The sequence below is a fragment of the Stenotrophomonas sp. GD03819 genome, assembly GCF_029841665.1.
GTDB lineage: Bacteria > Pseudomonadota > Gammaproteobacteria > Xanthomonadales > Xanthomonadaceae > Stenotrophomonas > Stenotrophomonas geniculata.
This window is the reverse complement of record NZ_JAOCEW010000021.1, coordinates 1-57,671: the sequence shown is the minus strand read 5'-3', so window position 1 is coordinate 57,671 and position 57,671 is coordinate 1. Positions and strand designations below refer to the sequence as shown.

At 65.7% G+C, this 57,671-nt stretch carries 48 protein-coding genes and 7 tRNA genes; 38 read left to right on the top strand and 17 right to left on the bottom strand.

All coding sequences use genetic code 11. The features are described 5' to 3' along the window. Positions 1-378 precede the first annotated feature (378 nt). The 26 genes from N5D45_RS13865 (at position 379) to N5D45_RS13740 (ending at position 32,083) form a co-directional block, all read left to right on the top strand. Complete coding sequence (locus N5D45_RS13865) at positions 379-657, top strand: hypothetical protein (protein ID WP_049436662.1); 279 nt, start codon at positions 379-381, stop codon at positions 655-657. Then, the gene (locus tag N5D45_RS13860) at positions 657-962 is read left to right on the top strand and encodes a hypothetical protein (protein ID WP_049436663.1); all 306 of its coding nucleotides are present in this window, start codon (positions 657-659) and stop codon (positions 960-962) included. Before N5D45_RS13865 ends, N5D45_RS13860 begins: the two co-directional genes overlap by 1 nt. Positions 963-967: 5 nt before the next feature. Next, the gene (locus tag N5D45_RS13855; RefSeq protein WP_100552825.1) at positions 968-1,546 is read left to right on the top strand and encodes a phage protein Gp27 family protein; all 579 of its coding nucleotides are present in this window, start codon (positions 968-970) and stop codon (positions 1,544-1,546) included. Then, a complete protein-coding gene (locus N5D45_RS13850) occupies positions 1,543-3,111 on the top strand; it encodes a hypothetical protein (RefSeq protein ID WP_279939123.1) in 1,569 nt (522 codons plus the stop codon). The genes N5D45_RS13855 and N5D45_RS13850 overlap by 4 nt, the downstream gene beginning before the upstream one ends. Beyond that, positions 3,105-4,688, top strand: a complete 1,584-nt coding sequence (locus N5D45_RS13845) for a DUF935 domain-containing protein (protein WP_128987846.1) — start codon at positions 3,105-3,107, stop codon at positions 4,686-4,688. The genes N5D45_RS13850 and N5D45_RS13845 overlap by 7 nt, the downstream gene beginning before the upstream one ends. Beyond that, positions 4,645-5,880 (top strand): PBECR2 nuclease fold domain-containing protein, encoded by a 1,236-nt coding sequence (locus tag N5D45_RS13840; protein WP_279939139.1) that lies wholly within the window; start codon positions 4,645-4,647, stop codon positions 5,878-5,880. The genes N5D45_RS13845 and N5D45_RS13840 overlap by 44 nt, the downstream gene beginning before the upstream one ends. A 138-nt stretch (positions 5,881-6,018) precedes the next feature. Next, positions 6,019-6,570, top strand: coding sequence for a phage virion morphogenesis protein (locus N5D45_RS13835; RefSeq protein WP_279939121.1), 552 nt, complete (start codon positions 6,019-6,021; stop codon positions 6,568-6,570). 258 nt (positions 6,571-6,828) lie between these two features. Next, positions 6,829-7,956 carry a phage protease gene (locus tag N5D45_RS13830; protein ID WP_279939119.1) on the top strand — a complete coding sequence of 376 codons (1,128 nt, stop codon included), beginning with the start codon at positions 6,829-6,831 and terminating at the stop codon, positions 7,954-7,956. Positions 7,957-7,988: 32 nt separating this feature from the next. Continuing rightward, positions 7,989-8,396 carry a hypothetical protein gene (locus N5D45_RS13825; RefSeq protein ID WP_279939118.1) on the top strand — a complete coding sequence of 136 codons (408 nt, stop codon included), beginning with the start codon at positions 7,989-7,991 and terminating at the stop codon, positions 8,394-8,396. 38 nt (positions 8,397-8,434) lie between these two features. Beyond that, the gene (locus tag N5D45_RS13820; protein ID WP_279939117.1) at positions 8,435-9,328 is read left to right on the top strand and encodes a Mu-like prophage major head subunit gpT family protein; all 894 of its coding nucleotides are present in this window, start codon (positions 8,435-8,437) and stop codon (positions 9,326-9,328) included. A 67-nt stretch (positions 9,329-9,395) separates the two neighbouring features. Next, a complete protein-coding gene (locus N5D45_RS13815; RefSeq protein ID WP_279939116.1) occupies positions 9,396-9,752 on the top strand; it encodes a hypothetical protein in 357 nt (118 codons plus the stop codon). Continuing rightward, a complete protein-coding gene (locus N5D45_RS13810; protein WP_279939114.1) occupies positions 9,752-10,258 on the top strand; it encodes a DUF1320 domain-containing protein in 507 nt (168 codons plus the stop codon). The genes N5D45_RS13815 and N5D45_RS13810 overlap by 1 nt, the downstream gene beginning before the upstream one ends. A gap of 2 nt (positions 10,259-10,260) precedes the next feature. Beyond that, complete coding sequence (locus N5D45_RS13805) at positions 10,261-10,707, top strand: hypothetical protein (RefSeq protein ID WP_279939113.1); 447 nt, start codon at positions 10,261-10,263, stop codon at positions 10,705-10,707. A 172-nt stretch (positions 10,708-10,879) separates the two neighbouring features. Continuing rightward, positions 10,880-11,860, top strand: a complete 981-nt coding sequence (locus N5D45_RS13800; RefSeq protein ID WP_279939112.1) for a hypothetical protein — start codon at positions 10,880-10,882, stop codon at positions 11,858-11,860. Between the two features lie 156 nt (positions 11,861-12,016). Next, a complete protein-coding gene (locus tag N5D45_RS13795; protein ID WP_049436675.1) occupies positions 12,017-12,376 on the top strand; it encodes a hypothetical protein in 360 nt (119 codons plus the stop codon). Between the two features lie 185 nt (positions 12,377-12,561). Continuing rightward, complete coding sequence (locus N5D45_RS13790) at positions 12,562-12,723, top strand: hypothetical protein (protein WP_311069193.1); 162 nt, start codon at positions 12,562-12,564, stop codon at positions 12,721-12,723. Next, complete coding sequence (locus N5D45_RS13785) at positions 12,720-17,693, top strand: tape measure protein (protein ID WP_279939111.1); 4,974 nt, start codon at positions 12,720-12,722, stop codon at positions 17,691-17,693. Before N5D45_RS13790 ends, N5D45_RS13785 begins: the two co-directional genes overlap by 4 nt. Then, positions 17,690-23,332 carry a hypothetical protein gene (locus tag N5D45_RS13780; protein ID WP_279939110.1) on the top strand — a complete coding sequence of 1,881 codons (5,643 nt, stop codon included), beginning with the start codon at positions 17,690-17,692 and terminating at the stop codon, positions 23,330-23,332. The genes N5D45_RS13785 and N5D45_RS13780 overlap by 4 nt, the downstream gene beginning before the upstream one ends. Before the next feature lie 50 nt (positions 23,333-23,382). Continuing rightward, a complete protein-coding gene (locus tag N5D45_RS13775; RefSeq protein ID WP_128987833.1) occupies positions 23,383-23,574 on the top strand; it encodes a hypothetical protein in 192 nt (63 codons plus the stop codon). Positions 23,575-23,646: 72 nt separating this feature from the next. Continuing rightward, the gene (locus tag N5D45_RS13770) at positions 23,647-25,548 is read left to right on the top strand and encodes a hypothetical protein (protein WP_279939108.1); all 1,902 of its coding nucleotides are present in this window, start codon (positions 23,647-23,649) and stop codon (positions 25,546-25,548) included. Between the two features lie 10 nt (positions 25,549-25,558). Further along, on the top strand, positions 25,559-26,356 hold the full coding sequence (locus tag N5D45_RS13765; protein WP_128987831.1) for a hypothetical protein: 798 nt from the start codon (positions 25,559-25,561) through the stop codon (positions 26,354-26,356). Positions 26,357-26,621: 265 nt separating this feature from the next. Then, complete coding sequence (locus N5D45_RS13760; protein ID WP_019336455.1) at positions 26,622-27,131, top strand: RNA polymerase sigma factor; 510 nt, start codon at positions 26,622-26,624, stop codon at positions 27,129-27,131. Continuing rightward, positions 27,128-28,054: a FecR domain-containing protein gene (locus N5D45_RS13755; protein WP_010485002.1), complete on the top strand. Its 927-nt coding sequence runs from the start codon at positions 27,128-27,130 to the stop codon at positions 28,052-28,054. Before N5D45_RS13760 ends, N5D45_RS13755 begins: the two co-directional genes overlap by 4 nt. Positions 28,055-28,118: 64 nt before the next feature. Next, positions 28,119-30,590 (top strand): TonB-dependent receptor, encoded by a 2,472-nt coding sequence (locus N5D45_RS13750; protein WP_279939106.1) that lies wholly within the window; start codon positions 28,119-28,121, stop codon positions 30,588-30,590. Then, entirely contained in the window at positions 30,577-31,377 is an 801-nt protein-coding gene (locus N5D45_RS13745; RefSeq protein ID WP_057504131.1) for a ChaN family lipoprotein, read from the top strand. The genes N5D45_RS13750 and N5D45_RS13745 overlap by 14 nt, the downstream gene beginning before the upstream one ends. Beyond that, positions 31,370-32,083 carry an energy transducer TonB gene (locus N5D45_RS13740; RefSeq protein WP_197656355.1) on the top strand — a complete coding sequence of 238 codons (714 nt, stop codon included), beginning with the start codon at positions 31,370-31,372 and terminating at the stop codon, positions 32,081-32,083. Before N5D45_RS13745 ends, N5D45_RS13740 begins: the two co-directional genes overlap by 8 nt. Here N5D45_RS13740 and N5D45_RS13735 read toward each other — a convergent pair. The 8 genes from N5D45_RS13735 to N5D45_RS13700 all read right to left on the bottom strand — a co-directional run bounded on the left by N5D45_RS13735 (position 32,080) and on the right by N5D45_RS13700 (position 42,138). Then, on the bottom strand, positions 32,080-32,514 hold the full coding sequence (locus N5D45_RS13735; protein WP_010484993.1) for a Rid family hydrolase: 435 nt from the start codon (positions 32,512-32,514) through the stop codon (positions 32,080-32,082). The two genes, N5D45_RS13740 and N5D45_RS13735, sit on opposite strands and share 4 nt — an antisense overlap. A gap of 182 nt (positions 32,515-32,696) precedes the next feature. Then, positions 32,697-33,599 (bottom strand): cation diffusion facilitator family transporter, encoded by a 903-nt coding sequence (locus N5D45_RS13730; protein ID WP_010484991.1) that lies wholly within the window; start codon positions 33,597-33,599, stop codon positions 32,697-32,699. 28 nt (positions 33,600-33,627) lie between these two features. Continuing rightward, positions 33,628-35,916: an Orn/Lys/Arg decarboxylase N-terminal domain-containing protein gene (locus N5D45_RS13725; protein ID WP_010484988.1), complete on the bottom strand. Its 2,289-nt coding sequence runs from the start codon at positions 35,914-35,916 to the stop codon at positions 33,628-33,630. 20 nt (positions 35,917-35,936) lie between these two features. Further along, a complete protein-coding gene (gene adiC, locus N5D45_RS13720; protein ID WP_164191511.1) occupies positions 35,937-37,289 on the bottom strand; it encodes an arginine/agmatine antiporter in 1,353 nt (450 codons plus the stop codon). Positions 37,290-37,365: 76 nt separating this feature from the next. Beyond that, positions 37,366-38,799 (bottom strand): DcaP family trimeric outer membrane transporter, encoded by a 1,434-nt coding sequence (locus N5D45_RS13715; protein WP_134957791.1) that lies wholly within the window; start codon positions 38,797-38,799, stop codon positions 37,366-37,368. A gap of 514 nt (positions 38,800-39,313) precedes the next feature. Then, positions 39,314-40,156 (bottom strand): thiol:disulfide interchange protein DsbG, encoded by an 843-nt coding sequence (dsbG, locus tag N5D45_RS13710; RefSeq protein ID WP_010484982.1) that lies wholly within the window; start codon positions 40,154-40,156, stop codon positions 39,314-39,316. Positions 40,157-40,186: 30 nt separating this feature from the next. Then, positions 40,187-40,990 carry a TlpA disulfide reductase family protein gene (locus N5D45_RS13705; protein ID WP_134957793.1) on the bottom strand — a complete coding sequence of 268 codons (804 nt, stop codon included), beginning with the start codon at positions 40,988-40,990 and terminating at the stop codon, positions 40,187-40,189. Between the two features lie 80 nt (positions 40,991-41,070). Next, positions 41,071-42,138, bottom strand: coding sequence for a helix-turn-helix domain-containing protein (locus N5D45_RS13700; RefSeq protein WP_019336511.1), 1,068 nt, complete (start codon positions 42,136-42,138; stop codon positions 41,071-41,073). Between the two features lie 186 nt (positions 42,139-42,324). On the opposite strand from N5D45_RS13700, the gene N5D45_RS13695 reads away from it, so the two are divergent. From N5D45_RS13695 to N5D45_RS13665, 7 genes are all read left to right on the top strand, one after another. Continuing rightward, positions 42,325-42,738: a heavy metal-responsive transcriptional regulator gene (locus N5D45_RS13695; protein WP_010484978.1), complete on the top strand. Its 414-nt coding sequence runs from the start codon at positions 42,325-42,327 to the stop codon at positions 42,736-42,738. Between the two features lie 89 nt (positions 42,739-42,827). Next, positions 42,828-42,903 (top strand) — tRNA-Ala (locus N5D45_RS13690). A gap of 54 nt (positions 42,904-42,957) precedes the next feature. Next, positions 42,958-43,033: transfer RNA gene (locus N5D45_RS13685), tRNA-Glu, on the top strand. A gap of 184 nt (positions 43,034-43,217) precedes the next feature. Then, positions 43,218-43,293, top strand: a tRNA-Ala gene (locus N5D45_RS13680). A 48-nt stretch (positions 43,294-43,341) separates the two neighbouring features. Beyond that, a tRNA-Glu gene (locus N5D45_RS13675) sits at positions 43,342-43,417 on the top strand. Positions 43,418-43,463: 46 nt separating this feature from the next. Beyond that, positions 43,464-43,539, top strand: a tRNA-Ala gene (locus tag N5D45_RS13670). 47 nt (positions 43,540-43,586) lie between these two features. Then, positions 43,587-43,662: transfer RNA gene (locus N5D45_RS13665), tRNA-Glu, on the top strand. A 95-nt stretch (positions 43,663-43,757) separates the two neighbouring features. On the opposite strand, the gene N5D45_RS13660 is transcribed toward N5D45_RS13665, so the two are convergent. Beyond that, positions 43,758-44,174: a GNAT family N-acetyltransferase gene (locus tag N5D45_RS13660; protein WP_010484960.1), complete on the bottom strand. Its 417-nt coding sequence runs from the start codon at positions 44,172-44,174 to the stop codon at positions 43,758-43,760. A gap of 77 nt (positions 44,175-44,251) precedes the next feature. On the opposite strand from N5D45_RS13660, the gene N5D45_RS13655 reads away from it, so the two are divergent. Continuing rightward, entirely contained in the window at positions 44,252-45,208 is a 957-nt protein-coding gene (locus N5D45_RS13655; protein WP_197656356.1) for an SOS response-associated peptidase family protein, read from the top strand. A gap of 45 nt (positions 45,209-45,253) precedes the next feature. Here N5D45_RS13655 and N5D45_RS13650 read toward each other — a convergent pair whose 3' ends face one another. Together N5D45_RS13650 and N5D45_RS13645 are read right to left on the bottom strand one after the other, a co-directional pair. Next, positions 45,254-45,451: a hypothetical protein gene (locus N5D45_RS13650; protein ID WP_010484956.1), complete on the bottom strand. Its 198-nt coding sequence runs from the start codon at positions 45,449-45,451 to the stop codon at positions 45,254-45,256. 69 nt (positions 45,452-45,520) lie between these two features. Beyond that, a complete protein-coding gene (locus N5D45_RS13645) occupies positions 45,521-45,901 on the bottom strand; it encodes a response regulator (RefSeq protein ID WP_019336514.1) in 381 nt (126 codons plus the stop codon). A 132-nt stretch (positions 45,902-46,033) separates the two neighbouring features. On the opposite strand from N5D45_RS13645, the gene N5D45_RS13640 reads away from it, so the two are divergent. From N5D45_RS13640 to N5D45_RS13630, 3 genes are all read left to right on the top strand, one after another. Next, positions 46,034-46,119 (top strand) — tRNA-Leu (locus N5D45_RS13640). Between the two features lie 70 nt (positions 46,120-46,189). Beyond that, the gene (locus N5D45_RS13635) at positions 46,190-46,432 is read left to right on the top strand and encodes a hypothetical protein (protein WP_260362372.1); all 243 of its coding nucleotides are present in this window, start codon (positions 46,190-46,192) and stop codon (positions 46,430-46,432) included. 115 nt (positions 46,433-46,547) lie between these two features. After that, entirely contained in the window at positions 46,548-47,984 is a 1,437-nt protein-coding gene (locus N5D45_RS13630) for a GGDEF domain-containing protein (RefSeq protein WP_279939103.1), read from the top strand. Here the strand turns inward: N5D45_RS13630 and N5D45_RS13625 are convergent. Continuing rightward, a complete protein-coding gene (locus N5D45_RS13625; RefSeq protein ID WP_057504126.1) occupies positions 47,981-49,807 on the bottom strand; it encodes a methyl-accepting chemotaxis protein in 1,827 nt (608 codons plus the stop codon). The genes N5D45_RS13630 and N5D45_RS13625 overlap by 4 nt on opposite strands. A 255-nt stretch (positions 49,808-50,062) precedes the next feature. Continuing rightward, positions 50,063-50,608, bottom strand: a complete 546-nt coding sequence (locus N5D45_RS13620) for a GNAT family N-acetyltransferase (RefSeq protein WP_181299141.1) — start codon at positions 50,606-50,608, stop codon at positions 50,063-50,065. Between the two features lie 152 nt (positions 50,609-50,760). Here N5D45_RS13620 and N5D45_RS13615 point away from each other — a divergent pair, with 152 nt between their 5' ends. Further along, complete coding sequence (locus tag N5D45_RS13615; protein WP_043403094.1) at positions 50,761-51,849, top strand: DUF5694 domain-containing protein; 1,089 nt, start codon at positions 50,761-50,763, stop codon at positions 51,847-51,849. A 39-nt stretch (positions 51,850-51,888) separates the two neighbouring features. On the opposite strand, the gene N5D45_RS13610 is transcribed toward N5D45_RS13615, so the two are convergent. The 4 genes from N5D45_RS13610 to N5D45_RS13595 all read right to left on the bottom strand — a co-directional run bounded on the left by N5D45_RS13610 (position 51,889) and on the right by N5D45_RS13595 (position 57,383). Then, entirely contained in the window at positions 51,889-52,119 is a 231-nt protein-coding gene (locus N5D45_RS13610) for a hypothetical protein (protein ID WP_010484939.1), read from the bottom strand. 62 nt (positions 52,120-52,181) lie between these two features. Further along, on the bottom strand, positions 52,182-54,371 hold the full coding sequence (locus N5D45_RS13605) for a PAS domain S-box protein (RefSeq protein ID WP_228354616.1): 2,190 nt from the start codon (positions 54,369-54,371) through the stop codon (positions 52,182-52,184). Positions 54,372-54,579: 208 nt separating this feature from the next. Next, positions 54,580-56,961 (bottom strand): Tex family protein, encoded by a 2,382-nt coding sequence (locus N5D45_RS13600; RefSeq protein ID WP_057504125.1) that lies wholly within the window; start codon positions 56,959-56,961, stop codon positions 54,580-54,582. Positions 56,962-57,167: 206 nt separating this feature from the next. After that, a complete protein-coding gene (locus N5D45_RS13595; protein WP_005410085.1) occupies positions 57,168-57,383 on the bottom strand; it encodes a hypothetical protein in 216 nt (71 codons plus the stop codon). Positions 57,384-57,671 lie beyond the last annotated feature (288 nt).

Below are 57,671 nucleotides of genomic sequence, written 5' to 3'. Positions count from 1 at the left end.
GCTGACCTGACCCGCTTGCGGAACGAGTACGAGCAGATGGCTCGCGATGCCGAAAGCGGCAGCAGGCAGCCAGGCAACGCAGGGCTCATCAACCGAGGGCGCGTGGCCACGCTTCGTGCCGTGGCGGTGGACCTGACTGAAATCATCCAAGGCAAGAGGCACCCGAGTGGCAGACGACGCTGACCAGGCCGACGTAGTAACCGAACGCGCCTGGGATCGTTTCAGGCACAGCCGCCCGCAGTTCAACCCTCAACCAGCGCCCAAGCCGATGCGCGATACCGAATGCCAGGAGTGCGGCGCCATCGTCCCAGTTGGTCGCCTGCAGGCAGTGCCAGGCACCCGCCATTGCACCGCCTGCGCAGGCGCAGGATTCCGCCCGTGATCGCCGCCGCCGCATGGGATGCGTCCATCGTCATTGGGCTGTTGGTCCTGGTTGCTGGACTGGTCGCGCTCAACCTCCTGGTCGGCGTGGTGCTTTGGTGGCGCCACTCCGGTTTGGCTGATCGAGTCACGAAACTGGAGGTTCAGCACGCACACCACCTGACCCACAAGGAAACCGGCGAACTGTTTGACCGAATTGCCCGATTGGAGGGCATGGCAGCCGCCACCAATCGCATGCTCGAAACCGTCCAAGAACACCTCATGGAGAAAGACTGATGTCCCACAAGACCTTTGCGGAGCGCCACCGCGAGGACCGCCGCCTGGTGTTGCTGCGGCTGCTCTCGGAACAGAACGGCTACCGCGCCAACAGTTCGGTACTGCATGCCGGCCTCAACGTCCTGGCCGTGGCCGCCAGCCGCGATGACGTGCTGACCGACCTGACCTGGCTGAGCGAGCAATCGCTGGTGCGCGTTGATGAGCCCGTGCCGGGCGTGATGGTTGCTGAGCTGAGCGCTCGTGGTCACGACGTTTCGCGTGGCATGGCCAGTGTGCCCGGTGTCAGCCGCCCCAGCCCCCGGTAACGACGATGAGCACCACACCACGCCGTCGCGGCAAGTCCAGCATTCAGCGCCTGCCCGCAGAACAACGCACGTTCATCGAGAAGCTGTTGCGCGAAGATCGCCTCACGCTGGCCGAGATGATCGAGGCACTGCAACAGCAGTTCCCAGGACAGCCTGCGGCCGACATCTCGCGCTCCGCCCTGCATCGCTATGGTGCGGGGTTTGCTGAGCTGACGGCTCGCATGCGGGAGATTGAGGCAGTGTCCCAGGCTGTGGTGGGCGAGCTGGGCGAAGGTGTGGGCGAGAAGGCTGGCGCGCTCCTCGGCCAAGCCATCACCACCCTGGCCACCAATGCGGCGCTGCGGGCTCACGAAAAGGAGGACGTGAGCATTGATGAGATCCGCAAACTGGCCCGCGCTGCCAAGGACGCGATGGACACCCAGCGCGTGAGCGTCAATGTGCGGCGCGCCATCATGCAGGAAGCACGCGATGCCATGGTGCGCGAGCAGGCCGCCAAGCTGGAGAAGGTCGTCAAGAGCGGAGGACTGTCCGCCGCTGCCGCCGCCGACATTCGCTCTCAGATCCTGGGAATCCGCACCGAATGACTGAGAACGCCCGCCAGCTTGTTCCGAACACTGCCGCCGCCGACGTGCCTGCGGCACTGATGCCGTATCAGCAGCGCTGGATCGCTGACACCGCCAACCTCAAGGTTATGGAGAAGGGACGCCGTACCGGCATCACCTGGGCGGAGGCTGCCGACGACGTGCTGATTGCCGCCAGTGCAAAGGGCGCGGGCGGTCAGAACGTGTACTACCTCGGCACCGACAAGGAAATGACCGAGGAATACATCCAGGCCTGCGCCATGTGGGCCAAGGCCTTCAACTACGCGGCCGGACTGGTGGAGGAAGGCTTTTGGGATGAGGAGGAAGATGACAAGCACATCAAGACCTTCACCATTCGCTTTCCGGAGAGTGGATTCAAGATCACGGCACTGGCCAGCCGGCCGCGCAAGTTGCGTGGTCGCCAGGGCGTGCTGGTGGGCGACGAAGCCGCATTCGTCGATGATCTGCAGGAGCTGCTCAAGGCAGCTGTTGCGTTCCTGGTGTGGGGCGGAAAGGTTCGCCTCATCTCCACCCATGATGGCCATGACAACGCATTCAATGAGCTGATCGAGGAGATCCGCGCGGGTGGTCGTCGCGGATCGATCCACCGCGTGCCTTTCCGTGAGGCGGTCGAAGAAGGCCTTTACCGCCGTGTCTGCATGCGCCTGGGCAAGACCTGGTCGCAGGAAGCCGAGGAGGAGTTTATCGCCGAGGTGTACGGCACCTATGGCGATGCCGCCGCCGAGGAGCTGGACTGCATTCCGTCACAGGGCAGTGGCGCATGGCTCAGTGCAGCGCTGATTGAGGCGCGCATGACCGATGCCCCGGTGCTGCGCTACACCTGTCCCAAGGGTTTTGAGCAGCAAAGCGACCACGTCCGATGGGAGGCCGTGCAGACCTGGTTGGATGACGAAGTCGGACCGCACCTGGACAAGCTGGACCCTGATCTACAGAGCGTCTATGGCCAGGACTTCGGCCGGTCAGGTGACTTGTCGGTGATGGTGCCAGCGCAGATCACCCAGACCCTCAAGCGCAAAGCGCCGTTCATCCTCGAACTGCGGAACATGCCGCACCGCCAGCAGGAACAGGTAGCCAAGTACGTTATCCACCGTTTGCCTCGGTTCGTGAAAGCTGCGGTGGATGCGCGCGGTAATGGTCATGCACTCGCAGAGTTCCTCGCCCAGGAGTTCGGCTATAGCCGTGTCGAGTTGGTCATGGCCACCGAGGGCTGGTATCGAGAGCACATGCCGCCAGTCAAGAAGGCATTTGAGGACGACACCATTTCCCTGCCGCGTGACAAGGACACGATGGCAGACCTGCGCGTGGTGCGAGTCATCAAGGGCGTGGCCAGGGTGCCCGAGCGGACCACTGGGCGGGATGGTGGCCAGCGCCATGGCGACTCGGCTATCGCGGTTGCCCTCATGTACTACGCCAGTCGCCATCCAGGTGCCGAGATGGACTGGACCCCTGTGCCGCGCTCAGTGCGCGGCTTTGATTCCGTGGCCAGCCACGGGCACGAGCGTCCCGAGGACGACGAATTCAATCTGCCGGAACCGCAAGCATGGTGAACCAAACCCGCATTCTTGGCCCCGATGGCCAGCCCTTCGCCTTGACCGATCTGGCACAGCCTCAGACTGCGCACGCCACCTCGCTGCAGCGCGAGTTCCAGGGACACCCCTCGCGCGGCCTCACGCCCAGCCGGCTGGCCTCGATCCTCCTGGCAGCCGAACAGGGCGATTTGATCCGCCAGTACGAGCTGTTTGAAGACATCGAAGAGCGCGACGCTCACGTTTTCTCGGAGATGTCCAAGCGCCGCCGCGCCGTATCCGGGCTGCCGTTCAAGATCAGTGCGCCGCCCAATCCCAGTGCGGCCGAGAAGAAGGCGACCGAGCAGCTGCAGGCGATGGTGCTGGCTATCGATGACTTCGATGGGGTCGTGTTCGATACCACCGACGCCATCGGCAAGGGTTTTGCCAACCTGGAAATCGAATGGGATCGCAGCGCCCAGGAGTGGTTGCCGAAGTCCATCACCCATCGGCCGCAGTCGTGGTTCCAGCTGCACCGCGGCTATCGCCAGGAGATCCGTCTGCGCAACGGCACTGGCGAGGGCGAAGCCCTGCGCCCGTTCGGTTGGATCACGCACACCCACAAGGCCAAGAGCGGCTACCTGGAGCGCGCTGCGCTGTTCCGCGTGCTGGTGTGGCCGTACCTGTTCAAGAACTACAGCGTCGGCGACCTGGCCGAGTTCCTGGAGGTCTACGGCATCCCGATGCGGATCGGCAAGTACCCGCCAGGCGCATCCGACCGCGAGAAAATGTCACTGCTGCGCGCGTTGATGGAAATCGGCCACAACGCGGCCGGCATCATCCCCGAGGGGATGAGCATGGAGTTCCCCGCTGTTGCTGAGGGTGATCCCCAGGCCTTTGAGCTGATGATGAACTGGTGCGAGCGCAGCCAGAGCAAGGCCATCCTGGGCGGCACGCTGACCAGCCAGGCTGACGGCAAGACCAGCACCAATGCGCTGGGAACGGTGCACAACGAAGTGCGCAAGGAAATCAAGGACGCCGATGCTGGCCAGCTGGCCAGCACGCTGTCGCGTGACCTGATCTACCCGCTGGCAGTGCTCAACGGGCTGGTGCGACCCGGTGACTACCGCCGTTGTCCGCGCCTGGTGTTCGACCTGGCCGAGATCAAGGACATCGGCACTTACGCCACGGCACTGCCCCCGCTGGTCGCCATGGGTATGAAGATCCCGTGTGCCTGGGCGCATACCGAGCTGGGAATCCCCGAAGCCGGCGAGGATGAGCCGATGCTGGGGCAGGCCCCCGCAGTAACGGATCAGGTGGCGTTGAGCAGTGCCCGGACTGCGGCGGCTGCCGTCCAGCCCGTCTCCGTGTCGTCGCGTGACCGCGAGGACCAGTTGGCGCGACTGGTGGCCACCGAGCTCGATCCCGTGGTGGCCGAATGGGTGGGCTCGATTCGGGAGCTGGTTGATCGCGCCCAGGATCTGGAACAGATCCGCGATGGCCTGCTGGCCCTGCTGCCCAACCTGAGCGTGGCCCAATTCGGCCAGGCCATGCAGCACGCCCTGGCCATTGCTGGTGCGGCGGGCATGCTCGATGCCCTGGACGAAAGCCGTGGCTGAGATCCGGGGCAACTTCGGGAGCATGCCCGAAGCGGAGCGCTACTTTCGCGGGAAGGTGAACCTTCCGACGCGACGGTGGGATGACCTGATGCACGGGCAGCACGCGCGGGCGTTTGTCGTTGCGGGCGCCACCCGCGATGCGCTGTTGACCGATCTGCGCGAAGCGGTGGATGCAGCCATTACGCAGGGCGAAACGCTGGAGGATTTCCGCGCTCGCTTCCAGGACATCGTCCAGCGCAACGGATGGCATGGTTGGACCGGCGAAGGCAGCCCAGGCGGACAGGCCTGGCGCACGGCGACCATCTACCACACCAACCTGCGAACGGCCTACCAGGCCGGCCGCTGGGAGACCCTCAAGAATTTCCCGTTCCTGCGTTACAAGCACAACACCGTGCGCAACCCGCGCGAGCAGCACAAAGCATGGGATGGCGTCATCCTGCCGTCCGACCATCCCTGGTGGGACACCCACTACACGCCCAATGGCTGGGGCTGTCGCTGCACGGTGCTGGGCGTATCGGCCGCCAAGATGAAGGCCATGGGCTGGAAGGTCAGCGAGCCGCCCGCGCCCATCCAGGGCGACCCGCCACCGGAGTGGGCGTATCACGTCGGCCACGCCGCCAGCGGCCGACACATCGCCGACAGCGCGCTTGCCAAGGATGCAGCGGCCAAGTGGTCGGAGGTGCCAGGGCGAAGCGCCGAGGACTACGGGCGCCCAGCCCAGGTTCCGCTGGACGCTGCGATTGCGCGGCCGCTGCCCACGGGTATTCGTGATCCTCAACAGGTGCGCCAGGCTTGGCAGGAACTGTACGGCCGCACTGCCACGCTCACCGATCCATCCGGGGCCGAGGTGTTGCTTACCGACCAGGTTATTGAGCACTGGCTGGAGAAGCCGTCACGCCTGGATGGTCGGGAGAAGTATCTGCCGCTGCTGGCTGAGACGATCCAGAGCCCGTTTGAGGTGTGGGCCAACTTCGCTCGCAACGAGGCTGGCCAGCTCGGCCTGCGCCGCTACTACGTCAAGCGGATCGAAGTCACCGAGTCCGAAGGCGGCGCGCAGAAGCGCTACGCCCTGACAGTGATTGCCGAGGTGTTGCCAGGCGGGGTGTGGGGATCGTTCGACTTCTTCCGTGGCAGCAAGGCTCAGCCGCGTTCGCGACAGGGGTTGCTGGTATGGGGACGGCCGGAGGAATGAGCCTTTGCCTACAGACGCGCCAGTCCGCTCTGCGGCGCTTCCTGCAGGGCCTCGGGGGCTGGCCCACCCTGTGGAAGGATTGCGGCGGAGCCGCTACGCCGGGGGCGGCTTGGCCCCGGCCCGTTTGCGGAGGATACCATGGCCAATGAACCTCTGATTCTCACTATCGATGCGCGGCAGGCCGAACAGTGGTTTGCCCGTCTCCTGGAGCGCAGCGTCAACCTGTCAGGCCTGATGGCCCAGGTTGGCGAGGATCTGACTGAAAGCACACAGGCCCGATTCGATACCGGCATTGGGCCGGACGGCGTTGCCTGGCAGCCGTTGGCCGATGGATCGGGCCGGACCCCGCTCAACGATACCCGCCGCACCCGTGACGGCATCCACCCGTTGTCGGGCCCTGACTGGGTGGAGATCCGCGCCGATTCCAAGCAGGCGCGCTGGCACCAGGAAGGCACCAAGCCATACGAGATCCGAGCAAAGAACGGAAAGGCGCTTTACTGGCCTGGCATGCAGACGCGCTCAGGAAAGGATGGCAAGGACGGACCCGCATTCGTGGCCAAGGTGAATCATCCTGGATTGCCGGCCCGTCCCTTCATGGGCTTGAGCGCCGAGGATGAGCAGAGCATCGAACGCCTGGCCGTCGCGTGGTTGGAACTGGACGCGGACCCCGCTGGATCGACCCCCGCCTAAAACGGCCTGTACGGCCCGTGGAGGCCCCCTGGGCGCGGCCACCGTCCATGGTCCACCCCCAACGGGCAGCGGCGGTCGATTTAAACGCCTTTCAAACGCCCTTGAAGGCGACTGTTCAAGTGACCACCCCGGCAAGGGACAAAAATCGCCCGGTCCGGTGTAGAGTCCCTGCCGACATCCCGCCCATCGGGCCGCACCCGAAAAGCAGTGAAGGGCTTTAGTCCCGCCGCCTGATCGAGGGCGGCGAATCTGGCGGGGATGAATCAGCCCGCCCGCCGCCTCCATACCGCCGTTGCCCTGGCTGCCTGCAGCTTCCAGCTGCAGGCCGACGCCGTGGGCGATGACCGCATCATCTCCATCCAGCTGACCCCTGCCGGTCACTTCAAGCCCAGTGACGGGCGAAAGATGGATGTCCCCGCTTGGTACATCGACGCCTCGGTGGCGGCTCGCGTGATCGAGCGCTTCAACGCTCGCGTCAACCCGGCAGTGGTCGATTACGAACACCAGACCCTGCACAAAGAAACCAACGGGCAGCCCGCGCCGGCCGCTGCCTGGATGCGTGCGCTGCAATGGCGCGAGGGATCTGGCCTCTGGGCCACCACCGAGCTGACTCCCCAGGCTGCGGAGCAGATCCGAACCGGCGCCTATCGCTATGTCTCTCCGGTGTTCCTCTACGACAAGACCACCGGCGAGGTGCTGGCCATGCAGATGGCCGCCTTCACCAATGACCCCGCCATCGACGGCATGCAGGCCATGGAGCTGCGCGCAGCGGCTTGCTTTGCCCACGACATCGATCCTGACAAGGAAACCTCCATGAACCCGTTGCTCAAAGCCTTCCTGGCTGCCCTGGGCCTGCCCGAAACCACCTCCGAAGCCGACGCCATCGCCGCCTGCAGTTCCCTGACCACCAGCCTGGGTGTGCTGCGCCGACTGCAGGCCGAGCTGGGCGCCGAGGGCGAGCCGGCCGTTGCGGCCTGCAGTGCCCTCAAGACCCAGGCCACCGCCACCCCGGACCCGACCAAGTTCGTGCCCATCGCCGCCCTGGAGGAAGTGCGCGGCCAGGTCGCCGCGCTGTCCGCCGAGCGCACCGCTGACAAGGTCAGCGCCCTGGTCGAGGATGGCCTGGCTGATGGCCGTCTGCTGCCGAGCATGAAGGACTGGGCCACCGATCTGGGCAAGAAAGACCTGGCCGCGCTGTCGTCCTTCCTGGACAAGGCCGGTCCGATCGCTGCCCTGACCAGCACGCAGACCGGCGGCCGGAAGCCGGCCGGCGCGACCAACGAGCATGGCCTGGACGCGGCTGAAATGGCCGTCTGCAGCGCTACCGGCGTCACCCCCGAAGCCTTCGCGAAATCCAAGAAGGACACCGCTCAGGCGCAGGCCTGAGCACTACCCCCCACCTCTCACCGGAGTCCGCTATGAGCGCAGCCACCCAGGCTCGCAACACCCCGCGCCGGGACGCACATCGTGTCGGCCACCCCTCCAACCCCGGCACCGCGCTCCATGCGGGCACGCTGATTGCTCTGCTGGCGTCCAACGGCAACGCGGTGCCGGCAGGCACTGCCGGTGCCGGTGACGCCGTCGGCGTTGCACTCCGCTCCGTCACCGGCACTGCCGCAGGCGAGACCGTCGAATGCGAGCGGGGCACTGGCTTCCGTTTTGACAACAGTGCTGGCGCTGATGCCATCGCCCGCGCCGACATTGGCGCAACTGCCTACATCGTCGATGACCAGACCGTGGCCAAGACCGACAACAGCGGCGCCCGCAAGCGCGCTGGTGTCGTCCTGGACGTGGACGCGGCCGGCGTGTGGATCGTGGTCGGCTGAGCCGGCCCCATCCGTTCCCCTATCACCAGGACAATCCCATGATCGTCAATCGCGGCAATCTTTCCACGCTGTACGTAGCGTTCAACGCAGCATTCAACGCCGGCCTCGGCCAGGCACCGTCCCAGTTCCAGCGCATTGCCACGGTGGTGCCGTCCACCACCAAGTCCAACGAGTACGGTTGGCTGGGCAAGCTGCCCAACGTGCGCGAATGGATCGGCGAACGTGTCGTGCATGGCCTGCAGAACCACGGCTACACCATCAAGAACAAGCCGTATGAGCTGACTGTCGGCGTGGACAAGGATGACATCGAGGATGACAACCTCGGCATCTACAGCCCGCTCATGCAGAGCATGGGCGAGTCGGTCGGCGCGCAGCCGGACCAGCTGACGTTCGAGCTGCTGAAGAACGGCATCTCTACCGCCTGTTACGACGGCCAGAACTTCTTCGACACCGATCACCCGGTGCTGGACGCGGAAGGCAAGGAAACGGTCCAGAGCAACGTGGATTCGGGTGGCAATGGCGCCTACTGGTATCTGCTGTGCACCAAGCGCGCGCTCAAGCCGATCATCTTCCAGAACCGCAAGCCGCCGCAGTTCGTTTCCATGGATACGGATACCGATGAGGGCGTGTTCAACAAGAAGGAATTCCGCTACGGCGCCGATTGCCGCCGCAACGTCGGTTTCGGTTTCTGGCAGATGGCCTACGCCAGCAACAAGCCGCTGACCGAGGAGAACCTGCAGGCGGCCTACACCGCCTTTACTTCCCGCAGGGGCGACCACGGCCGTCCGTTGGGCCTGGTGCCGGATCTGCTGGTGTGCGTGCCGAACGACAAGTTCAAGGCCGCCAAGATCCTCACCGCCAACCAGATCGCCGGCACCGACAACGTGATGAAGGGCGTTGTTGAGGTGATGGACAGCGCCTGGTTGCTCTGACCCTCAACCGCTGACCGGCACCGCAGGGTGCCGGTCGTAACCACCCCAAATACGGAAGGAGCGGCTCATGGCCGAACAGATCCTGGTAAAGGCCCGCCTGGAGCGTGGCCGCTGGCGTGCAGGGATGCACTTCACCCGACAGGGCCGGACGGTTCATGTCGATGACCTGGACAAGGCACAGCTGGAGGCGATCAACAGCGATCCCGAGCTGATCGTGACGGAGCTGCCCGCCTCGGACGATCCCAACGAACTGGCACTGGCGCGCGAACGCAAGGCGACCAAGTCCGGCAACGGCAAGCGCAAGTGGGCCGAAGCCGAGGCCCGCGCACGCACCGCCGCTGGCCTGGCCGAGGAGGCCTGGGCGACCCAGCCGGCAGCTGATCGGGTGGGCTTGATCGAGGCAGCGCTGGAGGCCGGCGCGTAATGGCCTACGTCACCCTCACGCAACTGGCCGAGCTCCCAGGGGCGCTGGAACTGTCCCAGGTGGCGGGTGGGCGCGATGAGCGCCCGGTTGCCACCGAGCTGATGGATGCCACGTTGCGTGGGGGTGACCGCAGCGCCTTTCCGCCAAGCGAAGTGGCCAAGGCCGATGCGGCCCTGGAGCGCATCCAGGAGGCCACCCGTCAGGCAGATGCGATCATCGACGGCTACCTGGCACGGCGCTACAGACTGCCGCTGGGCAAGGTCGTGCCGCTGCTGGCCGTTTGGTCGCGCAGCATCACGCGCTACCTGCTGCATCCTGATCGCCAGACGGACGAGCGCACCGATCCCATCGTGCGTGACTACCGTGACGCGATTCGCCTGCTGCAGGAGACGGCACAGGAAAAGTTCCACCTGGGCATCGAAGATCCGACCACGTCCAGCGGCTCTGCAGGGGAATTCATCTTCCATGCCGGCAACAAGGTGTTCGGGCGCGAGGGCCGACCGTGACAGTGGGGCCGTTCCCGATCTCGCCCGTCCTGGAGCGTCTGCGGAATCACGTCCAGGCACTGCTCCTGGTCGGTGATGCCGCCGACCTGGACACGGCCCTGGATCAGCAGCCGGCAAAGGACTGCGCCGCGTATGTCACGGCCGCCGAGGTGGGTGGCCGCCCGAAGTACACGGGCGATCAGCACATCCAGAACGTGGATGTCACGTTGCGCGTGGTCCTGATGGTGCGCAACTTCAGCGGCCAGGCCAGTGGCAGCGGCGCGCGCCGCCAGATGGATGAGCAAGTCATTCCAGGCGTCCGCAAGGCGCTGGCCGGCTGGACCCCTGTCGATGCCTTCGACGCGCTCAGCTTCCAGGCTGGTCGTGATGAGAAGTTCCGCGCCGGCTGGCTGGTCAGTCAGCAGGTATTCGTCACCAACTACCGCATGCAACACACACCGCCCCCATGACTACCAAGCACACCCCTACCAGCGGCGGTGCCTGGCGCGTGATCGATGGCCAGCTCGTGGATGAGTCCGTACTGCCCGCCGAACCCGCTCCAGCACCCGAGCCGCCGCCACCGCCGGCATCGAGCCAGAACCGCTCGCGCCGCTCCTCTGCAACCTCACCCGAGAACTGACCATGGCCCAGCCCAACCTGGAATCCTTCAAGCGTCGCGGCCTGGCCCTGGCGCTGCGTGCATCGGCCTCGGTGCCGATTGTCCCCACCGCCGCCGCCAACGGCGTGCTGCTGTTCAACGGCAGCAGCGGCACCGAGTTCGACAAGATCGAACGCCCGGTGGATCGACCGTTCCTGACCGGCCAGCCCTTCGCGGTCGGTGCCAAGCGCGCCTTCATTGAGGGCGAGTTTGAACTGTTCCCGCCGACCAAGCCGGGTGCAGCAGCTGACTCCGATGCCGTCTGTGCACCGCTGTTGCTGCCCGCTGGCATGACCGCCGTCAAGGACGCTGTTGCGAAAACCACGCGCTACAACCCGATCAGCGCGAACATCCCGATTTCGGATGCCAAGTTCTGGCATGCCGGCACGGTCAAGCAGATCGGCGCCGCACGTCACAACCTCACCAACCTGGCACTGGCCGTTGGCGAGCGCTTCAAGGGCAACATCCGCATCCAGGGCGACTACGACACCATCGCCGAGGACGCTCTGCCCAACATCACCACCACCGCCGTGGTGCCCACCGTCGCGCGCGCGGACAACACCCGCACCACGATCACGGTTGATGGCGGAGCGGGCCTGGTCGTGTGGGCCAAGTCCCTCTCGGTGGACGTGGGCAACACGATCACGTCGAAGGAGTACACCAGCCACAAGGAAAGCGGCATTAGCGACCGCGCCCCGACCTGGACGCTGCGCCTGGCCAAGACGGCCCTGGCTGACTTCAATCCGTGGGCAGTGCGCGACTCGGCCGGCGTCCTGGAGGTTGCGCTGCGCCTGACCGAAAAGAGCAAGCTCTACAGCGAGCTGGGCATTCGCGGCCAGATCGAGAACATCAACGAAGTCGAGATTGATGGCGACTACGGCTGGGAGCTCACTGGTCCCTGTGTGGCCAGCGATGCTGGCGGCGATGAGCTGTACATCGAGTTCGGCGACAGCACGCCACCGTAATTCGCAGGTACTGCGCTACACTCCCAACGGCCCCGCCACTGTGCGGGGCCTTTCTTTTTCAGTGAAGTGCTTTAGTCCCGAACGGCAGCTGTGCCTGGGCAAAGTGGACCTGTCCCCGATCAAGGGGCTGTTAAACCACTTCCCAAGGACTTTCCCATGCTCCGTCTCGCCCGAACCAACACCGTGCACCTGCCGGTGGAACTGCGCATCCCCACCGACCAGCCCAACGTTTTCGCCACCGGCACCATCCAGTGTCAGGTCAAGATCCTGGCACGCGAAGAAATCAAGGCCATCCAGGACAATCCCGTTGAGGATGAGGAGTACCTGCGCAAGATCCTGGTCAGCGTCGCTGGCCTGGGTGACGCGGACGGCAAGGCCATCGAGGGCGATGCCGCCCTGGAAGAAGTCTTCAATGGTCCGTTCTTCGCCTTCCTGCAGCCGGCAATCATCGGCGCCTACTTCGACCAGTTCGGCCGGGCGCACGTAAAAAACTCGAAGCCGTCGCGCGGGCGCTGATTGGGAGGGGTCCACGCACTGACGGCTCCGACAGGAACCATGAACCTGACGGCGTCGTCAGCGCGGCGGACTTTCTGCGCGACGGGGGCGGCGGCGAGGAGCCGCCGAGCGTTATCCCGGTCCTGGATGAGAACTGGGAAGTCGTCCAACTGTTCGTGCGCTGCAAGGCCCGCTGGATCACCGGCATGCACGCCCCGGTTTACGACGGCATTGAAGCGCGCGAGATCCAAGCCGCTGCCTGCCTCCAGGGCATTGCCCCGCACCTATTGCCAGACCTGATGCCATCGCTGGACGTGCTGATTGGCACCACGGCCATGGCCCATCGCGAAGCCTCGGATAGCCCGTGAACCCAACCGTCACCCTCCGCCTCGATGCCGACAACAGCCGCCTGGTGCCAGCCGTTCGGGCATCGGATGCCGAGCTCAAGCGCCTGGGGGCGACGGCAGGGACAACCGGCGACCAGGCACGGCGTGGTGCTGCCGGCATTTCCAGCATCGGCACGGCGGCGGATTCCACTGCTCGCCGTGTCTCTGCTGTGTCCAGCGCACTGGCATCGGCGCGGGCGACGGTGGCCACCTACATTGGCGCGCAGACGGCCGGTGCCCTCATTTCCGTTGCGGACAACTACGCCAACATTTCAGCGCGGCTCAAGCTGGCGACAGATGGACACAAGGCCTATGCCACCGCATCGGCCCAGGTGTTCAACATCTCCCAGCGCACCGCCACCGCGCTCGACAGTACCGCCACCCTCTACGCGCGCTTGTCGCAGTCCACCGCCGAGTATGGGATCACCCAGCAACGGCAGCTGGCGCTCACCGAGTCCATCAACAAGACGTTCGCTATCTCAGGCGCCAGCAACGTCGCCACCGCCAACACCATCGTCCAGCTCAGCCAGGCCCTGGCTGGGGGCGTGCTGCGCGCAGAGGAATTCAACTCTGTCGTGGAAAACTCGCCGCGTCTGGCCAAAGCGCTGGCCGACGGTATGGGCCTGTCGATGGGCGAGCTGCGCAAGCACGTCAACGACGGCAAGGTGACCGTCGATCAGATGGTGGCCGCGCTTGAGAACCAGTCCTCCGTCATCGCCGCCGAGTTTGAGCAGATCCCGCTCACGGTCGGGCGCGCCATGGAGCTGCTGCGCAACAGCGTCACGAAGTTTGTCGGCGAGTCCTCCCAGGAGCTGGGCGCCAGCGGCGGAATCGCCCAGGGCATCGCGTTCCTGGCCAACAACATGCAGCACCTGGACCAGATAGCCGGTGTCCTGGCCGTCGCCCTGGGAAGTCGCCTGGTCGTCAGCCTGGCCAGGGCTACCGCCGAGAAGATTACGGCCGCCGCCGCTTCGCGAGCGCTGGCCCGCGAGGAGCTGGCTGCAGCCCGTATTGCCGAGCAGCAGGCGGCAGGCCGCCTGTCGGCCGCTCGCGCCGGCATGAGCGTGGCAGGTGGCGTAGCCGCGGCTGAGCAGGCTCTGGCCGCCGCTCAGCTGCGCACCGCCGCTGCTGCCCAGGCCGCATCCGTTGCGCTCACCGCAAAGGCTGCCGCCATGCGAGGCCTCAACGTGGCGATGGGCGCGTTTGGTGGCCCTGCAGGCCTTGCGATCACCGCGCTGTCGCTATTCGTCGCTTGGGCGATGAACAGCAACCAGAAGGCACAGGAGCTGTCCAAAACCGTCACGGCCGGTTTCCAGCCCGCCATGCGGGTGCTGCAGGAGTTCAATCAGCAGACCGCGAACACATCATTCGCGGAGCTTTCAAGCACAGTTGAAACCATTGAGGCAGCTCGCAAAGAGATCAAGAACCTGGGCGATGAGTACGAACGCCTGGCGGCAACGCGCCGCTCGTTTGAGGCGCGTGATCGGGCGCTGCCGTTTGGATTCGACAAGGAGCTGGGGCGCGCGTCGGAAGCCATTGAGTCCGCGCGGCTCCGGCTGGACAACCTGACCAAGGGCTATGACAAGGCCATTTCGGTCTCGGCCAACATGGTGCTCAGCGCCGCAGGAGTTACCAACGCAACCAACGCGCAGCGCAGCTCGTTGGAACAGCTGCTGCGTCGGCAGGCGGACCAAGGGCAAACACTGGAGCAGACTCGTCCATTACTGCAGCGTTGGGCAGATGAGCAGCTCAACGTAGAGCAGCGCAACCGACTCAACGTTGCAAGTTTTGACGCGCTGGGAGCATCAGCAAAGAGCGCTGGCGCCGCGATCAAGGCTGCCCTCCAGTCGGTCAACGAAGGCCTGGATAAGCAGATCCAGAGCGTCCAGCTGGACCTGATCGAGAAGACGCAGGGCAAGGCAGCCCGCATGCGTGCGCAGTTCATCACGGAAAGCGCGCAGAAGGGCCTGGACCCGACCAGCTCCGACTATCAGCTGGCGCGAGCCAAGAACGAACAGCTCATCCAGCTCACCCTGACGCTGGACAAGCAGAATGCGGCCACCCGTGATCTGACGCGCACCCAGACCGAGGCCAAGCGCTCCGGCGAGCATGCCGCGCGCCTGGCAGAGCAGCAGGCCGATTCCCAGGCCAAGTACACCCGCCAGGCGGCGTTGGCTGCTGCCGAGCTCTCCGGGCCGATGGCGGCTGCCCAGGAGCAGCACAAGCAGCGTATTGCCGAGCTCGACCGCGAACTGGCCAAGCACCTCATCACCCAGGAGGCCTACGCCAGCCTGGTGAAGTCGTCAGCGGCCGAGTTGGCCAAGAATGCCGCCGAGGTCACCAAGCAGCAGCAGGCGCCCAAGGCATTGCTCGATACGCTGAGCGGCGAGGTGCAGCTGCTGGGCGTGGTCGGGATCGAGCGCGAGCGCCGCGCCCGCCAGCTGCGCAATGAGCAGGACATGCTCCAGGCGATCAACGAGGCCAACAAGGCCGGTGCCGGCATCAACGCAGAGGCAACCGCAGGCCTGATGGCCCAGGCACGGGCGTGGGCCAATGCCTCCATTCGCATCGAGCAGCAGACCGCCGACCTGGAGGAATGGGCCAACGTCGGAACGCGCGGTGTCGCGGATGTGGCCGATATGCTGGCCGATATGTTCAGCGGCGGGCTGGACAAGTCTGAGAGCTTCTTCAGCCGCCTCAAGGACATTTTCAAGCGTGGTTGGCGGGACATCGTGCGCACCATGCTTGAGCAGAACCTGGTGCGCCCGTTCCAGGATGCGCTCACTAACGCCATGAATGGCGCACTGGCTGGTGTCTCGCGTGGCCAAGCTGATGGCAACTGGTTGTCGAAGATCGCCGGCATGTTCGGTGGCGGCAACCAGGGCGGCGCGGGCTCGGGCTGGATGAGCAGTCTGGCCAACATGATCGGTGGCGGCCGCAACCTCACTGGCACCAACGCCATGCTGGCCGGTGGCGGCTGGCGTGCCGGGGTGGCTGCGCCAGGCAAGATGATGGGCTTTGGCAACAACGTCGGCGGTTTCATTGGCACCGGGGCTGCTGGTGGCGGCGCGGCGTCCGCATCCATGGCCGTGCCGATCATCGGCTGGGTGGTCGCGGCCATGATGAAGAATGCCGAGCTGTTCGATCAGGGCTGGGACATCGCCAATGGCGAAAGCTGGGCGGGCAAGATCGCCACCCTGGGCGCCGTGGGTCACGTCGATAAGATGGCGCGCAAGCTCGGCCTCAACGCCAAAGCCGCCTCCATTCTGTCTGGCTCCTCGATCCATGCTGCCCTGTTCGGCCGCAAGAAGCCGCAGATCCAGGCGCAGGGCCTGACTGGCTCGTATGGCTTCGACGGGTTCGCCGGCCAGTCCTATGCCGACATCAAGGCCAAGGGCGGCCTGTTCCGCAGCGACAAGAAGTGGACCGAGTATGGCCAGGTCGATACCACGATCACCGACGCTTTCAGCCAGGCCACTGGGCGCGCGCGTGCGGGCGTCATCAGCCTGGCCGAGCAGCTGGGCGTGGACATCAACAGCCAGCTGTCCTCCGTCCGCGTAGACCTCGGCAAGGTTCAGCTCGATGCGGACCCGGACAAGGCCCAGGCGCAGCTGGAGCAACTGATTACCGGCGCGGCCAAGAACCTGACCGGGCGCGGCGTGTCGATCCTCGGTTTCGGCGACTTCCTCAACAAGGGGTTTGAAGCCGGCGACGTGATGAACAGCCTGGCGGCGTCCATCGAGCTGATGACCGGCAGCGCCCAGGATCTGGGCCGTGCGCTCAATGCCCAGGAAATCGACCTGGTCAAGCGCACGACAACCATGTTCCAGCAGATGGCCAAGGCTGCCGGCACCACCATGGAGGAACAGGTCAAGGCGATCACTACTGCTGCCTCCTCCTACGGCAGCGTAGTGGGCAACGCGCAGCAAGAGATCGCTACCGATGGTTTCAGTGGCTTCGCCAAGTCGCTCCTGGCTGTGCGCCAGGAGGAGCAGGAGCGCATCCGCACGCTGCAGCAGCAGGCCAAGGCCCTGGGCGGCCTGGCAGCCCGCGAGCAGGATCTGGCCACCGTCCGCCAGGCCGCCCAGCTCAAGGCCGACGCACTGGCCAGGTCGCTGGAGTCGGAGCTGGTAGGCCTGGCGCTCAATCGCGTCAACGATGAAATCGAACGCCTGGGCGGTTCCATCGACGGGACCAGCAGCAAGCTGCAGGACTTCATCAACTCGCTCAAGCTGAGCAGCACGCTGTCGCCGGACACCGACACGCAGAAGCGCTCCACGGCCTCGGATCTGATGCAAAGCGCAGCCAGCGCCGGCAACCTGGAGAGCTTCACCCAGTACGCCCAGCAGTTCCTGGAAGTCAGCCGCAAACTCAATGCCAGCGGCCAGGGCTATCAGGTGGACTATGCCCAGGTGCTGGAGCTCGCCAAGCGCTTTGGCGGTGATGGCACGGCCGCGTCGCTGCAGCAGCTGTACGCGCAAAAGGCTGCCTTGGAACAGCAGCAGGAAGCTGCCGCCCGCCTGGAGCGCGCTCAGCGCATCGCCCAGGGCGTGGCCGATCTGGCTGGCGCCCGTGGCGGCGATCCGCTGGAGATCCTGCGCAACGTCACTGGCATCAGCGCTGAGGCGCTGGCCAAGGATCTGGGCCTGACCACGGACGAACTGGCCAAGTACCTGCAGAACCAGCAGACCGACATCACCGACCTGGCAGAAATCCTGTTCGATCTGCCCAAGCGCATCGCCCAGGAAATGGTCACGGTGCTGACCGACAGCCGCGTTCCAGTCCCGGCGTCGGCCGCGCCTGGCGGTGGCACCACGCCTGCAGCACCAGCTGCGCCAGCGGCGCCAGGGCGTGGCTACGCCGATCCTTCCTATGAGGTGCTGCTGCAGGTCCGCGACGGCATCCAGTCCCTGGCACGCCAGGGTGAACACAACGCTTTGATGGCGCTATGAACCGGAAAGTACTGCTCGTTGAAATCGGTGGCCAGGGCCTGCCTGCAATCACGCCTGTGACCCGGCAGCCCTCCAACTGGGTGGCGTCGGCCAAGCCCGCTGTTGTGGTTCCTCCGGCCGAAGGCGTGGAGACCAAGCCGGCAGCGGATAGCGTGACCATTACCTGGAACGCTTCGCCGCTGGCTGGTGCTGTCTATGTCCTCTGGCGCGCGGCCGATGCAGGTGGAAAGCCGGGCGAATGGAAGTACGTAACCAAAACCTCAGACACGCGCTACACCTACACCGAGGCCAGCGGTGTTGTGAGCTGGTGGAAGGTCACTGTCCAGGTCAACGGCGTGTCGTCTGCAGACTCCACGCCCAAGGCTCAGGCCCCGGTGGTGCCGCCGACCACGGCGGAGCTGGTCCAGCTGCAGGGCAAGGTGGACCAGGGCCTGCGTGACCTGGCACTGGCAGATGCTGCCGAGGCACAGCAGCGTATGGCGGACTTCCAGGCTGCGCAGGCACAGATCCTGGCAGAGAGTCAGAAGAGTGCGGCCGCAGTGGGTGAAGTGGCCAAGCGTGCAGAGGATCTGGCCACAAACCTGGCCAACGAAGAGCGCGCCCGTATTCAGAGCGCGCTGAACGAAAAAACCGAGCGCACCGCTGACATCAGCGCGGTAAACACGAAAGTCCAGAACGGCCTGGATTCGATGGCACGCTCTCTGGCCGAGGTCGCCGCAGGAAGCGGCACGCAGTTCGACTCTGCCGGCATCTGGCATTTCAACGCAGGACTGGAAGGTTGGACGGGTGTGTACGGCGCCCCGACTATCGCCGACGGCATGCTGCGGCCGATCAACACCACCAACAACTCAGGCATCCAGTCCCCGGCGCCGCTCAACATCGACGGCGCCGCCTATCGCTTCATCAAGCTGCGCATGCGCAAGGTGGGCAATCCCGCTTGGATGGGGTTGATTCGCTGGATCACTGAGGCCGATCGAGAGTGGAACGAAGCGAAGTCGCTTTCCATCCCGGTGCCGGCATTCGACGCCAACGGCATCGCCGTCCTGGACGTTGATCGGCTGCCCTGGAACGGCCCCTCACCTCTGCGTGCCATTCGCCTCGCACTGACGGGTGCGCAGACCGCCAGCGCCTACATCGAATACGACTGGATTGCCGTGGGCCGCCCGTCGCCTGGCGCATCCGTCGCCATGGTCCAGCAGGAGAGCGACGCGCGAACGGCCGCCTTGGCGGCTGAGGCTGGCCAGCGCAACACACTGGCCGTGCAAATGCGCGGCGACTACCCCGGCAACGATCCGGCGAAGCTGACGGGCGGCCTGGCCTACAACGAAATGAGGGCGCGTGTCGGCGCGGACGAAGCGCTCAGCCAGCGCCAGTCCGCCGTGGAGGTGCGTCTGCCTGCAGGAACAGGTGCGCTCGCGTCTGAGGCCAAGGTAAACACGGTCGAGCAGGCAAGCCTCACCCGCGACGAAGCCATCGGCCAACGTATTGACCAGGTCAATGCAACGTTGCCCGCGATGATTTCCCAGGGCGCCAACATGATCCTTAACGGCGGCTGGAACGCCGGCAAGGACGTGGGATGGACGTATCAGGGAGGCTCGCAGTTGGCCGGTGTTTCGTGGCCAGCCGCAGAGGGACGAAGCGGCAGCGCGGCACTGCGCATCGATGGCACGGGCTCCGCCCGTACAGCTGTTGCGCTTGCGAACGCAGGCATGACCATGGCCACCGGGCCTGCGAAGAAGTACCGCGTAAGTTGTTGGTACAAGACCAGCGCCACGTTCAACGGCACCGCAGGCGACTCCAAGCTCAGGCTTGCTGACCAAGCAGCCGCCTGGCTTGCAGATCGGCCGTTCCTCGCGAACAAGGCCGATTGGACGTACCTGGAGTTCGTCTATACCGTCCCTGCCGCCAACGTTCTAGGCCTGCGCCTCTCAGTGGCATGCAATAACACCGCTGGTACGCTATGGGTGGACGATGTCGCAGTTGAAGAGGTGACCGAGATCCTGGCAGTTGCCGATGGACTCAGCTCGCTGAGCGGAACCGTCACCCAGCAGGCGGGCACCATCAACGCGCAGTCGGACCTCATCAGTGCCCTGCGCACCGACGTGGACGGCAAGGCTACCAACGGCGCCCTCCAGGCTCTGCAGTCCCAGGTCACGCTCCAAGGCGGCACTATCACGAGCCTTGGCACAGCCATGACCAACGTTACTGCGTCGCTGGCAAATATTGGTGGCGACAATCTGCTGCCGAACAGCGGATTTGAAACCAGCAACGCCGAAAACAGCACTCTGCCGGATTGGTTCGCGTCCAACAGCATCGCGCAGACGGTGAGCTATGGCGCAGCCTATGCAGTGACCGGATCTGCGCGGGCCATCCAGATCGGTTCGACCAACGCCCTCACGGCTTCGGGTCAGTACATCGGCGTGGAAGTGGCGACTGCCAACAGGCCGAAGCCTGTACCAGGGGCAAAGTACACGCTGTCGGCGTGGGCATGCCGAATGACTGCCAACGTGGGCCGGATTCAGTTGTTGGTGCAGTGGTTGGACAACGCCAACGCAGGAATCGGACCGGCGCAGTACGCTCCGATTGTCGACATGACCGACGTAATGACTCGATACACCGGGACGTTCACAGCGCCTGCCAATGCTGTCAGCGTGCGCATCTTCATCCGCGCGGCCGGCACTGCGGCAGGGCAATGGCTGGCTATTGCGATTGACAACGTGATGTTCCAGCAGGGCGAGATAGCAACCAACTGGATGCCAAGCGCCACTGAGATTGCGGCCCAAACAACCGCCAATGCGAAGGCTAACAGTGCCCTGGACGCGCGCGTCACCAATGCCGAGGGACAGTTGCTGTCCCAAGGAACCGCGCTGACTGCAGTTCGAGCCGGCATTGGTAACGCCACGGTCTACGAAATCACCGCCAACGCGATCATCACCAGTCAGCCCACTGGAGGCCCTCGCTCGTCCGGAACGCGAAATGCAGCGGGCGGAACCATGGGCGGTGCCGGACGCGGCCTCAATATCCAGGTGGTCAACGCCGACAGCACCTTGGGGACCCGCCAGACCTTTGATACCTACGGCAACGGTGCATCGGCATGCGCCAGCTTCAACGACTGGTACGACAACGCCCTGGCTGAGAATCAGTATTTCATTCTATTCACCAGCGATCACACAGGGCCGCTGAGCAACGGCGTGGGCCCTGACATCGCGGGAGCCAGGGACCGTCTCGTTGATTCTGGCGCCTCCCGTCGCAACGTGGAAGCCCTGACCGGAACACGTATGTTCGTTCTGGTCGGGCGCAAGCGCGCTGGCGAGGGCGCTGCAATGCAGCGGCTGTCGCCCCCGGTCTCCACCGGGCGTGCCGACCAGTGGGTTGAGCTCATCGTGGAATTCGTCAACGGGCGCCCGCAGGGCAGCCTGGACGTATCCGCGCTGGAGCGGGCCACCCAGGCAAACGCGGCTGCAACCTCCAGCTTGGAGGCGCGCACCCTGGCGAATGAGAATAGCGTCGTTTCGCTGGGTCAGTCGCTCACCAGCGTCAATGCCAAGATCGATAGTATCGGCGGCGACAATCTGCTGCCGAACAGCAGCTATGAAGCCTCCCCAAGCGACACGTCAGATCCCACTGGCTGGCAGCGCGAAGGGAACATGGCGAACGTTGTGCTCAAGTACATTCCATCACCTTTGTCCGGTGGTGGTCGCGCGATCCGCCTGGAGGCGAATGCCACGGCAATCGGTCAGTACCTCGGCCTCGCTACGCGCAACGACAATGGGTGGGTTCCAGTTCGTCCCCGGACCCAGTACGTTCTCAGCAGCTACGTGCGCGCCACTGCGGGAACAGGGCTGCGCATGTACGTCCAGTGGCGCAACGCCGCAGGTGTCATCAAGGCAACGAGCACGATGCCCAACGTCGTTGCCACTGCTCAGTGGCAGCGTCTGGTGTTCCAAGCCGATACCACCGTTGACGATGTGGTGGAGGCTCGGCTGTTCGTAGGCCGAATGCACGCGACGGCCGTCCAGGGCGTTGCCATTGAGCTGGATAACGCGCTGTTCCAGGAAGGCACCGCAGCAACGGGCTGGGTGCCCAGTGGCAAGGAAACAGCAGCGGCGGCAGCGGCAAATTCTGCGGCGACGGCTGGCCTTACTTCGACCGTGACCCAGCAGGGACAGCAGCTGACCGCGCTGGGCCAGTCCGTCACTGGGGTCCAAGCCGAGATAGCAGGCAAGGCCAGTTCATCGGCCGTCCAGACGCTTGAGGCGAAGGTCAAGAACCAGGATGGCGCCGGCAACCTTCTTGGGAACACTCAGTTCACTGGTGGGCCTGGCACGGTGGGCTGGCCGAACATGTGGTCGCCCGATGGGGCAACTGGCACACAGAAGTATTTCGCTGCAGGCGCCGGGATCTCCGGCGGGGTTGACCCTGGTGTTCCCTACGGCATGAGGGCACTGATCGTAGCGGGCACCACCGCCGCCAATGGCACGGTGTTCGTTTGGCCCGCGAGTGATGCCCCCGTCGAGGCGGGAAAGACCTACGCGCTTTCCGTCTATGCGTCGGGACAGCGTGGGCGGCTCATTCTTGAATTTTTGGATGCCAACGGCGCCCAGGTTGGCTCTGCGGGCTCGCCTGCCACCGACTTGGCCGGAGGTGGGAATACCATCTCCTTGTATAGCCGCCTTTGGGTGAAGGCGGTTGCGCCGGCCAACGCCGTAAGGGCCCGCTGCATTCTCGTAAGCCATCACGTCAGCAATGCGCATTGGTTCGTCCGATGGCTGCGGCCAATGCTATCGATGGTGAACAAGGATGCGACCGAGCCACCGGAGTGGTCGGCAGGCGGCGCGGAGAGCAGTGCCAGGTTTGGTATCGCGCTCGATGTGGACGGCAACTTGGCCGGCTTGGAAATGGAGGCTAACGGTGACCGCAGCGAGATGCGCATTCTGTCCAAGATCCTGCGCATCATCAGCCCCGGAGCACCTGACGGCATGGAGCTGCAGGACGGGTACCTGCGCGTGTGGCGCGGCAATGTCCAGCGCATCATCGGCAACGGCTTCGGACCCGACGGATTGATTGACTACTTTGGCCCGAACGTCGGCGCAGCCGGTGCGACCAAGCGAAACGCAACCGTGTGGATGGACGTGAATGGTGGCGCGTACTGGGGCGGCGCCATTGCGGCAGGCATCCGCCGTAATGCGGCACAGTCAACAACCACGCAGACCATTGGCGTCTCTATCGTCGTTGGCCCGTTCAGCACCAGCGGCCGGAACAAGAACGTCGTTGTCAGCTATCAGCGAAGAGTAGTTCGAACCAATAGCCGAATGGACCGTCAGGGCTTCGTCGCAGGCGGAAACAGGAACGCCTGTGCGGTGAATGTCTACAGGAAGCTGGGCAACAACGCAGAGCAGTTCTGGACGAGTTTTGAAGCCAGTGGCGGCGTGTCGATTACGAACGAGTTTGATGGCCCTGATATGGCAATTTCGTTCTGGTCTGGATCGGTGACGTTGAACGATAGCGAAGGCACGCAAGATCGCACCTATCGTGCAGAGATCGTTGGGTTCAGCGAACAGGACGTGAGCCATCAGTCTGGAAGTTTCACCGGCCTGGACATTACCGCCAGCCTTTCCATCGTCTCCATTGAAGAGTGACCCGTCCGAGCGGCCGGGCAATGCCGCTCATCCATCAAGAGGAAACACCCATGCGCTTTGATGCTCGCCTGTATCTTCGCTCCGAGTCTGCTGACCAGCCCGGCGTGATGTTGCAGTTCCGTCCGGTCAGTCAGCCGAACATGCCGCAGATCAATCTCACGGTCGATACGGCCGACGCCGCCACGCTCAAAGTCGGTGCGGTCTACCGCTTTGAAGCAACTGAAGTTCCCCAGGAGGCTTGACTCGTCGTGCGTACCTTTGGCCGTTGGGCGTCGTCTCCGCTCGGTGCTGGTCTACTGGTAGAGGATGGCGGCTTGACCGTGGCCTCACCGGGGGCGGTTGTTCTTGCCCGCATCGCCAGGAGCACCTTTCCGCTTACCGGTCCTGCCGGCGCTGAGTTCATGCTGTGGGGCGACGATCCTCTCGCTGCGATTATCGGCCTCTGCAACGCCGCTGCGCCGCTGTCCTCCGAGTTGGGTGCGTCCAATGGAGTCGGCTGGAAGCTGCACACCGGCCAAGTGGTCCGCAACGGCGCTGTGATTGCCAGCGGCCTGCCAATCCCCCTCAAGGGTGAGGCGTTGGGGGTACGCGTGCTGCCTGGCACACCTGCGCAGGCTCAGTTCTATCGTGACGGCCAGCAGGTGGCCAGCGTTGATGTCTTAGCGGGTGGCCCGTATTACTTCGCTGCATCTATCGCTGCCACCAAGGCGCGCGGCCTTCGCTGTGTTGTGAACGCTGGCCAGTGGCAAGGGCTCAGCCCGGCCGCACTTGCGGGATGGGCCCAGGCTGCCGATCCGATCTCCACAATCCGCGTCGCAAGCGAAGACTACATGAGCGCTGCCAGCGACTCGCCAGCGAACACCGCGTTCGCTGGGATCATCGCCACCGAGGGCCTGAGTACGATCAGCGCGGTTTCGTTCTGGATGTGGAGCAATGAGTCGCGTGCCGGCAGCGCCCAGGTCCGCGTGCAGGACGCCGCAGGGATGCTGGATGCCACTGCGCTGTCCGCTATTCGTGACGTGCCAGTCACGGTGCGCCAGGTCGAGCAAGGCCAGTCGATGGCCAGTGCGGTGCCAGTCGCTCGCTATGTGCTGGATCGAATCGAGGTCGAAGACGACAGTTACAAGCGCCTGACGTTCAAGGACGCGCACAGTGACCTGGATGAGCCGCTGAGCAGGGCCGTATTTCTCCCGACCCACGGCGAGAGCATCGCCTGGCAGCCGCAGCCCGTGGTGATCGGGCTGGTGCGAAGCGTGCCGACCACGGCCGTAAACAGTGATGGTTCGCTGCAATGGATCTGCGATTCGCGCCTGCAATCAGTGATGAGTGTCCGTGACCGCGCAGTGGAACTGGTTGCCGGCACCGCGTACAGCCTGGTTGCTGGTGGACAGCAGCTCTCCCTGCAGTCGCCACCTCTCGGGCCGCTGACAGCTGACGTCTCGACCATCGGCGCGGACCGGCCGGCAACGCTTCAACAGGCGCTTTCAGACGTGTTCGGCCGTATTGGGAAAGCCGCATGGCAGAGCGCCGACGCGGTCGCCATCGATCAGGCTACGGGCTATGCCGGAGTGGGCTACTTTGCGGACGGCGACAGCACGCCGCGCGAGGCCTTGGCTGCGATCCTGGGCAGCTACTGCGCCGACTGGTGGCAGGATGGGGATGGCGTGCTGCGCCTGGCGCGATTGATCGACCCTGAGAGCGTTGCCGATGCGAACCTGGCATTCGAGCTCGACCTGGTCGAGCTCGCCGCTCCGCTGGTTGTGATGCCGGATCTGGCCCCCGGCCTCACCCGACGCATGGGCTATCGACCCAACGCGGTAGTCCTGGCTGACGGCGACATGGCCACTGGCCTGGATCAGGTGCCGCCCAGCATCCGCAAGGAACTGTCTGCCAGCCACCGTGGCCAGGTCTACGCCACCGGGGATCTGCCTGCCTGCTACCAGCACGCGGAGGCCGCGCCAGCGGTGGAGTCATGTTTCGATAGCCGCGCTGACGCTCAGGCGGAGATTGATCGTGTCGTGAAGCTCTACGCAGTGCCCCGCAACTTCTACGCCGGCCGGATGACCGCGCGGCCTGACCTGCAGCTGCGACCGGGCCAGGTCGGGCGCATCCGCTACCCGCGCTATGGCCTCGCAGCCGGTCGAAAGGTGATCGTCACGGCGGTGACCAGCAACCCCATCACTGGCGAACAGACCCTTAAATTCTGGGGCGCATAAGGACTGCCACATGCTTATCGGATTCTCCCCTGCAGGCGTGACCGCTGCCGTTGATGGCGCCACTGTCGCAAACCCCGCCGCCTTGACCGATGGGCGGCCCACAAGCATTGCTCGGCTCAGCGGCGGTACGTCGGCCGTCCGGCTGCGGTTGACCTGGCCAGCGGCCGCTGGCGTCCGTGTCGTTGGCATGCTCGGCTTGTCCTGCCCGGTCGGCACCTCCCTCAAGCTCACAGGGCGCAAGGCTGGTGATGCTACGTATGGCCAAGCCCTCGGTGGCACCTCGCTCAACCAAAAGGTGGTCGAGCTGGTGGACGGCAGCCGCGCGGCCTGGTGGGTGCTTCCAGCGGGCACTGTGGCCCTCGTGGGTATCCAGGTGGAGATTGGGGTGGCGGGCCTGGACGTGGGCGAGCTGTTCGCCCACCAGGCGGTAGACCTACCGATTGAGCCCGGCTCAGAGACTGAGCGCATCGATCCCAGCATTGTGGAGCGCACCCTGGGCGCAGGCGTCAACGTGGTGGCTCGGCGCACCTACCGGCGCCTCCGCTTTACCCCTCAGACCGACCGCCTGCAGATCGCCCGCCAGGGCGGCCTGGGGGGCGGGATGGACTGGGAGCGACTGGCCATGGCGGCCGCAGGTGGCGCGCGGATGTCGCTGGTGCCGCGTTGGGGGAGGGATGGCGCCCTGGACACGGAGGAGCTCCATCGGACGGCACTGTATGGCACGGTGGTGGCCGGGTCCGCTGGGCACGCTGGTGGCAACCAGTTCCGCAGTGGCGGGTGGGTGGCCGATGAGCTCCCCCCGATTTGAGCCCCGCTTGAAGCGGGGTTCTAACCCTGTTTGAGGGGCTATCGAACGGTCAGGGAAAAGGGGCTCACAGGGACGATTCGCCCTTGACTGGCCGGAGCTGGGGATTCTGCAAACCCCGTGTCCCGATTTCGCAGAGTGACTGTCCGCTTACACCCATGTGTACTGCGCCTCATGCCATAGATGCAAATGATTCTCTTTTGCTGTAAGGTGCAGCCGCTGCCCTTGCCGCCGCGGGCTGTTCCCTTTCCCAGTTGTCGCCCGCCCCGTGTCCACGCCTGTCGAACCGACGGATGTCGCGCAGCTGTGCGCAGCCCATTACCGGCCGCTGCACGCCCATGTCCGCCGCAAACTCCCGCAACGCAGCGACGCTGATGACGTCGTCCAGGAAACCTGGCTGCGTGTCGTCAAAGTCGCCACCAGTGGCCTGCTGGGCAATGGCCGCGCCTATCTGTACCGCGTCGCCCACAACCTGATCGCCGATCACTACCGGCAACGCCAGCGCCGTCGCGAAGAGGTGCTGGATGACACGCAGTTGAATGCCATCGCCGATCCTGCGCCCCTGCCCGAGCAGCGACTGCTCGACGCCGAACAACTGCGCCACCTCGACGCGATCATCGCCGCGCTGCCGCCACGCTCGCGCCAGGTGTTCCTGCTGGCCCGTGTGGAACAGTTGGCGCTGGCCGAGATCGGGCGCCAGCTGGGGATCAGCCGGCAGACCGCGCACGGCCATCTGCTGCGCGCCCTGGTCGCATTGCAGCAGGTGCCGGGCGCATGAGCCAGGAGACCATTGCACGCGAAGCTGCACGCTGGTGGCTGGATGCGCACGACGGTGACCGCGATGAGAACGCGTTCGAGCAATGGTGCCGGGCCGATCCACGCCATGCGGCGCAGTACCTGCACCTGCAGGAGTTGTGGCAGGCCGGTGCGGCGACGCCCAGCCTGCAGCGGCAACAGCAGCGCAGGCAACGCCGTCGCCTGCGCGAAGCCGGCATTGCGGTTCTGTTGCTGTGCGCGCTGGGTCTCTACAGCCGCCATGCCTCGCCACCCGTGGCACAGGTACTGCGTACGGCCGCTGGCGAGATCCGCGAGGAAACTCTTCCGGATGGTTCGCATGTCCTGCTGTCACCTGGCAGCGAAGTGAAGGTGCGCATCGATGGGCAGCGCCGCCAGCTCCAGCTGCAGCGCGGCCAGGCCTGGTTCCAGGTCGCCGCCGATGCCGACCGGCCATTCCAGGTGCATACCCCACAGGGCACCGTCACTGCACTGGGGACCGCATTCGATCTTGCCGTGCAGGGCAACAGCAGTGTGGTCACCGTTACCGAGCATCGCGTGCGCGTGGACAGCGGCAACGTCAGCATGCTGGCCGACGACGGCGAGCAGCTGCGCTTCGATGGGCAGGCAACAGCCCATGCAACAACGGCTGCCCCCGGAACATTGGCCTGGCGCGAGCGGCGCCTGCACTGGGTCTCGGCCCCGCTGGCCGACGTCACGCAGGGCCTGGACCGCTGGCATGGCGGGCATACGTGGGTCGTCGGCGAGCAGCTGCGCCAGCAGCCGGTCACCCTGCTCGGCAGTGCCGACGGTGCAGCCAGCAATCGCGACCAGCTGGCCACGCAACTGCAGGTGCGCGTGCTGCGCCTCGGCGCGGGCATACAGGTGTGGCTGCCGCCACGCAGGGAGCAGCGTGATGGACCCTGACATCCGGCCTGCGACTGCGTCTACCCAGGATGACGACGTTCTGCGTCAGCCCCTGGAGCCCCCGATGCTGTGCCCCCGCCCCCTTGTCCTTGCCCTGTCGCTGGCCTGCACCAGCGCCCTTCCGCTGCTGCCCGGCAGTGCCCACGCACAGACCGCCACACGCACCTACGATCTGCCCGCCCAGCCGCTGGCGGCCGCGCTGGACGCCTACAGCCGGCTGACCGGTGTCGACCTGGTGATCGGCGCGGCGCTGCCTGCCGGGCATTCGGCCCCTGCTCTGCGCGGTGACTTCGACGATGCGCAGGCCCTGTCACGCCTGCTGGCAGGCAGCGGCCTGCGACCGCGCTTCGTCGATGCGCGCCGCGCCGCCCTGGAACCGGCGCCGGCTGAACGCATCGATGGCAGCCGTCGCACCGGCCCGCTGCGGGTGCAGGGCACTACCGCGCACGGCCAGGCACCGGGGGCCGGCGCCAGCCAGTATGTACCGGCCATCCGCGATGGCTTTGCGCCCTCGGTCGGCAGCGAACGCGTGGCGATGGCCGAACGCCAGGAAGGCAACAGCCTGCTGCGCTCGATGCCCGGCACCCACAGCTTCCATTCGCGCAGCCAGCCGGGCCTGCAGGTCAACATCCGCGGCATGACCGGTGCCGGCCGGGTCAACACCATGATCGACGGTGTCACCCAGACCTTCCGCAACAATGCCGGGCATGGTTCGGGCGGTCCGTTCGCCTATGTCGATCCCTTCCTGCTGGCCGGTGTGGACGTGCAGCGCGGTGCGGTCGCTGGCGGTGACGGCGCTGGTACGCTGGCCGGCAGTGCCAACTTCCGCACCCTGGATATCGACGATCTGCTGGGTGAGGGCCGTGACTGGGGCCTGCGCGCCGGCTATCGCCATGGCAACAACGGCTATGGCAACGGCCGCACCTTCGCCGGTGCATGGCGCCACAGCGAAGAAGGTGGCGACCGTCAGTTCGGCCTGCTGGCCGCCGCCAGCAGCAGCCGCAGCAGCGAATACGCGACCGCGCGTGGGCAGAAGAACAACGCCGACCCCGGTAGCCAGCAGCCCAGCAGCTGGCTGCTGAAAGCACGCCTGCAGCCCAGCGACCAGCATCGGCTCGACCTGAGCCACATGCGTTACGAAAACGACTTCTACCACAACTACCCGTGGCAGATTTCCGCGCGCAACCAGCGCGCCAGCTACCACTACACGCCCTATTCGCCATGGATCGACCTGCGCGCGACCTTCGCGAGCAACAAGACCCGGCTGTTCTATCCGCCGGTGGAAGATTCAAGCTACATCGGCCGCCGCACCCACAGCAGCCTGAGCAGCTGGACCCTCGACAACACCAGTCGCTTCGACATCGGCGCACTGCAGGCGCGCTGGAACACCGGCATCAAGCACCAGTCGGACATCTATGTGGCCGATACGCCCATCCTGCGCGGTGCCAACCCGCAGGGTCGCAGCCAGCTGGACAGCGTGTTCAGCACGCTGGAACTGCAGTACGACATCTACGCGCTGACTGCCGGCCTGCGCCAGGACCGCTTCGGCATCCGTGGCCACATCCCGGTGTGCTCGGATGTACCCGGCCAATGCGCGGAGATCAATGGCGGCGACATCGACGTGCGGCGCAGCGAGCGCGCACTCAGCCCGAGCCTGGCGGTTTCACTGCAGGCCACTGACTGGCTGCAGCTGTTTGCCGAGGTCTCGCGCACATCACGGCCGCCGCGCGTGCAGGAGATGTTCTTCGAGAAGATCCCGCTGGAGGACGCCAGCGTCGCCGACGGCATCGGCGCCAATCCGTTCCTGCGCCGCGAGCGCTCGCGCAACCTGCAGTTCGGCGCCAACCTCAGCATCGACTCGCTGCTGGTCGACGGTGACCTGGCACAGCTGCGCATCACCCGCTTCGACAACCGCATCCGCGACTACATCAAGCCGCAGTACCTGCTGATCGTGCATCCGCCGGAAGTGGAACCGCTGGTGGTGCCGATCGACAGCGATCCGCAGCTCAATGCCTGGACCGATGTGCTGGATGCAGACGACTTCACCGCCACGACCCGCTGGATGAACCATCCCGGCGTCGTGCGCATGCGCGGCATCGAGCTGGAGGCGCATTACGCCAGCGAGCACTACCACGCCACGCTCAGCTGGACCCGCTCGCGCACCAGCGCACCGGCCATCGAGTTCGTCAACCTGGAAGACATCACCGCCCTGCCGGACCGCTATTGGACCCTGGACGTAGGCGGCCGCTGGTGGCAGCAGCGCGTGCAGGCCGGCCTGCGCGCCGCGTACTCCGGGCCCACCGAGGAAGGTTACGACTTCTTCCAGACCCGCAAGACCGGCGGCACTGGCGTGCTGCTGGACTTCTACGCGAGCTTCAAGCCCCAGGCCAACACCACGCTGTGGCTGAACATCGAAAACCTGCAGAACAAGGCCTATGACAACAATGCCTCGATCGACAGCATCTTCAGCCCGATCCTGGACCGCGGCAACGGCCGTGGCCGCACCGTCTCGATGGGCGTCAATGTGGCGTTCTAGCCGTCGCTGGCTGCCCGTATGCCTGCTCGCGCTGGCCGCGGTGGCTGGCGCGCAGCCGGTGCCCGGCACAGTGATCGACCTGGCCACTGGCCAGCACCTGGACGAAGCCGCATTCGTGACACGCGCGGCGGACGCCCAGCGGCTGTTGCTGGGTGAACGCCATGATCTCGCCGGAGACCACGCCGCCCAGCGCTGGCTGCTGCAGGCCCTGCAGCGGCAGCGCCCGCAAGGTTCACTGGTGCTGGAAATGATCGCCAGCGAGCGCCAGCCACGCCTGCAGCGCGTGCAGCGCTGGCTGGCCAAGGGCAACCAGGCCGAAGGTGCACGCCTGCGGGAACTGCTGGACTGGGATACGCGCTGGCCGTGGGCCGCGTATGGCGGCCTGGTACGGGAGGCTGCCGATGCAGGCACGCCATTGTTCGGCGGCAACCTGTCGCGTGCCGAGGTCAACGCGCTGCTGGCCTCGACCGAGGGCGTGCGATTCCCGGTGGCCGCTGCCCGCCAGCGCCTGTCGGCGGTGGTGCTGGCCCAGCACGCAGACGCGGCACCGATGCTGGAAGGGATGCTGGCCGTGCAACAGGCCCGCGATACGCGCATGGCGCGGGTGCTGCTCGATGCGCCCGTGCCAGCACTGCTGGTAGCAGGTCGCTGGCATGTACTGCGCGGTACCGGGGTACCGGGCTACCTGTCACCGGATACGCCTGCGCTGGTGATTGCATTGGCTTCACCGGGTGAAACCGTCGATGCAGCTGATGCCGATCTGCTGTGGGTGCTGGACGATGAGTGAGCGTGGCCAACACTGGCAGGCGATCGCGATCACCGTCGTCCTGCATCTGCTGCCACTGCTGCTGTTGGTGCACTGGGTCGCGATGCCGCCGATGCCGCCGCCGCCGGAGCAGGACGTGCGCATCAGCCTGCGCCTGCTGGCACCGGCCACGCCGCCGCAACCGGTGGAGGAACGCCAGGCCGAGACCCCCAGCCAGGCGCAGCAGGCCCGCGCCTCGCAGCCCACGAAGTCGCCGCCGCCACCCAAGCCTACGGCGGCGCGCGAGGGAGAGCTGGCCGCCAGCGAAACGGGTGGGACGGGCCGCCAGCCACTGCCAGTCGCCCCGCCTGCGGCCGCGACCGATGCAAGTCCCGCACCGGCATCGATCACGGCCGCGCCGCCCGCTCCAGACGCGCCACCGGCAGACTTCCAGGCCGGCGCCGCCAGCGACCAGTGGGAAGCCCGCCTGATGGCGCGGCTGGAGCGTTACCGCTACTACCCTGCCGCCGCGCGCTCGCGCCGTCAGCAGGGCACTGCGTGGGTCAGGGCCAGCATCGACCGCGAAGGTCGCCTGCTGGCGCTGCGGCTGGAGCAGTCCAGTGGCCAGCCGATGCTCGATGACGCCGCGCTGCAGACCTTCCGTCGCGCGCAGCCGCTGCCGCCCATTCCCGATGAACTGAAGGCACCGCAGGAGCTGGTGGTGCCGGTGGAGTACTACCTGCGCTAGGCGGCATAAGCCTCCGCCTCGATCTCGAACAGCATGCCGTCCAGCGCCAGCCGCGGCACCGGGATCAGCGTGCAGGTGGGCGCGGCGCGGTTCGGCCAGCGCCGCCGCACCTGATGGGCGATGATGCCCAGCCGGTCTTCGTCGTGGTCCACCACCAGGATGCGCAACCGCGCCACATCAGCCAGGCTTGCCTGCGCCGAGCGCAGCGCGGTCTGCAGGTTGTCCAGCGCCTGCCCGACCTGGTCTTCGAAACTGGGCGAGAGACGGCCCTGGGCATCTTCACCGCCCTGCCCGGCGACATGGATCACCCGTGCCGGCAGGCGCACCACCGCCACGTGGGAGTAGCCGTTCGCGGAAGGGTCGTAGAGGCCGGGAGGATTGAACAGCTCCAGCAGGCCATGGCTGAGGTCCGGTGTGGTCAGCAGGTTCATGCCGCGCGCCTCGTGGGGGTTGCAGGCAGTCTGTGACCTCAACCCAGGTTGAGGTCAAACGGATCCGGTGCAACAGACCGGTCTGCCACGCGCAACGATCGCCGACGTGTAGAGCCGAGCCCGTGCCCGGCTGCGCTGCGCGAATGGCAGCCGAGCATGGGCTCGGCTCTACCGTTCCCCGCTCACGTCCACGCCGGGTCTGCCGTGAAATCGATGGTCAGCCAGAACGTGCTGCCACGCGCATCCAGCCGCACCGCGATCTCATCGCGCATCGCATCAACCTCGCCCACCGACCCCAGCGGCGTACCCGGGTCGGCCAGCACATGGATCTCGATGAAGCGCATCCGCCCCATCTTCGCCACGTGACTGGTAAAACCGGCATAACCGCGCTCGGCCACGAATGCCTGCATCACCTGCTGTACGCGCCGGTCCAGATCATCCGGCGCCACCTGCAGTACTTCACGCATGGCCTTCCACGCGCTGCGCGCCGGCACCGGCAGCACCGCCAGGCTGATCAACGCCAGCACGATCGAATCCAGGTACGGCACCCAGTGGTGCCATTCGCCCCCCTGCAGGGCCAGGGCCAGTACGAAGGCCAGTACCACCGCCAGGCTCATCAACCCACCCAGCAGCCAGCCACGCACGTCCAGCCACAACAGCGCCGAGCGCAGATGCCGCGCTCGTTGGGCGACAAACAGCGCCATCGCCAGGTTGCTGGCACTCAGCAGTGCCGCCCACCACAGCGCGGGCCCGAATTTCACTTCATGCCCGCCCGTGGTCAAGCCAATCACCGCGTTGGCCAGCGCATACACGCAGGCCAGCGACAGGATCACCCCACCGAGTGCCTCGACCATTGGCTCCAGGTGCCAGTAGCCGTACTGGAAGCGCGGGCTCTGCTCCCGCGCCACCAGCCGCAGCACCGACAACGACACCAGGGTCAGCGCGACGTCGACCAGGCTGTACACGCCATCGAACAGGATGGCCTGCGATCCCACCAGCAGGCCACCGCCGAAGCCGACCGTGCTCACCGCCAGGGTGACCCCGATGGAGAACTTCAGGATGCGTTGCTCGCGCGCGGTATCCATCGTCCGCCGAACGACCGACCGTTGCCGGTCAGGCCTTCAGCACCTCCACCTTGTACGAAACCGCATCACCCTCCTGCTCGATGATCAGCCCGTGCACGTCCGACTCGAAGCCCGGGAAACGAGCGTTCTGTTCGCGGGCGATGCGCAGCGACTGGATGATCGGCTCGTCACTGTCGCCAAAGCGCTCGCCCGGCATGATGGTCGGAATGCCCGGCGGGTACGGCACCAGCATGGTCGCGGCGACGCGGCCACTGAGCTGCTCGATGTCGACCCGCTCGATCTCGCCCTTGACCAGGTGGTTGTAGGCATCGGCCGGGGTCATCACCGGGGTCGGCAGATCCACGTACATCTCGCGCATCACCTTGGCCACCGCAAATTCCTGGTTGAACGCATGCAGTGCATCGCACAGGTCACGCAGGCCCCAGCCGGCGTAGGCATTGGGATAGTCGGCCGCCAGCGTCGGCAGTGCCTGGCTCAGCGGCGCGTTGCGGTCATACAGCTCCTTGAATGCCATCAGCTCGGTGACCAGCGTGCTCCACTTGCCCTTGGTGATGCCCATCGAGAACAGGAACAGCACCGAGTACAGGTTGGTCTTCTCCACGGTAATGCCGCGACCCCACAGGAACTTGCTGAGCACCGCCGCCGGAATGCCCAGCTTGCCCATGCTGCCGTCCATCGCCAGGCCCGGGGTCAGCAGGGTCACCTTGATCGGGTCGATCAGCACGTAGTCATCGACCAGGTTCTCGAAGCCGTGCCAATGGGCATCCGGTTGCAGGTACCATTCCTCGCGTTTGGCCACCAGCGGCGCCGGCGTATCACCCTTGTCCAGGCTGCGCTCGACCAGGGTCGGCTGCCACACACTGAACCACCAGTCGTCGCGGCCCAGATCGTCACGGACGTGCAGCATCGCGCGGCGGAACGCGATCGCCTCGTCGTGCATCTCCTGCACCAGCGAACGGCCAGCCTCGCCTTCCATCATCTTCGAGGCCACGTCGCAGGCCGCGATCACCCCGTAGTGTGGGCTGGTCGAGGTGTGCATCATGAACGACTCGTTGAAGCGCTCGGCGTCCAGGTTGCGTTGCGCCGAGTTGCGCACGTGGATCATCGAGGCCTGCGAGAACGCCGCCAGCAGCTTGTGGGTTGAATGCGTGGTGAAGATGATCGCATCCTGCTCACGGGGCTTGCCTTTGGCCATGCCGTAGTGGTTCTCGTAGAACGGATGGAACGCGGCGTAGGCGTACCAGGCTTCATCGAAGTGCAGGAAATCGACCGCGCTGCCGATCTCATCAGCGATCTTTTCGGCGTTGTAGCACAGGCCGTCATAGGTCGAGTTGGTGACCACTGCGATGCGTGGCTTGGAACCGGCCTGGTAGGCCTGGCTGGCCAGCGGGTTGGCAGCAATGCGCTGCTGCAGCGACTCCGGCGTGAACTGGTCCAAGCTGATCGGGCCGATGATGCCGTGCGCGTTGCGGCTTGGGGTGAAGTACACCGGCACTGCACCGGTCATGATCAGCGCGTGCAGCAGCGACTTGTGGCAATTGCGATCGACGAACACCACGTCACCGCGCGCCACCGTGCCGTGCCAGACGATCTTGTTGGCGGTGGAGGTGCCATTGGTGACGAAGAAGGTATGGTCGGCGCCGAAGTTGCGTGCCGCTTCTTCCTCGGCATCCTTGATCGGGCCGGTATGGTCGAGCAGCGAGCCCAGCTCCGGCACCGAGATCGACAGATCGCTGCGCAGGGTGTTCTCGCCGTAGAACTGGTGGAATGCACGCCCCACCGGCGACTTGGTGAACGCCACGCCACCGGCATGGCCCGGCGTATGCCAGGAATAGTTCGACTCGGCCGCATGATGGATCAGCGCCTTGAAGAACGGCGGCAGCAGGTTCTTCATGTAGTCTTCGGCTGCGCGCATCACCTGCCGCGAGATGAAGCTCTTGGTGTCTTCGAACAGGAAGATGAAGCCGTGGATGTACTTGAGCAGCTTGCTCGGCACCTTCTCGATGGTGCGGCGCTCGCCGTACAGGAACACCGGCAGGTTGGCGCGGCGCGCACTCTGCTCACGCAGGAAGGCAGTCAGGCGCTGGAACTCGCCATCCACCTCTTCGCTGCCATCGATCGAAATCAGCACTGCCGAGGCCGCCACGTAGGTGCGGGCACCGGCGCGCGCATCATCCAGGTTCAGGCCGCACAGCACGCGCTGGTCGTTGCTGCGCAGTTCTTCCACCAGGGCGCGGATCAGGATGCCGCCGATGCGCGGCGACTCGTAGTCGTTGTCGATGACAATGACCGGATAGTCCAGGGACTTGAAGTACACGTTGATTCTCCTTGTCGAACTCAGGAACGCTGGGCGCCGGCGCTGATGGCCGATGCCTCGCGGGCGCGCTGCCGCTGCTGGCGGCGCTCCTCGCTGAAGAAGGGATAGAACACGGTGATGAACAGCACGAACAGGAAGGCGTACTGCACGATGGTTCCCGACGAGCCGTAGATCGCCCACAGGCAGTACACAACGGTCAGGCTGGTCAGGGTCCAGAACGCACCGGTATGGACCAGGGTGTGCGAACGCTCGACCACGAAGTAGCAAGCCACGCACGAGTAGATGTAGGGCAGCAGGGTCAGTACCACGGCGGCCGACGTGATGACGTCGAACTGTGCCGACGCGGTTTCCGAGGTGGAGGTGACCAGCACCGCCAGGGTCATCAGCACCGCTACGATCAGCACGCCCTTGACCGGCACGTCATCCTTGTTGGTCTTGCTGAAGATGCTCGGGAACAGCCCGTCGTCGGACGCCGCCTTGGCGCTCTGTGCGGTCAGCAGGATCCAGCCGCCCAGCGAACCCGCCGCGCCGATGAAGGCGCACAGGCTGACCAGCGCACCGCCCCAGCCACCGACGGCCTTGGCCGCAGCCAGAGCGAACGGGGCATCGGAGGTCTGCAGTTCGCCGTTGGGCACCATGCCCATGATCACCGAGGAACTGGCGATGTAGGCGATGGCAGCCAGGAACACACCGGCCAGGGTGGCACGGGCCACGTTCTTCTCCGGGTTTTCCACCACGCCGGCGGTGACCGAAGCGGATTCGACGCCGATGAACGCCCACAGGGTCAATGCCGCAGCACTGGAGATCGCGCCGAAGTTGGATTCACCGGACACGTTGTAGGCGCCCTTGAAGATGTCGGCATCGAAGAAGAACCAGCCGAAGATGGCGATGCCCAGGATCGGCACCAATGCGAAGCTGGTTGTGACCGTCTGCACGCGGCTGACGAAGGCCGGGCCGATCACATTGGCGAAGCTCAGCGCCCACACCAGCACCAGCACCGCGATGCAGCGCACCAGCGGCTCGGACAGGATCGGGAAGAAGTAGCTGAAGTAGCCGACCGCCGCAATCGGGATGGCGACGTTGCCGATCCAGTTGGCGAACCAGTAGATGGTGTTGGTCTGGAAGCCCATGTAGGGCCCGAACCAGTCGCGCGCATAGGCGTATGGACCGCCCGCCTTGGGCGCCAGCTTGCCCAGCTTGGCAAACACGAACGCCAGCAGCAGCGCACCGGCGGTGGTGATCAGCCAGCCCCAGATCGAGGAGGTACCGATCTTGGCCAAGCTGGAGGGCAGCAGGAACACACCGGAGCCCATCATGTTGCCGGCGACGAGGAAGGTGGCTCCGACCACCCCGATTTTCTTTGCTTCTGCCATGACAATCTCCTGTACTGGCATGAGCCCGGTGCGGCCGGGCGTGGGGACGGTTGCGCTGGCGTAACGCCGCTGGCGCTTACTTGATGAAGTTGTATTGCAGGCTGCCCTGCACCCGGACCGTGTCGCCGCGCGCGCCGCCCTGCTGTTCCAGGCGCCCGTACAGCAGCTCCATGCCCATCGTCCACGACGGTGCCGGGCTCCAGATCAGGTTGAACACGCCGTAGCGACTCTGACGGAATGCGTCGGCCGCCAGTGCAGCATTCCGCTCCAGGGTCAGCTGGCCGACGATCAGGTTCGAACGCCACAGCTCGGACCAGTAATGGGTGTAGCCAACGAAACCACCGTGCAGGTCCAGCGCATCAAGGCGGCCATCGGCACCGACCACCGCGTCCAGCCCGGAGCCGGTCAGGTCAGCGGTGTAACGGCTCAGGCCGCGCCCGCCGAGGGCACCGAACAGCAGCAGGTCGCGCTCGCCCACCGACGCCGATCCGCTCAGCTGCAGGCCACCGGCCATGCGCCGGTCGCGCTCATCGTCACCGTCATACGCCAGGCTGCGTGCCACCGCGCCCAGTTGCAGGTGGCCCCAGTCGCGCTCCATGCGCGCCGTCACCGTCACATCCGGCAGCCGGTTCACCGCCGCGCGCTCATCGCTGGCACCGGCAAGTTCAGTCTTCGGATCTTCGGCGGCAATAGTCAGGGTGTTGCCCTTGCCCATCGCAAAGCTGTGGTGGATGCCGGCCACCAGCAGATAGCCCGCACCACCCGGACCGGCGAAATCCAGCGTGTCAGGCAAGCTGTCCGGATCCATGAAGCTGGAATAGCCGTAGCCCGCGTAGGTATTGCCGAGCTGGCCATAGGCGTGGCGCAGGCGGAATTCATAACCATCACTGCTGCCGAAGAAGTCGTTCTCCAGGTAGAAGCGCAGGTTCCCGTGCGAGGTCGGGCGCCGCGCCTCGAAACTGAAGCGGGTCTGCTTGGCATGGATGTTGAAATTGGACACGTCACGATGACGGCCGCCCACTGGCATCGACGAAGGAATGAACTGATCTTCGTCGCCGGCTGCGCGCGAATCGGCGATGGCATCGAGCTTGGCGTAGCCACCAATGCGGATCACCGTATCGGTGCCGGGAATGGCGAAGAACCCCTTCAGATCCGGGTCGGTTGGGCCGGCCGCACTGTCCGGTCGCGATGCCGCGGTGGAAGGATCGGCCACCGATTCACGCTGCGGCAGCACCGGTTGTGCCACACCCGGCACCTGGGTGGGATGCAGCAGATGGGTAGCGCCTGCAGGTGCGGTCGCAGGCGCAGGGATCTGCGCGACGGCAGGCGCAACCGCGCCATTGCGCTGCTCAAGCCGATCCAGCCGCTGCTGCATGCCTTCCAGTACCTGACGCATGGCCGCGATCTCACGGCGCAGCGCCTGCGCGTCCTCCTTGTCATCAGCCTGTGCATATGCCGGCGTGATCGCCAATACGGTCAAGCAGGCCAGACTCAGTACCGCCACGCGCATTGCATCCTCCCTGGACGTCCATGTTCATCTCGCAGGCCGAACGCACGCATGCGCGGCTCCGGCCCCACGTTGCAGTTGCTGGAAATGCGGATACTGCGTCGACGGCGGCGGCCAGCCTGCGCACTGCAGGCAACAGGACGATGACACTGCCCTGCCCGCACCGATGTCGACTCCATCAAGGCCGCGCTGCCAAAGAGGTGGCGACCGCAGCGGTCTGGGTAACAAGCACGGAGTGAGAATGTCGTGAATGGCTGTGCCGGCCGACCCTGATCAGGGCGTGGCGAGCGCGGCATCCGTCGCGCAGTGACGCTGTATTCCATGCGTCACAGGCTAATCCGCCTGTCGTTTTTGGCCTTGATTGGAATCAAGGCGTGATGCTTGATGTCAGTCACGATTCAGACGTGACGATGAACCAACGTTGCGCGGGCCTGCAACCGGAAGGCCGGCCACAGAATGCAACAGGCCCGCATGCTGCCATGCGGGCCTGTGCAATGTTTCATGAAGCTGGCGCCACTCAGCGCGGGCCAAGCACCGTCTGCAGATCGGCACCCTGCGGCAGGCCCGCACGACGCTGTACCTGGCCCTGTGCGTCCTGGAACAGAATGCCCGGCGTGCCCTGGAAGCCCATTTCGATCATCAGTACCTGATTGGCATCGAGCTTGCCAGCAATTTCGCGGCTGATGTTCGGCAGCGCCTTGATGCCACCGCGATCAAAATCGTGCTCGTTCTGCAGCAGCGCTGCACTCGGGTCACGGGCTGCGAGGATGGCCGCCGCCTTGGCCGGGCTGTCCTCGCGGATGACGCCGACCATGATGTGACGCAGCTGCACCTTGCCCGCATCGACCCACGGCCGTGCCGCTTCCCAGAACTTGTGGCAGTAAGGGCAGTTGGCATCGCTGAAGGTATAGACCACGCGCGGCGCATCGGCCTTGCCGTCACGTACCCAGGCGCTGGATTCCAGTTTGGTCCACATCTTGGCCGACATCGGCGAGGCCACCAGCTTCTCAACGGCCTCAGCGGCTACATCGTTGCCCTCCGCATCGAACAGGCTGCCGACCAGTACATGCTTGCCATCAGCAGTGACATAGGCCGCTGCCGGCTGCTGGCCGCCGACCACGCCGGCGAAACCTCGCAGGCCACCGGGGGCATCGAATTCGGCGACGACCTCGAACCCATGCTTCTCGATGCCCTTCAGCACCGCAGGGCGATCGCCCTTGTTGGCAGCGGCTGTGGCGCTCGCTGCCGGTGCCGCGGCGGTCTTGCCCGGCGGCGTCTGTGCCTGGCTGCAGGCGGCCAATGCCAGCAGGACCGGCAGCAACAGCACCGCCGGGGCGGTGCGCAGGGAAGTCGACAACATGGGAACTCCGTAGTGAGATGCCCGCGCAGGCTACCGCAGCCGGCGCAGTTTGTGTTCAAGACCCGCTGCCGTCAGTTCGCCGAGGTGCAGTTCACGCAGGCGCCCTTCGGCGTCGAAGAACAGGGTCGAGGGATAGGCCTGCACACCCAGCACCGTGGATGCCGCAGCGTCATCGTCCAGCAATACGTTGCCCAGCAGGAGCCGTTCGCGCGCAACGAAACCCTGGACCTCCTCAAGGGTTTCACCCTGGTTGAGGAACACGAACTGCACGTCCGCATGTGCCTGCTGTGCCGCTGCCAAGACCGGCATCTCGCGCCTGCAGGGACCACACCAGCTGGCCCACAGGTTCAGCACCAGTGGCTTGCCACGAAACTGCTGGAGATCCACTCTGCCCCCTTGCAGATCAGCAACCTGCAATACCGGCAAGGGCATCCGCCGCTCCTGCCAGGCGGACAACAGCTGACTGCCGCCCGCCCAGAGCAGCACACCTGCCAACGCCGCGCCCAGCACCGGGGCGCGCAACGCCCGCCATGGGCGCAACCGCCACAGTCCCCATGCCAATCCCGCAACCAGGACAACCGCGAGCTGGTAGCCACCATCGGCAATCTGCAGAATGCTCCACGGCGCCTCGCGATACAGCGCGAAGTTCAAGGCCACGAAGCTGATGCGACCACACAGCAGGCCCACCAGCAGCATGTCCAGAACCATGCTGGGTGCGGAAGGCAGCGGCATGCCGTCCTTCCTGCGTGGCCACAGACGCGCCACGGCCATCGCCAGCAGTACGCACACGAGAATCAATACCACCGGCATCGGCACCGGCCCAACGCTCGACATCAGACCACCTGTTCAATCGTCCACTGGCTGCATGGTCGAAGTGTCGCACTCCGGTTGCAAGCCCGACGATGCTGCCCGCATCAGGCCGCGCTGCGCCCCAGTTGCATCACCGACGGCGATTGCAGCCCGCGCAGACTGCCCGCCACCGACGGCATCAAGGGCCGCTCGCGGCGCTTGCTGCTGACGTGACGCCGATAGTTCGCCGGCGTCATGCCAACGATGCGCAGGAACAACCGGCGAAACGCACTCTGATCGGCGTAGCCGACGCCCCAGGCCACCTCATCGATACCCGCTCCCTGCTGCAACAGGGTCTGCGCCTTGGCGATGCGCAGCCGTTGGCAGTACTCGATCGGCCGCAGGCCGGTGGCCTTGAGGAACCGCCGCTGCAGCGTGCGCGGCTCCAATCCGGAGACTTCGCAGATCGCGGCGAGGGTGGCGCCGCGTGCCGCCGTGGTGTGCAACCAGCGCTGTGCCTTCAATACATCACGATCTCCATGTGCGAAGTTGGCGCTGAAGCGTTCCAGATCCTGCTGGATCGTGGCGGGCACGGTGATGCCCAGCTGCTGCGCCACCGCACTGGCCACGCCCTGCCCATGCAGCCGGTACAACAGCCGCAGGCCCAGGAAGCGCCAGGCCTGGCCCCCGCCGACCGTCAGCAGGTCGCCGTCATCCACCAGCGCCCGCTCGCTCGGCACCCAGCTCGCGGCCTGCGCCTGCAGGCCTGGATGGCGCCCGAGATCGGGGCCACTGACCGTACGCCCGGCCAGCAATCCGGCCCGTGCCAGCACGCTGACGCCATCACTGGCGGCGGCCAGCAGGCTGCCACCGTCATAGTGCGCGCGCAGCCAGTCCAGCAGGACCTCATCCGCGCGCAGGCACGCGCCGGCACTGATCTGGCCGGGAACCGCAATCACAGCCGGGATGGCCGCATCGAGCATTTCCGCACCCGCAATACGGTGCACACCAGTCTGGCTGGCCGGCACGATCCAGCGGGTGACCAGCACCCGCTTGAACGGCCGGCGCTGCTGCTGGGCAAGGCGATTGGCAACGTGCGCCATTTCGGCCAGTACGGAGGCGGCAGACGGATCACCTCCCGGGTATTCAACCACCGCGATCTCGACGAATCCTTCGTTCCTGAATCCTTCCACAGACCACCTCCTCGGTTCGTTGCAGGCCATCGAACGGCCGGTTCAGGCGAAGGGTAGGAACTGGCCCATCGGCGGGGCTATGAAGAAAGTTGCAAAGTGCGCTGAATGCGCGCACCCGGTCCAAGCCTTGACTCTCGACCAGACTCCAGGCTTCACAATGGTCGGCAGCATCCGCAGGAATCCGCCATGAACATTGGACAACTGGCCCGCCAGGCGGGCGTGCCGATCGATACGGTGCGCTACTACGAACGACAGCAGCTGCTGCCGACCGCGGCCCGCTCGGCGGGTGGCTACCGCATCTTCGGCGAGCAGGATCTGCGCCGGCTGCGATTCATCCGCCGCGCCAAGGCGCTGGGCTTCAGCCTGGAAGAGATCGGCGAGCTGCTCGTACTGAGCGATCAGCACTCGCAGGACATGGGCAGCGTGCGCGACACCGCGCAGGCCCGCCTGCAGGACATCGCGCAACGGATGGCCGAGCTGCAGCGCATGCACACCGCACTTTCGCAGCTGGTCGACGCCTGCCCCGGTCACGGCACGCTGGACCAGTGCCCGATCCTGGCGGCACTGACCGACAACGTTGCACAGGCGAAAGGCGACTGACATCGGCTTCGCAACGCACGTGAAGAAAAGTGCAACAAATGCTTGCCAACCCCCTGGGGCAAGGCTATTATTTCGCTCCTCAGCGACGTGGGGCCATAGCTCAGCTGGGAGAGCGCCTGCATGGCATGCAGGAGGTCAGCGGTTCGATCCCGCTTGGCTCCACCAATCTTTCGGCATTAGGCCGTCGAAAGGTCGCTAAAGAACATTGATGAGAATTGCGTCCCCATCGTCTAGAGGCCTAGGACATCACCCTTTCACGGTGGCGACCGGGGTTCGAATCCCCGTGGGGACGCCACTCATCACGAACAACGAGGACCCGGCCGATAACCGGGTCTTTTTTGTTCACCGCCTACCAGCATTCAGGTAGTGGCGTTGCGGTTCCCCTGCCCTCGTGGCCGCGGTTGAACCGGAACGAAAAAAGCTCAAAAAAAGCTTCCACAAACGTGAACACGCAGGTATGATAGGCGGCTCGGTAACACGGGGCCATAGCTCAGCTGGGAGAGCGCCTGCATGGCATGCAGGAGGTCAGCGGTTCGATCCCGCTTGGCTCCACCACTTTCGACATTAGGCCGTCGAAGGTTCTACAACTTGAAGTTTTCGTGCGTCCCCATCGTCTAGAGGCCTAGGACATCACCCTTTCACGGTGGCGACCGGGGTTCGAATCCCCGTGGGGACGCCAGTTTCAAAACGGACTCTGCTCCCGGCAGATCATCCGGAGTTTCATTGGGGCCATAGCTCAGCTGGGAGAGCGCCTGCATGGCATGCAGGAGGTCAGCGGTTCGATCCCGCTTGGCTCCACCACTTCGACATTAGGCCGTCGAAGGATCTACAATTTGAAGTTTTCGTGCGTCCCCATCGTCTAGAGGCCTAGGACATCACCCTTTCACGGTGGCGACCGGGGTTCGAATCCCCGTGGGGACGCCAATTCTTTAAAACCCCGGCTTCGGCCGGGGTTTTTCTTTGCCTGTGATTTCTGAAAAGGCCCGATCCAGCATGGATGGCCTCAGCCTGGACACACCTCAGAACCGGCGATACATCCCGATCGATGCAGGTGCGGTAGGTGCGAAACCAAACTGCGCGTACAGCCGGTGCGCTTCACCATCTGCCAGAAGGCTGACGTATGCCGACGGCGGCAGGTTTGCCTGCATCCAGCCCTCCAGGCGACGCATCACTTCCTTGCCCAGGCCCTGCCCCTGCAGGCGCGGCAATACGGCGATATCGCAGACCTGCAGGTGGCAGCCCCCATCGCCGACGATGCGCCCCATCGCCACCAGCTCGTTGCCCTGGTAGGCGCACACGCCATACAGGGTATTGGGCAGCGCGCGTGCCGCCGCTTCCTGGCTCTTGGCACTGAGGCCCGCCAGCACACGCAGCTGGCAATAGTCTTCGACCGTGGGCACGGCGTCGCGGAACTGGCAGGCGACGGAATCATTCATGCGCTTTCTCCCTGTAGGTCGGGCTATCCTGCCTCATCCATGTCGCAACTGCTGCGACCCGCGCCTGCAGAGTTCCCATGTGCTATTCCGCCCTGATCCGCGCCGACTACGCCAAGCTGGTGCGCGAGTTCGGCGCCATCCTGTCGCTGGAAGAATTCGCGGAGCTGTACGCGCACGATCCCGGCAAGAAGCGCCCCAGAACTCCCAAGGCCATGGATGACGGCTTCGCCGGTGCGCGCACCGAGCAGGGCCGCGACATCGTCGCGAAAATCCAGCAATGGCATGCGCAGGAGCGCCAGGATCTGGAAGCGGAGCTGGCCCGCCAGCGCGAGCGACGCGATATCGCCAACGCCACGCTGGCGACCCGCCCCACCCAGAAGGCACGCAACGACCTGCGCGTGGCCGGCAACCGCATCGATCGTGCGCAGGCTCGGCTGGAAGACCTGCACCGGGTGCAGCTGCTGCCGCGCGACAACCGCATTTTCCCTGGCACCTACGCACCGGTCATGGTCAGCGAGGGCGGCAAACGCGTGATCAAGCCGATGCGCTACCAGTGCCGGCTGCCGGACAAGCCGGTGCGCAACGACATCCTCTATCCCGGCACCTACAACGCGAGGCGCGACAGCCTGGAAGGCTATTGGCGCGGTGCGTTCGGGCTGCGCCACGGCGTGGTGGTGGTGCAGGCGTTCTATGAGCACGTACCGCGTCACGCCACCGCCGGCCCTACGCCGGGTGCCGATGAGATGGAGCAGGACGTGGTGCTGGAGTTCCGGCCTGATCCCCCGCGCGATCTGCTGCTGGCCTGCCTGTGGGCGGAATGGGAAGGACCGGAAGGTCGCCTGCTGTCATTTGCCACCATCACCGACACGCCTCCGCACGACGTCGCTGCTGCGGGCCACGACCGCGGCGTCGTTCCCATCCGCAGGGAACACCTCGATGCCTGGCTCAATCCCGATCCGGATGATCTGGCGCGCCAGTACCGCATCCTCGACGACCGCGAAGAGATCCGCTACGTGTACGAAGAAGCGGGCTGAATACCGCGCACAGATGAAAAACCCCGCCTGGGCGGGGTTCATGGATCAGGGATTGCCGCCGCACATCGCCTCTTCGCAGAAGGCCTGTTCCTGCAGGCATTGTTCGACCTCACCACCCCGCGCGATACAGCTCTTGTAGAGCTGGAAACAGGGCTGGCCGCACCACGCGGCAGAGGCCGTACCACCGAAGACCGCCATCGAAAGGACACCCGCAGCGACCATGCGCTTGATCCACTTCTTCATGCCACTCTCCTTGTAGGCCTGAGCATTCAGGCCCGGGCAGGATACGCCCACCGCTTCAGCATGCGCCAATCAGGCCCTGGCGCTGGCGCGGCCCACTGCGCGTACCAGCGCCTGGCTCAGATCTGCCGAGAGATACGGCTTGACCAGCAGCACGCCGGCCAGCATCGGCCCGGGCAGCTGCTCGGCCAGCATGCCGGTGGCCAGCACGAACGGCACGCCACGCGCCGACAGCGCCGCGGCCACCGGCTCGCTGGTCTCATTGCGGGCCAGGCGGTAATCAAGCAGGGCAACGTCCGGGGTCGACGCCTCCAGCAGGCGCAGCGCCTCAGCGACGCTCGCGGCCAGACCCACCACCGTCGCACCGGCGTGCACCAGCTGCATCTGCAGCAGTGCGGCACTCATCTCGTCGTTCTCGACCACCAGCACCCTCAGGTCCTGCAACACTGTCATCGGCTACCACTCCTGGAGGCATTCAAGCCGCCGCAGTATAGCCACCACTGGGCCGAAGCCGACAGGACGCGCCCTGATCGGCCTCCCCACTATGAAAGCCGTGCCGACCTCGTTTACAATCGCACGCTGCCTGCCGGTGTGGCGGAATGGTATACGCAGCTGACTCAAAATCAGCCGGGGGTGACCCCATGAAGGTTCGAGTCCTTTCACCGGCACCACTGCATCAAAGGCCAGGTCCCCGACCTGGCCTTTTGCATGTTCAGGGCCCGGGCGCCGAAACTGGCGACGATGCCAACGCTCGCGCTGCCCACGCTCCCCGCTACCCTGCCCGCACGGCTGCGCCCACTGCACGTGGATGACGCTGCCGCCTGGTCCCGTTATCTCTCGCTGCCGGGCGTGACCGGGCACACCAGCTGGGGCGACGTTTCCGAAAGGGCACTGCGACGCCTGCCCACCGCAACGCACCCGCGCTGGGCGCTGGTGGGCGCCTGGATGTACGCCCGCGTCGAAGGCTCGGCGTCACCACGCTGAAACACAACTGCGACTTCCGGCAAGCTTTGGAATAGACGCAGCGCACACTTTTCTTGCAAGCCTCACGTGCTTCTGCCTATCGTGATCCCAGCCGGAGCTGGGGGCGGGGGAACGCATGACGTTGCGTGCGGCACTGTTTTTTCTGGTCACGCACGCGCTCGTCATTGCCTTTGTCGGCCCGCAGGACCCGGTCGGCTCCTACCTGATGCTGATCACCGCCCCGCTGCTGGCTGCACTGGCCTGCGTGCGGCGCGCTCGTGACAGCCGCCAGGCAGCCTGCAAATGGCGGACGCTGGGCGCTGCCGTGGGCCTGTTCTCGCTGGCCCTGCTGGCCCTGCTGTACCGCAATGTGGCCAGCCTCGATCCTGCGCAGATGACCGTGTCTTCGCTGATCCTGTACGTGTTCTACCGGATTCCCCTGACCTACGTGGCCGCCAGCCCGGGCGGCGGCAACCGCTACATCCGCGCGGTGGACCTGCTGATCATCGCGTTGCTGTGGCTGTTGTACTACGGGCACACGCGGGCGATGGCGCACTTCAACACCGCATTGTGGACGCAGTGCCTGAACGCCATGAGCAGCGTACAGAACAGCCTGGTGTTCTGCTTCGCGCTGATCCGTTTCCTGGCCGAGGACAATCCCGACCGCCGCGATTTTTTCCGGACACTTGCGATCTACGCGCTGGGCTACTTCCTGCTGGCGTTCTACATCAACACCTATCAACCGCAGCTGCCCGACGGCAACTGGGGGGACCTGCTGATCAGCGGGCTGTTCGTGGTGCTGGCCATCATGGCCGGCAGCAAGCGCCGCTATCCGGCGGTGGAGGTATCGCGCAGCCTGCGCCGCATCGTCGACGCCGGCGTGCCGTTGATGCTGCCCTTGCTGCTGATGATGGTGGCGCTGCTGGTCGCGCGCCTGCAGCCCACCCTGGCCACGGTGGGCTTCATTGGTGCCATGCTCGGCTATGCCCTGCGCAGCGTGCTGAGCCAGGTGGAGATCCAGCGCCAGCGCGATGAGCTGGAAACACTGGCGCGGCGTGACCCGTTGACCGGTCTGGGCAACCGCCGCAGCTTCGACGAATCACTCGGCAGTGCCCGTGGCCGCGCGCACCGCCAGGGACTCGGGCTGGCGGTACTGATGATCGACATCGACCACTTCAAACGGCTCAATGACACCTACGGCCACCCGGAAGGCGATCGTCGCCTGCAGTCGGTGGCTGCCATCCTTGATGGCTGCCTGCAACGGGGTGACGATCTGCTGGCCCGCTATGGCGGCGAAGAGTTCATCGCCGCCCTGCCCTCGCCCGATGCCGCCCACGCCCAGGGCCTGGGCGAACGGCTGCGCGCTTCGGTCGAAGCCGCAGCCCTGCCCGCCCCTGAAGCCACCGTCACCATCAGCATCGGCGTGGCCTGGCAGGCACCGGGCGAAGACCGCGATCCGCGCGACCTGGTCGAACGCGCCGACCAGGCCCTGTATCGCGCCAAGCATGCCGGCCGCAACTGCGTACGCGGCGACACCGGCACCACGGAAGACTGGTCCGGGCGCCGCGTCTAGACCGCGTGCAGCGCCGCCGCTCCATGCCGATGCCCGGCCCCGCCCTGCACGCGGAAGCTGGCCACGGTCTGCAGCAGCTGCGCCGACTGTTCTTCCATGCTGCGCGCCGCCGCCGACGCCTCCTCGACCAGGGCCGCGTTCTGCTGGGTGCCCTGATCGATCAGGTCGACCGCATGATTCATCTGCTGGATGTCGTCGCTCTGCTGCTGCGAGGCAGTGCTGATTTCGGTCATCAGGTCACTGACCCGGCGCACGTTGGTCACGATTTCATCCATGGTGCGGCCCGCGCTCTCAACCTGCGCCGTGCCGGCGCCCACATTGGCAACCGACTCATCGATCAGGTGCTTGATCTCCTTGGCTGCGCTGGCCGAACGCTGCGACAGCTCGCGGATCTCGGTTGCAACCACGGCGAAGCCACGGCCATGTTCACCGGCACGCGCAGCCTCCACCGCTGCGTTCAGCGCGAGAATGTTGGTCTGGAAGGCGATGCCGTCGATCACCCCGATGATGTCGACGATGCGCCGCGACGAGGCATTGATCACCGCCATCGTCTCGACCACCTCATGCACCACATTGCCGCCTCGCGCGGCGACGTCGGCCGCTCCACCGGCCAGCTGGCTGGCCTGGCGCGCGTTGGTGGCCGTGCGCTGCACGGTCTCGGCCAGTCCCTTCATCGACACGGCGGTTTCCTCCAGCGAGGCCGCCTGCTGCTCGGTGCGCTGCGAGAGGTCGCTGTTGCCCTGTGCGATTTCAGTCGCGCCGACTGCGATGGTGTCCGCAGCGAACTTGATCTGGCCGATGATGGCCGCCATCGCCTCGACCAGCGAATTCACGCCTTCGCACAGTTCGGCGATCGACCCGTTCTTGTCGGCGGTGGCCACGCGCTGGGTCAGGTCGCCCTGCTTGGCGGCAGCCACCACCTCGCGGGTCTGCGCCACGGCGCGCTGCATGGCCTGGTTCTCATGCACCTGCGCGGTGATGTCGGTGGCGTACTTGACGACCTTGAACGGCTTGCCGTTGAGGTCCAGGATCGGGTTGTAGGATGCCTGGATCCAGACCTCGCGCCCGCCCTTGCCCAGGCGCCGATACTGCCCGGCGTCATACTCGCCACGCCCGAGTTTCTCCCAGAACTGGCGATATTCGACGCTGCTGCGATGCTCGGGCTCGACAAACAACGAATGGTGCTGCCCGCGCACCTCGTCCAGGCTGTAGCCGGTGGCGGCCAGGAAATTGTCATTGGCCGACAGGATGCGGCCATCCATGCTGAACTCGATCACCGCCTGCGACTTGGCGATCGCGGCCAGTTGCCCCGCCGAGTCGGCCGCCTGCAGCTTCTGCGCGGTGATGTCGGTCGCGAACTTGACCACCTTGTACGGCCGCCCCTGGCGGTCCAGCACCGGGTTGTACGAGGCCTGGATCCAGATCTCGCGCTGGCCCTTGCCGAAGCGGCGGTACTGTCCGGCGTCATATTCGCCGCGCCCCAAGCGCGCCCAGAAGTCGCGGTATTCAGCGCTGCGCGCCTGCTCGGGGTCGACGAACAGGGAATGATGCCCGCCCTGGATCTCCTCCAGCCGGTAGCCCATCGCCTGCAGGAAATTGTCATTGGCCTGCAGGATGGTGCCGTCGAGCGCGAACTCGATGACGGCCTGCACGCGATGCAGCGCGGCCACCTGCGCTTCCAGCTCGGTGCGGTCGGTCACCGCCTTCTCTGTGCGGGTGCGTTGCTGCGGCGCCAGTGCGCCAAGCAGCGCACGCCACGGCGACCAACGGGTATGCAGCTCGGCCGGCGCCTGCGCGCCCGCCGTGAAGCCTGGAATGAGCATTGTCTGATCCTCGGTGTCCGGTAAGCGGTTGTGACCCGACGGGCGGGACGCCCGGCGGCAACATCAGTTGCCAGGGACTACAGGTGCCAACCGGCACCTCTCGAGCGACTGCCAAGAACGTCTGCTGCGGCTGCGATCGGCATCTAGGAGCGGCGGAACACACTGCGTGGACCGCCCATCGGGGGCAGTCTGGGGTCCTGCGGCGGGTGACTGGAGCGGGATCCAGAGGGAGTATCGGCGATGCCGTCGGCCGCTTTAGCGGGATTCCGCGACGTCCGTCGCAACTCCGTGCATTGCAGCCGGAATGCGGTAGACGACTGCCGTGTACTTCACGCCCTGCTCACGTGCCACCGCCTGCCCGCCGAGGGACTCAGCCAGTGAACGGCTGGACCGGTTCCGTTCCGCCACCGGGTAGCGGAACGCCGCACAGCGCAGGCGCTCGGAGGCCGCCGACCACACCGCCGCCACTGCTTCGCGGCCATAGCCGTGCCCATGCATCACTTCTGCGATCCAGATGCCCAGCTCGGGTTCTGCTTCCCCGGCTCGATGCAGGCCTGCCAGGCCAAGGAATACATCATCCTCGCGCCTGCGGATCACGAACGTGATGTCGGACCCGTCGGCAATGGTGGGTAGCCACGTCTGCCAGACCGCAGCAAATGCCTCCTCCGACGGAGGCGGCTCGAAGGCCATGTAGCGGGTCAGCCCGGGTGTGATTCCCGCAAATGCCTCGTCGGCGTCACCGGGCGTGAATGGCCGGAGGTGCAGCCGCGGACTGTCGATGGTCCAGTCGTCGGATGTCATGTTCTGCATTGCCTGAGCGCTGAGTACAGCATCACTCAGCAGAAGGATGCAGCTCAAGGCAGAAAGGTTTACATGACCAACGCGGGATTCCCCAGCCGGAGAAAATGACCAGCATGAAGGTCCCGCAGGACGCTTATCGACATGGAGATCGCATGTTCCCTCGCTTTGCCAGCCTTCTCTTCCTGGCCGTGTGCAGCAGCAGCGCGCTGGCCAACGACACCGCCTATCGACCGGCGTTCCACCCGGACCAGCTGAAGGGACCGCCCGCAGGACGCCCGAACGAAGTACTGGTACTGGGCAGCCCGCACCTGTCCAGCCTGCCGGAGACCTTCACGCCGGCGATGCTGGAACCTCTGCTGCAGCGCCTGGAAGCCTGGCGGCCCACCGCGATCGCAGTGGAGAACCTGTCCGGCCTGCAGTGTGACTTCATGCGCCGCAATCCAGCCCGATACGCGGAGAGCGTAGCGGACTACTGCGTCGATCCGGCCCCGGCGCAGGCCGCCACCGGCCTGGACGTGCCCAGCGCGAACGTGGAGATGGAACGCCTGCTTGCGGAATGGCCGAAGGCGCCAACCGCTGCCCAGCGACGCCGATTGGCCGCAGTCTTCCTGGCCGCGGGCGAAAGCAGCTCGGCAGTCGTCCAATGGCTGCGGCTGCCCAGGGAAGAGCGACGTGCTTCGGACAGCCTGACGCCGGAGCTGGTGCGGTTCCTCGACACGCGCATGACCCGCCGCAACGAGGCCGGCCTGGTGGCCGGCGTCCTTGCCGCACGCCTGGGGCTGGAGCGCCTGTGGTCGGTCGACGACCACACTGCGGATTCGCCAACACCGGAATCGCAGCAGAAGGCCTACGCTGCCGCCATACGCGGTGCCTGGGACAATTCCTTCGTCAAAGCGCGCAGGGCGGCCGATGAACGGCTCGAAGCCAATCTTGACCAAGCGGATGGGTTGCTCGCGATGTATCGCGCCTACAACGCACCCGAGGCCGTGATGGCGGCCTTCAACAGCGATTTCGGCGCGACGCTCGTCGAACCCTCGCCGGAAGGCTTCGGCCGCAACTACGTGGGCTACTGGGAAACCCGCAACCTGCGCATGGTCGCCAACATGCGCGACATACTGGGCCAGCATCCAGGCACCCGCATGCTGACCATCGTCGGTGCCTCGCACAAGGGCTACTACGAGGCTTACCTCAACCTGATGCACGACGTGCAGCTGGTCAGTTCGGATGAAGTTCTGCGCTGACGCAACATGACATGGGGGATGCGGTGACCATCCACCGCATCACTCCACCGCGTTCCTGCCCGCCCGCCAGAGCACGATGCAGGCGGCACCGATGCAGGACAGCGTGAATACCAGCAGGGCGACCGCGCCGCCCTGCAGCACCGGCAGCAGGGCCTGCGCGTGCAGGTCGCCGCGCAGCTGTTCCGCACGCAGGCAGGCGGCCAGGGCCAGGCACCAACCGACCAGGGCCGGGGCGAAGGCACGCACCGTCACCGGGTTGCAGACATTCATGGGATCACCTGTACGAGGGGAAGTGCACGGAGTATTCGCGCACGCCCTCTCACAGGCTGAGATCAGCCCTCGATCGGGTCGATGTCGTCGCTCGGCAGCTCACTGGCCTCGCCCTGCACCTGTACGTTGTTGCGACCCATTGCCTTGGCCCGGTAGCACTGGGCATCAGCCGCCGCTACAGCCTGGTCCACGCTCATCCCGCCCGCCAATGGCGCGATACCGATGCTGGCGCCCACATGCAGGCGATCCCGGTCCCACGGAATCGACAGCGATGCCAGGGTGTGCAGCAGTTCACCGCCGATGCGCGCTGCACGACGCGGTGTGCAGCCGGACAGGATCACCGCGAATTCGTCGCCGCCCAGCCGCGCCACCACGTCCGAATCGCGCACGCCGTGGCGCAGCACGCTGGCCACCGCCCACAGCACGGCATCGCCGGCCAGATGGCCCCAGGTATCGTTGACCGGCTTGAAGCGGTCCAGGTCGATGTACATCAACGAGGCGGCCTGGCCGGTACGCTCGACGCGGGTGATCGCCTGCTGCAGATGCACTTCGAAGCCGCGGCGGTTGCTCAGCTCGGTCAGCGGATCGATCTCGGCCAGATGGCGCGCCTCGCGCTGGCGCGCGCGCTGCTGGGTGTCGTCGCGCAGCACCCACACTGCGCCCCGTACATGACCTTCATCATCACGCAGCCAGGCACGGGTCAGGTCAACCGGAATCGTGGCTGTGCCCAGGCGCAGCAACAGGTCAGCGTGCAGGTCCACTGCGTTGCTTTCCGGGTCCAGCAGCACGGAGACATCCAGCACTGAACCGGGTGCATACTCAGTGGTCAGTGCCAGCACATCCTGCACCTTGTGCCCGGCCAGCGACAGCGCGCCATCACCGGCCAGGGTGCGCACCGCGGCGGCATTGGCGTAGTCGATGCGACCATCCAGGCTGACACTGAGCACCAGGTCGGCCACCGCATCAAGCGTGATACGGCTGCGCTGCTCGCTCTCGAACAGGCGCTGCTCGCTGCTGCGCTGGGCGCTGATGTCCTGGATCTGCGACACGAAATGCAGCGGCTCGCCGTGCTCGGTGCGCACCAGCGACACCGACAGCCGTGCCCAGATCACCTTGCCGTCGCGATCGAGATAACGTTTTTCCAGGTGGTAGTGGCTGCGCCGCCCGGCCAGCAGGTCCTGCACCAGGGCCAGGTCGGTCTGCAGGTCGTCGGGGTGGGTCAAGCGCTGGAAATCAACCTGCAGCAGTTCTTCGCGGGGGTAGCCCAGGATCCGGCACAGTGCGTCATTGACGTCCAGCCAGCGCCCTTCCAGCGACACCAGCGCCATGCCCAGCGCCGCCGACGTGAACGCACCGGCGAATTTCTCTGCCGACAGGCGTGCTTCGGCACGCGCCTGCAGGATCTCGGTAATGTCGATGGACATGCCGACATAACCGATCCGCGCGCCGCCGGCACCATCCATGCGGCTGATCGACAGGCGCACCTGGCGTGGCTGGCCATCCTTGCGCCGCAGTGTCCACTGCCGGGAATAGGTCTGCTCATCGGCGCGAGCGCTGAGTGCTTCAAACGCGCCCGGCAGGCTTCCGTCCGCAGCCGCCAGCGGACGCAGCCAGGCCGCCAGCTCGTCCGGATCGTGGAAATCACCCAGTCGCCGCTGGCCGACCACTTCTTCGGCGCTGTATCCCAGCAGGCGTTCCGCGCCGGTATTGAACAAGGTAATGGTGCCTTCGGTATCGGTCGCGATCACCGCCACCTCGTCGGATGCGTCGACCACGGCCTGCAATCGCTGCCGGCTCTCGGCCGCATCCTGTCGCACCTGCTGCAGCTCGGTCACGTCGGCGTGTGCACCGGCCATCCACAGCGGTCGTCCCTGCCCGTCCCATTCGAACACGCGGCCACGGTCGTGGATCCATATCCACTGGCCATTCTTGTGCCGCATGCGCAGCAGGCAGACATAGTTGTCGCTGCGGCCTTCGAAATGGTCCTCCAGTGCCGCATCGGACAGGACGATGTCGTCGGGGTGGACCAGCTTCAGGAACGTCTTCTGGCACACCGGCTCCAGCTCTTCCAGGCGATAGCCGACGATCTCCGCCCAGCGCGCATTGACCCGCATTTCGCCGGTCTGCACGTTCCATTCCCAGGTGCCGGCTGCGGTGCCGTCGATGATCATCGCCAGGCGACGGCGCTCCTCGGCCAGCTCCTGCAGGCGCCGTTCGAGCAGCCCGTTGCCGTTGCTTCCCTGGCCCGCCATCAACCCGCCCCGCGGCCCGCACAGGCGGGCAGTGGCCGCAGCACAACGCTGCAGCCCTCAACGAAGACAACGGGTCCTGCTGGCGTCATGGCCCTCCCCAGCGACAGCGGGGTGGCCGAACGCCTCCCCTCAAGCGCAAGTGTGCGCAATCACGGGGAAAACCGACAAGTCCCTCACCACGAATCAAGCGTGACGGGGGACACGGTCCTCAACTGCGCTTGGCGCGGGCGAAGGCCTCGGCCAGGGCATTGTTGGCCGGGGGCGCGGACACGGCGGGACGGCCACCATTGCCCTGGCCCCGGTTCGGCCCGCGGTTCGGGCCGCCTGCGTCGCGGCGCGGCCCCTGCCCGCGCTCATCGCGCTGGCCCGAGCGGCTGGTGGCCTGCCCGGGGGTGTCGTCCAAGCGCCGGGTCAGGGCGATGCGCTTGCGCGCCACGTCCACCTCCAGCACCTTCACCTTGACGATATCGCCGGCCTTGACCACGTCGCGCGGATCCTTCACGAACGTATCGGAGAGCGCCGAAATGTGGATCAGGCCGTCCTGGTGCACGCCGATATCGACGAAGGCACCAAAGGCCGCCACGTTGCTCACCACGCCTTCCAGCACCATGCCCTCGCGCAGGTCCTTGATGTCCTCGACACCCTCGGCGAAGCGCGCCGCCTTGAACTCCGGACGCGGATCGCGGCCCGGCTTTTCCAGTTCCTTCAGGATGTCGCGAACGGTCGGCACGCCGAAGGTGTCGTCGGTGAACTGTTCTGCTTTCAGGCCACGCAGGAAGCTGCCATCACCGATCAGCGCCTTGATCGGGCGCGCGGTGCTGGCAACGATGCGCTCGACCACCGGATAGGCCTCCGGATGCACCGCCGAGGCGTCCAACGGCTGATCACCGTCGGCGATGCGCAGGAAGCCGGCGCACTGCTCGAAGGTCTTCTCGCCCAGGCGCGCAACCTTCAGCAGGTCTTTGCGACGCTTGAACGGGCCGTTGTCGTCACGATGGCGCACGATGTTCTCGGCCACCGTGGCCGACAGGCCGGACACCCGCGACAGCAGCGCGGCAGACGCGGTGTTCACGTACACGCCGACCGCGTTCACGCAGTCCTCCACGCGCGCGTCCAACGCCCGGGCCAGACGGTACTGATCCACGTCGTGCTGGTACTGGCCGACACCGATCGCCTTGGGTTCGATCTTGACCAGTTCGGCCAGCGGGTCCTGCAGGCGGCGGGCGATCGATACCGCGCCACGCAGCGACACATCCAGGCCCGGAAACTCCTTGGCCGCAAACTCGGAGGCCGAGTACACCGAGGCACCGGCCTCGCTCACCACCACCTTCTGCAGCTTCGGGTTGCCAGCGGCCTTGATCGCTTCACCGGCCAGCTTGTCGGTTTCGCGGCTGGCGGTGCCGTTGCCGATCGCGATCAGCTCCACGTTGTGCTTGGCGCACAGCTGCTTGATGGTCTGCAGCGACTGGTCCCACTGGCGGCGCGGCTCATGTGGGTAGATGGTATCGGTGGCGACCAGCTTGCCGGTGGCATCGACCACGGCAATCTTGCAGCCGGTCCGGATGCCCGGGTCCAGGCCGAGCACGGTCTTCGGGCCGGCCGGTGCCGCCAGCAGCAGGTCCTTCAGGTTGTCGCCGAACACCGCGATGGCTTCGGCCTCGGCCTTTTCGCGGGCCTGGTTGAACAGGTCCAGCAGCAGATGGGTATGCAGCTTGGCGCGCCAGGTCAGGCGGCAGGCGTCCAGCAGCCAGCGGTCGGCGGCACGGCCCTGGTCGGCAATGCCGGCCTTGCGCGCCACGCGCCCTTCGGCGTACTGGTGGCCAGCCTCGGCATCACTGCCCGGGTCCAGCTCCAGGAACAGGATCTCCTCGCGGCGCGCGCGGAACAGCGCCAGCAAGCGGTGCGAGGGAATCTTCGCCAGCGACTCGGCGTGTTCAAAATAATCGCGGTACTTGGCACCTTCGGTTTCCTTGCCCTCGGCCACGCGGGCACGGATCACGCCGGATTCGCCGAGCCAGGTACGCAGTTCGCCGACCAGCGCAGCGTCTTCGCCCCAGCGCTCCATCAGGATCGCACGCGCGCCTTCCAGCGCAGCCTTGGTGTCGGCTACGCCCTTGTCGGTGTCGACGAAGGTGGCCGCGAACGTCTGCGGGTCCTGCGTCGGGTCAGCCAGCAGGCCATCGGCCAGCGGCTCCAGACCGGCCTCGCGGGCGATCTGGGCGCGGGTGCGGCGCTTGGGCTTGTACGGCAGGTACAGGTCTTCCAGGCGGCTCTTGGTGTCGGCGGCGAGGATGTCGTTGCGCAGTTCGTCGCTGAGCTTGCCCTGCTCGCCGATGCTGGCCAGCACCGCCGCGCGGCGGTCTTCAAGCTCGCGCAGGTAGGTCAGGCGCACTTCCAGGTTGCGCAGCTGGGTGTCGTCCAGGCCCCCGGTCACTTCCTTGCGGTAGCGCGCGATGAACGGAACGCTGGCGCCCTCGTCGAGCAGGCCGACCGCGGCGCGTACCTGGGCGGACTGGGCACCGATCTCATCGGCGATGGTCTGGGCGATCTGCTGGGCGAGCGCGCTCTGTGCGTTCTTGGCGTCGTGCATTGCTTCAGGTCTGTGCCGCGTTTCGGGAAGACCCCATTCTGGCAACCCACGACGGAGCCGGACAAGGCATTGACAGGGGGCGAGGTTCAGCGGCGGGGCCGGATTGGACGCCGGCATCCTGGCAAGAAGAGGGCTCGGACTGGCCCTGGGCTGGGATGCCGGCGCGGGCGCGCGATGGTGGCGCGCCCTGCCGCGTGTTGCGGAGGTCAGCGGTAGTGGCGGGCGGCGCGCTGCATGACGATCTCGTCACGCATGCCTTCCAGGGCCATCAGGCGGACCTTGCCGACACCCTGCAGTTCCATGAACCGCTCCGTGTAGAACTCCGGCCCCAGCGCGGTGTCGGCGCGGGATTTGCTGAAGCCGTAGGGCACCACGCCCTTCTCGCCATCCTTGCTACCACCGACATAAAGAACGATTGCCATGTGATGTATTCCTCCAAATTGCTACTGCGTACTGCACTCGATGAGCGATGCTGCGAGCTCATCGAGGGAGAGCTTACCGCGTCGAACCTGACTGGAACGTCACGAAGGCTAATGACGATCGGTTGCATGCAGATGACGGCGGGATCGCAGCAGAATGCTTACGGATCCTTAACTTCCGGCTAACGAATCGTGGGGGATTCCTGCCAACGGCGCAGCCCCTCGTGGGTGGTTTGGTTGGTCGCGGAAAGCCGGTTTCCTGTGGGCTGGCCGGGAGGGTGGGTAGGCCGG

Excerpts from the sequence above, each read along its gene's own strand:
- N5D45_RS13860 (WP_049436663.1), top strand. The coding sequence starts at position 657 with ATGTCCCACAAGACCTTTGCGGAGCGCCACCGCGAGGACCGCCGCCTG.
- N5D45_RS13855 (WP_100552825.1), top strand. The coding sequence starts at position 968 with ATGAGCACCACACCACGCCGTCGCGGCAAGTCCAGCATTCAGCGCCTG.
- N5D45_RS13850 (WP_279939123.1), top strand. The coding sequence starts at position 1,543 with ATGACTGAGAACGCCCGCCAGCTTGTTCCGAACACTGCCGCCGCCGAC.
- N5D45_RS13845 (WP_128987846.1), top strand. The coding sequence starts at position 3,105 with ATGGTGAACCAAACCCGCATTCTTGGCCCCGATGGCCAGCCCTTCGCC.
- N5D45_RS13835 (WP_279939121.1), top strand. The coding sequence starts at position 6,019 with ATGGCCAATGAACCTCTGATTCTCACTATCGATGCGCGGCAGGCCGAA.
- N5D45_RS13830 (WP_279939119.1), top strand. The coding sequence starts at position 6,829 with ATGAATCAGCCCGCCCGCCGCCTCCATACCGCCGTTGCCCTGGCTGCC.
- N5D45_RS13825 (WP_279939118.1), top strand. The coding sequence starts at position 7,989 with ATGAGCGCAGCCACCCAGGCTCGCAACACCCCGCGCCGGGACGCACAT.
- N5D45_RS13820 (WP_279939117.1), top strand. The coding sequence starts at position 8,435 with ATGATCGTCAATCGCGGCAATCTTTCCACGCTGTACGTAGCGTTCAAC.
- N5D45_RS13815 (WP_279939116.1), top strand. The coding sequence starts at position 9,396 with ATGGCCGAACAGATCCTGGTAAAGGCCCGCCTGGAGCGTGGCCGCTGG.
- N5D45_RS13810 (WP_279939114.1), top strand. The coding sequence starts at position 9,752 with ATGGCCTACGTCACCCTCACGCAACTGGCCGAGCTCCCAGGGGCGCTG.
- N5D45_RS13800 (WP_279939112.1), top strand. The coding sequence starts at position 10,880 with ATGGCCCAGCCCAACCTGGAATCCTTCAAGCGTCGCGGCCTGGCCCTG.
- N5D45_RS13795 (WP_049436675.1), top strand. The coding sequence starts at position 12,017 with ATGCTCCGTCTCGCCCGAACCAACACCGTGCACCTGCCGGTGGAACTG.
- N5D45_RS13790 (WP_311069193.1), top strand. The coding sequence starts at position 12,562 with ATGCACGCCCCGGTTTACGACGGCATTGAAGCGCGCGAGATCCAAGCC.
- N5D45_RS13780 (WP_279939110.1), top strand. The coding sequence starts at position 17,690 with ATGAACCGGAAAGTACTGCTCGTTGAAATCGGTGGCCAGGGCCTGCCT.
- N5D45_RS13775 (WP_128987833.1), top strand. The coding sequence starts at position 23,383 with ATGCGCTTTGATGCTCGCCTGTATCTTCGCTCCGAGTCTGCTGACCAG.
- N5D45_RS13765 (WP_128987831.1), top strand. The coding sequence starts at position 25,559 with ATGCTTATCGGATTCTCCCCTGCAGGCGTGACCGCTGCCGTTGATGGC.
- N5D45_RS13755 (WP_010485002.1), top strand. The coding sequence starts at position 27,128 with ATGAGCCAGGAGACCATTGCACGCGAAGCTGCACGCTGGTGGCTGGAT.
- N5D45_RS13750 (WP_279939106.1), top strand. The coding sequence starts at position 28,119 with ATGCTGTGCCCCCGCCCCCTTGTCCTTGCCCTGTCGCTGGCCTGCACC.
- N5D45_RS13745 (WP_057504131.1), top strand. The coding sequence starts at position 30,577 with ATGTGGCGTTCTAGCCGTCGCTGGCTGCCCGTATGCCTGCTCGCGCTG.
- N5D45_RS13740 (WP_197656355.1), top strand. The coding sequence starts at position 31,370 with ATGAGTGAGCGTGGCCAACACTGGCAGGCGATCGCGATCACCGTCGTC.
- N5D45_RS13735 (WP_010484993.1), bottom strand. The coding sequence starts at position 32,514 with ATGAACCTGCTGACCACACCGGACCTCAGCCATGGCCTGCTGGAGCTG.
- N5D45_RS13730 (WP_010484991.1), bottom strand. The coding sequence starts at position 33,599 with ATGGATACCGCGCGCGAGCAACGCATCCTGAAGTTCTCCATCGGGGTC.
- adiC (WP_164191511.1), bottom strand. The coding sequence starts at position 37,289 with ATGGCAGAAGCAAAGAAAATCGGGGTGGTCGGAGCCACCTTCCTCGTC.
- N5D45_RS13715 (WP_134957791.1), bottom strand. The coding sequence starts at position 38,799 with ATGCGCGTGGCGGTACTGAGTCTGGCCTGCTTGACCGTATTGGCGATC.
- dsbG (WP_010484982.1), bottom strand. The coding sequence starts at position 40,156 with ATGTTGTCGACTTCCCTGCGCACCGCCCCGGCGGTGCTGTTGCTGCCG.
- N5D45_RS13705 (WP_134957793.1), bottom strand. The coding sequence starts at position 40,990 with ATGTCGAGCGTTGGGCCGGTGCCGATGCCGGTGGTATTGATTCTCGTG.
- N5D45_RS13695 (WP_010484978.1), top strand. The coding sequence starts at position 42,325 with ATGAACATTGGACAACTGGCCCGCCAGGCGGGCGTGCCGATCGATACG.
- N5D45_RS13660 (WP_010484960.1), bottom strand. The coding sequence starts at position 44,174 with ATGAATGATTCCGTCGCCTGCCAGTTCCGCGACGCCGTGCCCACGGTC.
- N5D45_RS13655 (WP_197656356.1), top strand. The coding sequence starts at position 44,252 with ATGTGCTATTCCGCCCTGATCCGCGCCGACTACGCCAAGCTGGTGCGC.
- N5D45_RS13650 (WP_010484956.1), bottom strand. The coding sequence starts at position 45,451 with ATGAAGAAGTGGATCAAGCGCATGGTCGCTGCGGGTGTCCTTTCGATG.
- N5D45_RS13645 (WP_019336514.1), bottom strand. The coding sequence starts at position 45,901 with ATGACAGTGTTGCAGGACCTGAGGGTGCTGGTGGTCGAGAACGACGAG.
- N5D45_RS13635 (WP_260362372.1), top strand. The coding sequence starts at position 46,190 with ATGCCAACGCTCGCGCTGCCCACGCTCCCCGCTACCCTGCCCGCACGG.
- N5D45_RS13630 (WP_279939103.1), top strand. The coding sequence starts at position 46,548 with ATGACGTTGCGTGCGGCACTGTTTTTTCTGGTCACGCACGCGCTCGTC.
- N5D45_RS13625 (WP_057504126.1), bottom strand. The coding sequence starts at position 49,807 with ATGCTCATTCCAGGCTTCACGGCGGGCGCGCAGGCGCCGGCCGAGCTG.
- N5D45_RS13620 (WP_181299141.1), bottom strand. The coding sequence starts at position 50,608 with ATGACATCCGACGACTGGACCATCGACAGTCCGCGGCTGCACCTCCGG.
- N5D45_RS13615 (WP_043403094.1), top strand. The coding sequence starts at position 50,761 with ATGTTCCCTCGCTTTGCCAGCCTTCTCTTCCTGGCCGTGTGCAGCAGC.
- N5D45_RS13610 (WP_010484939.1), bottom strand. The coding sequence starts at position 52,119 with ATGAATGTCTGCAACCCGGTGACGGTGCGTGCCTTCGCCCCGGCCCTG.
- N5D45_RS13605 (WP_228354616.1), bottom strand. The coding sequence starts at position 54,371 with ATGGCGGGCCAGGGAAGCAACGGCAACGGGCTGCTCGAACGGCGCCTG.
- N5D45_RS13600 (WP_057504125.1), bottom strand. The coding sequence starts at position 56,961 with ATGCACGACGCCAAGAACGCACAGAGCGCGCTCGCCCAGCAGATCGCC.
- N5D45_RS13595 (WP_005410085.1), bottom strand. The coding sequence starts at position 57,383 with ATGGCAATCGTTCTTTATGTCGGTGGTAGCAAGGATGGCGAGAAGGGC.